This window comes from Burkholderia sp. Se-20378 (genome assembly GCF_017104665.1).
In the GTDB taxonomy this organism is placed as follows: Bacteria; Pseudomonadota; Gammaproteobacteria; order Burkholderiales; family Burkholderiaceae; genus Burkholderia; species Burkholderia lata.
The window spans coordinates 1-44522 of the sequence record NZ_JAAGPG010000021.1; the positions used below are offsets into that span (position 1 = coordinate 1).

Here is a 44522-nt window from a genome sequence, read left to right on the forward strand (position 1 = left end):
CCGGCGCCGCGCCCGGCCGCGCTGCTCGACAAGCTGCGCCACGCGATGGGCGTGCCGGCCGGCTGCGACGTGCTGCTCGGCAACGGCTCGGACGAAATCATCAGCATGATGTCGATGGCCTGTGCGAAGCCGGGCGCGAAGGTGCTCGCGCCGGTGCCGGGCTTCGTGATGTACGAACTGTCCGCGAAGCTCGCGCAGCTCGAATTCGTCGGCGTGCCGCTGAAGGCCGACCTGACGCTCGACGTCGACGCGATGCTCGCGGCGATCGCCGAGCATCGTCCGGCGATCGTCTATCTCGCGTACCCGAACAACCCGACCGGCACGCTGTACGACGATGCCGACATTGAACGGATCGTCGCGGCCGCGCGGCACAGCCTGGTCGTGATCGACGAGGCGTACCAGCCGTTCGCCGTTCGCTCGTGGCTGCCGCGCGCCGCCGAATTCGACAACGTCGTCGTGATGCGCACGGTGTCGAAGCTCGGCCTCGCGGGCATCCGTCTCGGCTATCTGGTCGGTTCGCCCGCGTGGCTGACCGAATTCGACAAGGTGCGCCCGCCGTACAACATCAACGTGCTGACCCAGGCGACCGCCGATTTCCTGCTCGACCACCTCGACGTGCTCGATGCGCAGGCGGCCGACCTGCGTGCGGAACGCACGCGTCTCGCACAGGAAGTGGCCGCGCTGCCGGGCACGAAGGTGTTCCCGAGCGCCGGCAATTTCCTGCTGGTGCGCGTGCCGGACGCGGCTGCCGTGTTCGACGCGCTGCTTACCGAGCGGGTGTTGGTCAAAAACGTGAGTAAAATGCATCCGTTGCTGGCTGAATGCGTGCGGCTGACCGTCGGTTCTCCCGACGAAAACGCGCGCCTGCTGGCCGCTTTGAAACTCGCGCTGCCCGGTTGAGCCTCTGGGCGCCGCAGCGCGAAACGATCAATCCCCATTTACATCGACTCAGTCAAGGAATTGCCATGCGTGTGGCGGAAGTCGTTCGCAATACCAGCGAAACGCAGATCCGTGTGAAGCTCAATCTCGACGGCACGGGCCAGCAGAAGCTGGCTACCGGCGTGCCGTTCCTCGACCATATGCTCGACCAGATCGCTCGACACGGTCTGGTCGATCTCGAGGTTGAAGCGCATGGCGATACGCACATCGACGACCACCACACGGTCGAGGATGTCGGCATCACGCTCGGGCAGGCCGTCGCGAAGGCGATCGGCGACCGCAAGGGCATCCGCCGCTACGGCCATTCGTACGTGCCGCTCGACGAGGCGCTGTCGCGCGTCGTGATCGACTTCTCGGGCCGGCCGGGCCTCGAATTCCACGTGCCGTTCACGCGGGCGCGGATCGGCACGTTCGACGTCGACCTGTCGATCGAATTCTTCCGCGGTTTCGTGAACCACGCGGGCGTCACGCTGCACATCGACAACCTGCGCGGGATCAACGCGCACCATCAGCTCGAAACGGTGTTCAAGGCCTTCGGCCGTGCGCTGCGCGCGGCGGTGGAGCTGGACGAGCGTGCGGCGGGGCAGATCCCGTCGACGAAGGGCAGTCTCTGAACCTGAACTGACCGGACGGAGCGTCAAGGACAACCTCACGGCTTCGGCGCGCGGCGCCGGCTTGCGATGGATCTGCTCAAATCGTTCATTTCGCTGCTTGCGCTGATCAATCCGGTCGGTGCGGTGCCGTTCTTCCTGAGCCTGACGGCGCAGCAGACGGATGCCGAGCGGCGGCGCACGATCCGGATCGCGTCGGTGTCGGTGTTCTGCGTGATCACGGTGACGACGCTGCTCGGGCAGCAGATCATCAACTTCTTCGGCATTTCGGTCGGGTCGCTCGAAGTGGGCGGCGGGATCATCATGCTGCTGATGGCGATCAACATGCTGAACGCGCAGATCGGCAACACGCGATCGACGCCGGAGGAGCGCCACGAGGCCGAGCTGAAGGACAACATCGCGGTCGTGCCGCTGGCGATTCCGCTGCTCACGGGCCCCGGCTCGATCAGCACGGTGATCATCTATGCGGCGAACTCGCATCACTGGTATGAGCGGGCCGGGCTGGTCGCGATCGGCGCGGTCCTGGCTTTTCTGTGTTTCGTCGCGATGCGGCTCGCCGAGCCGATCGCGAACTGGATCGGCCGCACGGGCATCAACATCGCCACGCGGCTGATGGGTCTGATGCTGTCGGCGCTGGCGGTGGAATTCATCGTCAATGGACTGAGGGCGCTACTGCCTGCACTGAGATGAAAACTTCGATTGCGATTGTGGATTATGGGATGGGCAACCTGCGCTCGGTCGCGCAGGCGCTCAGGAAGGCCGAACCGGCCGCCGACGTGGCGATCGTCGACACGCCGGCCGCGATCCGCGCGGCCGACCGTGTCGTGCTGCCCGGCCAGGGTGCGATGCCCGACTGCATGCGCTCCCTCGGCGAATCGGGCCTGCAGGAGGCCGTGATCGAGGCCTCGCGCACGAAGCCGCTGCTTGGCGTGTGTGTCGGCGAGCAGATGCTGTTCGACTGGAGCGCGGAAGGTGACACGAAGGGCCTCGGCCTGTTGCCCGGCAAGGTCGTGCGTTTCGAGCTCGACGGCCGCCTGCAGGACGACGGCTCGCGCTTCAAGGTGCCGCAGATGGGCTGGAACCGCGTGCGCCAGTCGCAGCCGCACCCGCTGTGGGACGGCGTGCCCGACGACGCGTATTTCTACTTCGTGCACAGCTATTACGTAACGCCGGACAACCCGGCTCATACGGTGGGCGAAACGGCTTACGGTGCGCCGTTTACGTCCGCGGTCGCGCGGGATAATCTCTTCGCGACCCAATTCCACCCCGAGAAAAGCGCGGAGGTCGGGTTGCGTCTGTATCGCAACTTCGTACACTGGAAGCCGTGAACGTCGCGTGCGTGCCACAGTCGGCGGGCCGGAAAGGCCTGTCGCATGGGGCTCGCGCGCCTAAGCGCCGAAAGAGTTGTACTAAACTAGCGAGACGGCGCGGTACCGGATTGGCCGGTACGCGCCGGATTATTTTCTTTTTCCACGACGACACCCGATTGCTATGTTGCTGATTCCGGCCATCGATCTCAAAGACGGTCAGTGTGTGCGCCTCAAACAGGGCGATATGGACCAGGCTACGATTTTCTCCGAGGACCCGGCGGCGATGGCCCGCAAGTGGGTCGATCTCGGCGCCCGGCGGCTCCATCTCGTCGACCTGAACGGCGCGTTCGCCGGCAAGCCGAAGAATCTCGAGGCGATCGAAGCGATCCTCGACGAAGTCGGCGATGAAATCCCCGTACAGCTCGGCGGCGGCATCCGCAGCCTCGAGACGATCGAGAAGTATCTCGACGCGGGCCTGTCCTACGTGATCATCGGCACGGCGGCCGTGAAGGATCCGGGCTTCCTGCAGGACGCGTGCACCGCGTTCGCCGGCAGCATCATCGTCGGGCTGGACGCGAAGGACGGCAAGGTCGCGACCGACGGCTGGAGCAAGCTGACGGGCCACGAAGTGATCGATCTCGCGAAGAAGTTCGAGGACTACGGCGTCGAATCGATCGTCTACACGGACATCGGCCGCGACGGGATGCTGCAGGGCATCAACATCGAGGCGACCGTGAAGCTCGCGCAGGCGGTCGGCATCCCGGTGATCGCCAGCGGCGGCCTGTCGAACCTCACGGACATCGAGAACCTGTGCGAAGTGGAAGAGCACGGCGTCGAAGGCGTGATCTGCGGCCGTGCGATCTACTCCGGCGATCTCGATTTCGCGGCCGCGCAAAAGCGCGCGGACGAACTGAACGGCGAACTCGACAACGCGTAAGCGCGGTTGTCCCGCTCGCCGGGGCTGCCTGCGGGCGGCCCCGACCGGAAGCCTCGCGCGAGGCTTTCCGTAACCGGCCGTCCCATCGCGGCATTTGGCGCAACATCATGGCTCTAGCTAAACGCATCATCCCCTGCCTGGACGTGACTGCCGGGCGTGTCGTCAAGGGCGTCAACTTCGTCGAGCTGCGCGACGCCGGCGACCCCGTAGAGATCGCCCGCCGCTATGACGACCAGGGCGCCGACGAACTGACGTTCCTCGACATCACCGCGACGTCCGACCAGCGCGACCTGATCCTGCCGATCATCGAAGCCGTTGCGTCGCAGGTGTTCATTCCGCTGACCGTCGGCGGCGGCGTGCGCGCCGTCGAGGACGTGCGGCGCCTGCTGAACGCGGGTGCGGACAAGGTCAGCATGAATTCGTCGGCGGTCGCGAACCCGCAGCTCGTGCGCGACGCAGCCGACAAGTACGGCTCGCAGTGCATCGTCGTCGCGATCGACGCGAAGCGCGTGTCGGCCGATGGCGAGACGCCGCGCTGGGAAGTCTTCACGCACGGCGGCCGGAAGAACACGGGCCTCGACGCGATCGAATGGGCGCGCAAGATGGCCGAGCTTGGCGCGGGCGAGATCCTGCTCACGAGCATGGACCGCGACGGCACCAAGTCGGGCTTCGACCTCGCGCTCACGCGCGGCGTGTCGGATGCGGTGCCGGTGCCGGTGATCGCATCGGGCGGGGTCGGCTCGCTGCAGCACCTGGCCGACGGCATCAAGGACGGCCGCGCCGACGCGGTGCTGGCCGCAAGTATCTTCCACTACGGCGAGCATACGGTTGGCGAGGCGAAGCGCTTCATGGCCGACCAGGGCATCCCGGTGAGGCTGTGATGAATACGGAAACGAATGCATTGCCCGCGTGGCTCGACAAGGTCCGCTGGGACGACAACGGCCTCGTGCCGGTGATCGCGCAGGAAGCGTCGACGAACGACGTGCTGATGTTCGCGTGGATGAACCGCGAGGCACTGGCGAAGACGATCGAGACGCAGCGCGCGGTCTACTATTCGCGTTCGCGCAAGCGCCTGTGGTTCAAGGGCGAGGAGTCGGGCCACGTGCAGCACGTGCACGAGGTGCGGCTCGATTGCGACGAGGACGTCGTGCTGCTGAAGGTCGAGCAGGTGTCGGGCATCGCGTGCCACACCGGCCGGCATTCGTGCTTCTTCCAGAAATTCGAAGGCACCGTCGACAACGGCGACTGGGTTGCGGTCGAACCGGTGCTGAAAGATCCCGAACACATCTACAAATGACGCAATCGACCGAAGACACGCTGCTGCGCCTCGCGGCCGTGATCGATAGCCGCAAGGGCGGCGATCCCGATCAATCGTACGTATCGCGCCTGTTCCACAAGGGCGACGACGCGGTGCTGAAGAAGATCGGCGAAGAGGCGACGGAAGTCGTGCTGGCCGCGAAGGACGTGCGCCAGGGCGGCGCGCCGACCGCGCTCGTCGGCGAGGTGGCCGACCTGTGGTTCCACTGCCTCGTGATGCTGTCGCATTTCGACCTGAGCCCGGCCGACGTGATCGCCGAGCTCGAGCGCCGCGAAGGGCTGTCGGGTATCGAAGAGAAGGCCTTGCGCAAGCGTCGCGAGCGCGAGGAAAACGGCGGGTGACAGGCCCTTGTCGCGGGATGGCCACAGTGCGGTAAGCTGTAAGAATTGTCATCTAACGGGGGTAGCATCATGACCGATACGCCAAGCCAGTTTCCGCCGCCGTCGGTGCCGGGGGCCGCGGACGCCGAGCGCCTGAACGGGCTGCGCACGCTGACTCACGTGCTCTACGGCCTCTATGCGTTTCATTGGCTGACGGGCGGCGTCACGGGCATCATCGCGATCATCATCAACTACGTGAAGCGCGACGATGTGGCCGGCACGCCGTATGCGGCTCACTTCGAGTGGCAGATCCGCACGTTCTGGCGCGCGCTGATCGCGTACGTGATCGGGTTCGCGCTGATGTTCGTGGTGGTCGGATTCGCAGTGATGTTTGTCACATGGATCTGGACGCTGTACCGTATCATCAAGGGTTGGCTGTACCTGAACGACAACAAGCCGCTCGATCCGCAGGCCTGGTTCTGACCGGCCACGGGCGGGCGTCTGCAGGAGCAACATGAGTCACGATCCGAATTGCCTGTTCTGCAAGATCGCGGCAGGCGAGATCCCGAGCACGAAGGTGCACGAGGACGACGAATTCGTCGCGTTCCGCGACATCCGCCCGGCGGCCGAGACGCACGTGCTCGTGATTCCGCGCCAGCATCTGCCGACGCTGTCGGCGGCGAGCGACGCCGATGCACCGATGCTCGGCCGGTTGATGCTGCTCGTCTCGCGCCTGGCCAGCCAGCTCGGCGTCGCGTATACGGGTGGCGAAACCGGTTTCCGTACGGTGATCAATACGGGCCCGGGCGGCGGGCAGGAGGTCTACCACCTGCACGCACATATCCTGGCCGGCCCGCGCCCCTGGCAGCGGATGGGTTGACGGCGCGGGGGTTTCCCCGCATCGATAGTCGAAGCCGGCGCGTTGCCGGCGATTTGCGCCGCGTAGCGGCGTGGTTGAGGAGAGGTTTCATCATGGGTGGATTGAGCATTTGGCACTGGCTGATCGTGCTGCTGATCGTCGCGCTGGTTTTCGGTACGAAGAAGCTGCGCAACATCGGTAACGATCTCGGCAGCGCCGTGAAGGGTTTCAAGGACGGCATGAAGGACGGTGAAGCACCGGCGGACGCGCAGCAACTGCCGCGTTCGGGCTCGGTCGACGTCAACGCGAAGGAAACGACGCGTTCCGACTCGAACAAGGCGTAAAGCCGGCACGCTGACAGGCATTCGCGATGCTGGATCTCGGTCTTTCGAAGATGGCGCTGATCGGCGTCGTCGCGCTCGTGGTGCTCGGCCCCGAGCGCTTGCCGCGCGTCGCGCGTACGGCAGGCGCGCTGTTCGGCCGTGCGCAGCGGTACATCAACGACGTGAAGGCCGAGGTCTCGCGCGAAATCGAACTCGACGCACTGCGGACGATGAAGACCGATTTCGAGGCGGCCGCGCGCAATGTCGAAACGACGATTCACGACAATCTGCGTGAGCACGAGAAGGAACTGAACGACACGTGGCATTCCGCGGTCGGTGGTCTTAACGAAGCGGCGGGCGACGCCGGTTCGACCGGTTCCGGCACCTCCGCCGCGTCGTCGTGGCGCGGCAGTTCGGCCGCGCTCGCGCCGAAGCGACGCAACTGGCGCGTCAAGCAGGCGGCTGCGCCTGCCTGGTACAAGCGCGCGACCACCCGCCGTACGCACGTGCAGTCGGGCGCCGCGCGTGTCGCGCGCCACCAGCCGGCCAGCCTGCGCCGGCCGACGCGCTTCTTCTGAGCGAGCGCATGCTCGCTCGTCAATCCTACCGAGGGCCGGCGTGAGCGACCCCCAGCAGAACCCGGGCGACGCCCCGGAAGAAACCTTCATTTCCCATCTCGTCGAGCTTCGCGATCGCATCATTCGCGCGGGCGCGGCCGTGATCGTCGTGTTCCTCGGGCTCGTCTACTGGGCGCCCGACATCTTCCGGCTGCTCGCGCGGCCGCTGATGGAGAATCTGCCGAAGGACGGCAAGATGATCGTCACCGACGTCACCGGCTCGTTCTTCGTGCCGATGAAGGTCACGATGCTCGTCGCGCTCGTGATCGCGCTGCCGATCGTGCTGTACCAGATCTGGGCGTTCGTCGCGCCGGGGCTGTACCAGCACGAGAAGAAGCTCGTCGCGCCGCTCGTCGGCAGCAGCTACCTGCTGTTCCTGTGCGGGATGGCGTTCGCGTACTTCCTCGTGTTCCCGACGATCTTCCGCGTGATGGCGCACTACAACGCGCCGCTCGGGGCGGAAATGACAACCGACATCGACAACTACCTGAGCTTCGTGCTCGGGATGTTCATCGCGTTCGGGGTCACGTTCGAGGTGCCGATCGTCGTCGTGCTGCTCGTCCGGATGGGCGTGCTGTCGCTGAAGAAGCTGAAAGAGATGCGGCCGTACGTGATCGTCGGCGCGTTCGTCGTCGCGGCGGTCGTCACGCCGCCGGACGTGTTCTCGCAACTGATGCTCGCGCTCCCGCTGGTCGTGCTGTTCGAGATCGGGCTGCTGGCCGCGCGGTTCTTCGTGCCGAAGAAGCCGGCCGAGGAAGGCGAGGCGGAGAACGGCGAAGCCGCCAGTTGATGGCAGTGCACCGGGCGGTGCGCGGCGGCCGGGCTTCCGGCGCCAGGCTTGAGCAAAGCCTAATGGCGTAGTTGGTCGGAAAGCGGATGGCGAGGCCATCCTCCCGGCAACAAGATGATCTTTCGATGCAAAGCAAAAGGGCAGCCAACCGGCTGCCCTTTTTCGTTTCCGACGGTTCCCGACATGCGGCTGCGCGCCGCTCGCCTGACGTTACTCGGTATCGCTGTCCTGCTCGTCGAGCGTCTGCTTCGGCGGCGGCGGGCGCTTGCCGATCACCACGTTCACGTCGAACTCCTTGCCCTTGCGCACGACGTGCACCTTGGTCGGCGTGCCGGGCTTGATCTGCGCGACGGTGTTCAGCAGCTTCGTGGTGTCGGTGATCTCGTCGCCGTTGACCGAGACCAGGATGTCGCCCGGCTTGATGCCGGCCTTGTCGGCCGGGCCGCCCTGCAGCACGCCGGCGACGATCGCGCCCGATTTCTGGGTCAGCCCGAACGACTCGGCGATCTCCGGCGTGACGTCCTGCGGTTCGACGCCGATCCAGCCGCGCGTGACCGAGCCGGACGTGATGATGCTCTCCAGCACCGTGCGCGCGGTCGATACGGGGATCGCGAAGCCGATGCCGAGCGAGCCGCCCGAGCGCGAGTAGATCGCCGTGTTGATGCCGAGCAGGTTGCCGTTCACGTCGACCAGCGCGCCGCCCGAGTTGCCGGGATTGATCGGCGCATCGGTCTGGATGAAATTCTCGAACGTGTTGATGCCGAGGTGATTGCGGCCGAGCGCGCTGATGATCCCCATCGTGACCGTCTGGCCGACGCCGAACGGGTTGCCGATCGCGAGTACGACGTCGCCGACCCGCGACTGGTCGGAGCGGCCGAGCGTGATCGTCGGCAGGTTCGTCATGTTGATCTTGAGCACGGCGAGATCGGTTTCGGGATCGCTGCCGATTACCTTCGCGGTGGCCGTGCGGCCGTCGGCGAGCGCGACTTCGATCTGGTCGGCGCCGTCCACGACGTGCTGGTTCGTTAGAATGTAACCTTCAGGGCTCACGATAACGCCCGAGCCGAGGTTGGCGGCCGGTTCGTCCTGCTGCTTGCGGGCGTTGCGGTCGCCGAAGAAGTAGCGGAACAGCGGATCTTTCGCGCGGGGGTCGGGCGGCAGCGAGCCGTCCTTGCTGGAGAAGACGTTGACGACGGCCGGCATCGCCTTCTGCGCGGCTTCGGCGTACGACGTGGTCGCCGGCGCACCGCCGATGCCCGGCGCGACTTCCCGCAGCGCAACGATCGGCGTGGCGAGCTGCTTGCCGAGCTGTCCTTGCCGTTGCAGCCATTGCGGCTTGAGCGTCACGACGATGAACATCAGCGCGAGCAGCACGGTAACCGCCTGCGCGAAGAACAGCCAGAAGCGTCTAAGCATCTGAATGGATTAGAGGTTTATATGGATCGGATCGAACTTGAATTGTACTTGAACAATACCCTTGAAACCGCGCGCTTCAAGGACTATTGCCCGAATGGCCTCCAGGTCGAGGGGCGCCGCAAGATCGAGAAGATCGCCACCGGCGTGACGGCGTCGGTCGCGTTTCTCGAAGCCGCGCTCGAATGGGGGGCAGATGCCGTGCTCGTCCATCACGGCTATTTCTGGCGCAACGAGCCGCCGCAGATCACCGGCCGCAAGTACCAGCGCCTGAAGCTGCTGCTCGCGAACGACCTGAACCTGTTCGCGTTCCACCTGCCGCTCGACGCGCATCCCGAATTCGGCAACAACGCGCAGCTCGGCGAGCGGCTCGGCCTGATCGGCGAGCAGCGTTTCGGCGAAGGCGACCTCGGCTGGATGGCGACGCTGCCGATGCCCGTCACGCTCGAGCACTTCGTTGCGAAGGTCGAGCGCACGCTCGGCCGCACACCGCTCGTGCTCGGCGATCTGGACATGCAGCTGCGCCGCATCGCGTGGTGCACGGGCGCCGCGCAAAGCTATTTCGACGCGGCGATCGAGGCCGGGGCGGATGTGTTCCTGACCGGCGAGGTGTCCGAATACGTGACGCACACGGCCGCCGAGAGCGGCGTCGCGTTCGTTGCGGCAGGGCACCATGCGACCGAGCGCTACGGAATCCAGGCACTTGGCGCCCACTTGTCCGAAGAATTCGATATCGAACACCTTTTTATCGATATCCATAACCCGGTCTGAATGCCGGATTTGCGGCAGCGCATCGAAATTCCGCAATGTAGCGGATGCTTAAAAGCGAAATGATTTAATCGCTCCGATAGTGGGGGAAAACCCTTGACTATCAATCACTTCGAAGGGATTTTCATCTCCGGGCCTTGTAAATGGCGGCTCCATTCGAGCAAACTAGCGGCGGAATGGAAAGTCGTGACGGAAAATCCAACTCAGAAGTGGGGCGTGTGATGCGAGACAAGGAAGAGAAACGCGTCGACAGCGGCCGCCGTACCTGGCTGATTGCGACATCCGTAGCAGGTGGCGTGGGAGGCGTAGCCACCGTCATACCTTTCGCGGCGTCGCTTGCGCCGTCCGCGAAAGCGAAAGCGGCCGGTGCACCGGTCGAAGTCGACATCAGCGGGCTGAAGCCCGGTGAAATGGTGACCGTGCCGTGGCGCGGCAAGCCGGTGTGGATCCTGAACCGCACCGATGCGATGCTGGCCGACGTGGTCAAGGCCGACAAGGAAGTGGCCGATCCGACCACCGAAAAGCCCTATACGATGCCGTTGCCCGCGTATTGCGCGAACGAATATCGCTCGCGGGCCGATCGCAAGAACATTCTCGTCGTGATGGCCGTGTGTACGCACCTCGGCTGCACGCCAAGCCAACGCTTCACGCCGGGTCCGCAGCCGAACCTGCCGGACGACTGGCCGGGCGGTTTCCTCTGCCCGTGCCATGGTTCGACCTACGACCTCGCCGGCCGTGTGTTCAAGAACAAACCGGCGCCTCAGAATCTCGACATCCCGCCCTACATGTTCACGTCGGCAACGACCCTCGTGATCGGCAAGGACGAGAAAGGAGAAGCGTGATGGCCGACAACAAGGAAGTCTCCACGACAGGTCTCACCGGCTGGATCGATCAGCGCTTCCCGCTCACGTCCACCTGGAAGAAGCACGTTTCCGAGTACTACGCGCCGAAGAACTTCAACTTCTGGTACTTCTTCGGCTCCCTCGCGCTGCTGGTGCTCGTCAACCAGATCGTCACGGGCATTTTCCTGACGATGAACTACAAGCCCGACTCGACGCTCGCGTTCGCGTCGGTCGAGTACATCATGCGCGAGGTGCCGTGGGGCTGGCTGATCCGCTACATGCACTCCACGGGCGCGTCGATGTTCTTCGTGGTCGTTTATCTGCACATGTTCCGCGGGCTGCTTTACGGGTCGTACCGCAAGCCGCGCGAACTCGTGTGGATCTTCGGCTGCGCGATCTTCCTGTGCCTGATGGCCGAGGCGTTCTTCGGCTACCTGCTGCCGTGGGGCCAGATGTCGTTCTGGGGCGCACAGGTGATCGTGAACCTGTTCTCGGCGATCCCGTTCGTCGGCCCTGACCTGTCGCTGTGGATTCGCGGCGACTACGTCGTGTCGGACGTCACGCTGAACCGCTTCTTCGCGTTCCACGTGATCGCGATTCCGCTCGTGCTGGTCGGCCTCGTGATCGCGCACCTCGTCGCGCTGCACGAAGTGGGCTCGAACAACCCGGACGGCATCGAGATCAAGGCGAAGAAGGACGAGAACGGCGTTCCGCTCGACGGCATCCCGTTCCACCCGTACTACTCGGTGCACGATTTCCTCGGCGTGTGCGGGTTCCTGATGGTGTTCGCGCTGATCGTGTTCTTCTCGCCGGAGATGGGCGGCTACTTCCTCGAGGCGAACAACTTCGTCCCGGCGAACCCGCTGCAGACGCCGCCCGAGATCGCGCCGGTGTGGTACTTCACCGCGTTCTACGCGATGCTGCGTGCGACCACCGACCCGTTCAAGATCGTGCTGATGATCGTGATTGCGCTGCTTGGCGTGCTCGCGCTGATCCGCGCGCGCGGCAAGTGGAAGGTTGGCCTGCCGGTGCTGGCCGCGGCGATCGTCGTGTTCATGTACCTGACGGAGTCGAAGTTCTGGGGTGTTGTCGTGATGGGTTCGGCGGTGATCACGCTGTTCTTCCTGCCGTGGCTCGACCGCAGCCCGGTGAAGTCGATCCGCTACCGGCCGCTGTTCCACAAGGTGTTCCTCGGGATCTTCGTCGTGGCGTTCCTGACCCTCGGGTTCCTCGGCACGCGGCCGCCATCCCCGGCCTCGACACTGATCGCGCAGGCCTGTGCGCTGATCTACTTCGCGTTCTTCCTCGGCATGCCCGTCTGGACGCCGCTTGGCACGTTCAAGCAGCCGCCGGAGCGGGTGCGCTTCAAGCCCCATTAACGTGAGCGAGGAGAGAACGACATGAAGAAACTGCTTTCGACACTCGCGCTGATCGGGGCGACGGCGTGCGCACTGCTGGTGGCGCCGGCGGTTCGGGCGGAAGGTAATTTTCCGCTCGACCGGGCGCCCGATAACACGGAAAATCTCGTTTCGCTTCAGCACGGCGCGCAATTGTTTGTAAACTATTGCCTGAACTGCCACAGCGCGAACCTGATGCGCTACAACCGTCTGACGGATCTGGGCATATCCCAGAAGGAGATCGAAAAGAATCTCCTGTTCACGACCGACAAGGTCGGTAACACGATGTCCGTCGCGATGCGGCCCGAAGACGCGAAGAACTGGCTCGGCACCTCGCCGCCCGACCTGTCGGTCGAGGAGCGCGCGCGCGGCCGCGACTGGCTGTATACGTATCTGCGGAGTTTCTACCGCGACGATACGCGGCCGAGCGGCTGGAACAACGCGGTGTTCGAGAACGTCGGCATGCCCCATGTACTGTGGCAACTGCAGGGGCAGCGCACTGCCAAATTCGAAGACAAGACGGACGAGGAGACGGGCGAGAAGGCCCATACGCTCGTCGGCTTCCAGCAGGTCACACCGGGGACATTGTCCGCGGTGGATTATGATTCTGCGGTTGCCGACCTGGTGGCGTACATGACCTGGATGTCCGAGCCGGCTCAGCAGACCCGAAAACGCCTCGGCGTATGGGTGCTGATCTTTCTCGGTGTCCTGACTTTCCTGGCCTGGCGGCTCAATGCCGCGTACTGGAAAGATATCAAGTAATCACGCCTGACCGGCGTGGGGCCGGCGCAAGGTGGAACCCCGGAAGGGGTTCGCCGCGTGCCGGCCCTCGGCTTTTTTGAGGAAACGCAAACATGATGGTTCTGTATTCCGGCACAACTTGCCCGTTCTCCCAGCGTTGCCGGCTGGTGCTGTTCGAGAAGGGCATGGACTTCGAAATCCGTGACGTCGACCTGTTCAACAAGCCGGAAGACATTTCGGTGATGAACCCGTACGGTCAGGTGCCGATCCTGGTCGAGCGCGACCTGATCCTGTACGAATCGAACATCATCAACGAGTACATCGACGAGCGCTTCCCGCATCCGCAGCTGATGCCGGCCGACCCCGTGCAGCGCGCACGTGCACGCCTGTTCCTGCTCAACTTCGAGAAGGAACTGTTCGTCCACGTCAGCACGCTCGAGAACGAGAAGGGCAAGGCAGCAGAGAAGAACCACGAGAAGGCACGCCTCGCGATCCGCGATCGCCTGACGCAGCTCGCGCCGATCTTCGTGAAGAACAAGTACATGCTCGGCGAGGAATTCTCGATGCTCGACGTCGCGATCGCGCCGCTGCTGTGGCGTCTGGATCACTACGGCATCGAGCTGTCGAAGAACGCTGCGCCGCTGATGAAGTACGCCGAGCGGATCTTCAGCCGTCCGGCCTACATCGAAGCACTGACGCCGTCCGAAAAGGTCATGCGTCGTTGATGGTGCAATGAGTGCATGACGGAGAGGGCGGCGCGGCGTGCCGCGCCCCCGCTCCGGGTTCGAGGATTGTGATGCAAGAGATTTCAACGAAGCCTTATCTGCTGCGCGCGCTGTACGAGTGGTGCACCGATAACGGTTACACGCCGCATATCGCGGTGAGGGTCGACAACTCGACGCGCGTGCCGCGTCAGTTCGTGCGTGACGGCGAGATCGTGCTCAACATCAGCTTCGAGGCGACGAGCCAGTTGCAGATGGGCAACGAGTGGATCGAGTTCACGGCCCGGTTCTCCGGGAAGGCGCACAAGATCGAGATTCCGGTTGCCAACGTGCTTGCGATCTATGCGCGCGAGAACGGGCAGGGCATGGCGTTCCAGGTCGATGCGGTTGCGGGCGAAGGCGCGGATTCGGGTGCGTTCGACGATGAAGCTGCGCAGACGGATGATGCGCAGCGCGACGAGTCGCCTGCTGCGTTGACGCCGGTTGCCGACAGCGGCGCGAACGAGGAACCCTCCGAAGGCGCCGACGAGCCGCCGAAAACCGACGGCGATGGCGACGGTTCAAAAGGTGGCAGCAGACCTCGCCTCAAGATCGTGAAATGAGGTAGAATCTCGCGCTACGCCGGCTTAGCTCATCTGGTAGAGCAGTTGATTTGTAATCATCAGGTGGCGGGTTCGAGTCCTGCAGCCGGCACCATATTGAACGAAGGGCCGGGAGGTTTTCCTCCCGGCCCTTCGTCGTTTCTGCGGTCGCGTTCCCTTTGCCCAGAAAAAGAAAAATGCAGATCGGTAAGATGTGGTGCTTCACCGTCTTGGTTTCGGTACTGGCAGGTGGTAGTACTGCCGCGTTTTCCCGACCGTTGGCGCAAGACTGTCTGACGCAAGCCGAAGTCCAGGAGATGGATCGCAACTTCTGGGCGACATTCCCGTCGCCGGACGGTTTCGCGACGTATGCGGCGCCGACGTTTTCGCTGGGGACCAACATCACGGAACTGTCGCAGTCGCTTGCGGCCATGACGAGCGGTCCGGCACGGGCGCGTGCTGTTGCCACATTCCTGGCACAGCATCCGGACGTGTTCGGGTCGTTCAAGAACGCGCATGACTCGGCATATCTGTTCTATCCCGGACACGACCACAGCTCCGATGCCGTGCGTACGTCGTCGACGCTCCCCGTCGGGCAGTGCGTTTCCGAATTCAATTACTCGATCGATACAAGCCGTGCCCAGTGCGTGGCCGGGCAGCGCATTCGCGCATACAGCCTGTCGTTCATCAAGAACAAGGGACGCGTGATGCTGCGAACGGGTGTGCTCGGGCTCGACGCCTGTAATTGAACCGCGCGCCGGCGAACGGCATGGCGGTAGCGTCATCCCTCAGGGGGCAGCGCATGGAGGCAGATAACATCGCATCTCCCCGAACAACCCGCATACGCACGACTGACCGGCGGCATCTCCCGCTGCCCGTGCACGCGAATCCGCAACCGTCCCAACAGATCGCGCTCGACACGATCGATCGCTGCGTACGCAACGATCACGCCGCGATGCACTCGCGCGAACTACTTCCGGGTCGAGCCGTTGCATCAGGTCCTTCAACAGCGTGCGAATCACGAGCCGTTTGCGGGCCGTGACGACTTCCATGTATTTCTCCGGAGCCTGGAAGTACAGCGCGTCGTCGACCGATATGAGGCGCGTTGCATCCTTCACGCCTATCGTTAGCCAGCGGAACTGTGTGGCGTCCCACGCTTGCGCTGCCTGTGCGAGCGCATCGTCCCGCGCTTGCGTCTGCCCGGCGACGCGAGCCTGCTCGTCACGCTGATGCTGACGTTCGTCGCCGAAACCGGCATCCATTACGCGGTTGCCGTGCACGCGCCGTGGGCGGCGACGAGCGGCTTCGTGATGCTGTCGTTCGCGGTATGGGGCGTGCTCGTCGGGATGACGCTCGGGCGCGCGCCGAACGTGGTCGTGCGCCGCATGCGCCATGCGAACGGATCGAAGCATGGGAGTTTCCCGTATTCGGTCGATCCGCGATGAAGGGTGCGAAACGGCTTGCGAGCGGGCAACTGACGGCCTGACAAGCGATGCGGCCCGTCTTCGTCAATCGTCGGGGCACCGAACCGAAACCGTGTGTGACGCGCACCGATTTGCGCCCCGTTTTCCTGTCACGGTCGCGTCATGACGCGCCCATAACGTTGCACGTTCCCGTCGCGGCGGCACCGCCGGATCGGGAACGTGCGCAACCCGCTCGCGACGACGTGCCCGCGTCGCAGGCGGGGGCCGACCGGGATCTCGCTCCCGGCGGCGCAGCGGTCATGCATCGCGCCATTTCATTCGAAAATACGATCGACGACGGTTCGAACCGGACCGCGGACGATCAGGAGACAGGGACCATGCTGAGTCCGCATGAATTCTCGATGCTGTTGCGCGTTGCGCGTGCGCCGGACAGCGTCGATCCGTCGAATCCGGCCTTTGCCGTGCTGGTCGAGAAGCGGCTGGTCGACGATACGCAGGTGCGCACGAATGCCGTGGCCGCGCGCCCGGCGCTGACACCGATCGGCCAGATGCTGCTGGCGCGCTTCGACGAAGCGGCTTGAGGGGAAGCGTCACGCCTTCATCGAGACGAAGGGCGTGACGCGTTGAAGCGCCGGGCCGCTTACTGCGCGACCGGCACGGTCACGTCGCTGCCGAACCAGTGCATCGAGATCTTCTTCAGCGTGCCGTCCTTGTGCAGTGAGTCGAGCGCGTCGTTGATCGCCTTCTCGAACTTCGGGTTGCCCTTGCGGAACGGGATCGCCATTTCCTGCTTGCCGCCGTTCAGCACCGCACCCGCGCGCAGCGGCAGGTTCGACGTCTTGATCATATACGGCAGCATCAGACGATCGTCGAGCGTCGCCTCGATCCGGCCCGCGGCGAGGTCGCGCAGCTTCTCCGGCGCGCCCGGATACGTCTGCACCTCGATGCCCGGCACGGTGCGCGCCATCTGGTCATAGTTGGTGCCGAGCGTCACGCCGAGCTTCTTGCCCTTGAAGTCGTCGAGCGACTTGAAGTTGCGCGTGTCGTCCTTGCGCTGGATCAGCTGCGCGGCCGAGTACGTGTACGGCTCGCTGAAGTCGAGCGCTTCCTTGCGCTGCGGCGTGATCGTGACCTGGTTGACGATCACGTCGAACTTGCCGGCCTGCAGGCCGGCGATGATGCCGCTCCATTCGGTCGGGACGAACTGCGTCTTCACGCCGAGCTTGCCGGCGACCGCGTTCGCGACGTCGACGTCGAATCCCTCGAGTTGCCCCGACGTGCCGCGTGAGTTGAACGGCGGATACGTGCCTTCGAGGCCGACGCGCAGCACGCCGGCTTTCTTCACCGAATCGAGCAGGTCGTCCGCGTGCGCGGCGACGGCCGTGAAGCCGAGGGCCGACGCGAGCAGCAGGCCCGACAGCAGGAACTTCGAACGTTTCATCGCAGATCTCCAGTGGTCAGCGTGGTGTGGGGGAGCGCCGGGCGCGGCGGGCCGCAATACAGGCACGTAGACACTACTCGCAACCGGGACGCACCGGAAGTCGAATTGGCCCTGATTGAAAGCGATTTCATGGGGCGCTGCGGACGACAAACAGCCGATGGAATCGTCACGCGTCGGCCGGTTGGCGGCGTGCAATCGGCCTGCCTGACCCGCGCTGACTGGTTTCGATTGTCGAGAAAATGTTCTTTTAAATCAGGTCATTTTTTTAAATCGTGCCGTAATTTGTCTGTAAAATCGCGCGGAAGAAATCGAATACTGCGCCATCCGAGGGCGCGTCAGAAGAAGAAAGGCCGTTGCCATGAACATGCAGAACACAATCGCCGCATTGCGCGGCGGATTGCTTCAGCAGGACCGGTTGTTGAAGCTCGATACGCCATTGGGGGCCAACGTCCTGACCGTTCAGCGGGCGGTCGGCCGCTCGCGTATCGGGCGCGCGTACGAGTTCACGCTCGACGTGCTGTCGACCGACAGTAATGTGGAGCTTAAAAAGCTGATCGCACAGCCTGTCACGTTGTGGATCCAGCAGGGCGATCTCGGCTACCGGCCGATCAACGGGTACGTGCATACCGCGCGCCGATTGGGCGCCGATGGCGGGCTCACGACCTATCAGCTCGCGTTCGCCGATTTCACCCATTTCCTCAAGTTCCGTCGCGATCAACGACTCTGGAACGACACGACCGTCGACCAGATCATCTCCGACGTGCTGAACAAGCACCCGCAGGCACAGGGGCATTTCCGCTTCGCGCTGTCGAAGCCGCTGCCGAGCCGGTCGTACACGCGCCAGCACGACACCGACTGGCATTTCGTGCATCGGCTGATGGAGAGCGAAGGGCTCTACTGCGCATGGCAGCAGGCCGACGACGGCAAGTCGCATACGCTCGTCATCACCGACAACCTGCAGGCGTTCGCGCCGCTGTCGCCGGAAACCGTGCGCTTTTATCGCGGCGGCGCGGCCAGCGAAGCTGACGCGTTCACGCAATGGTCGGGTACGCGCATGCTGCAGAGCGTGACGCGCACCACGCGCACGTTCGACTACAAGAATCCTTCGCAGCCGTCGAACCCGAAAGGCACGTCGCTGCCGACGATGGGCGGCCAGGGCGAGTTGCCGGATCAGCTCGAAGTCTACGAATACACCGGCGCCTACACGTATCTCGACCAGACGCGCGGTGACCATCTGACGAAGGTCAGGATGGAGGAGTGGGAGTCGCAGGCGAAGCGTTTCCATGCCACAGGCGGTGTGCGCGCGATCGATGCCGGCCGGCGCTTCACGCTTGCCGATCATCCCGTGCATGACCGCGATCCAGCCGATCAGCGCGAGTTTGCCGCGATCGAGGTGGCGTGGTGGATCGAGAACAACCTGCCTGTCGCAAGCGACGCCGCGGACTTTCCATATAGTCTGCGCGAAGCGTTGGCGCAGGTGCAGGATGGCCACGGCGCCGATCCCGCGTTTCGCGTGCCGCACCATGACGGTTCCGTCGGCTTCTATCTCGTCGAAGTCGAAGCGCAACGCGTGAGCGTGCCGTATCGCAGCCCGTTCGAGCATCACAAGCCGGAGATGCATCTCGAGACGGCGATCGTCGTCGGGCCGCAGGGCGAGGAAGTCTATACCGACACCCTGAACCGGATTCGCGTGCAGTTCGTGTGGGACCGGATGAACCCGGGCGACGAGAACGCATCGTGCTGGGTGCGCGTCGTGCAGTCGGATACGGGCGGCGGCTACGGCGGCGTGCACGTGCCGCGCATCGGCGAGGAAGTGCTGATCGACTACGTCGGCGGCGACTGCGACCGGCCGCTCGCGGTCGGGCGCGTGTACAACGGCGCGAACCAGCCGCAATGGCATACCGACGGGATTCTTTCCGGGTATCGGTCGAAGGAGTATTCGGGCGGCGGCTACAACCAGCTCGTGATGGACGACGCGACCGGGCAGAACCGCGTGCAGCTGATGAGCAGCAGCGCGAACAGCCTGCTGCATCTGGGCTACATCATCGACCAGAGCGGCAATTCGCGCGGGTCGTATCTCGGCAGCGGGTTCGACCTGCGCTCGGATGCATACGGCGCGGTGCGGGCGAGCCAGGGCCTGTACGTGACGACGCATCCGAAGGCGGCGAACAGCCAGCCGCTCGACGTGAAGGAAGCGCAACAGCAGCTCGTGACGGGCGAAAGCCTCGTCGAGGCGATGTCGGGCGTGAGCGAGCAGCACCAGGCGGAAAGCATGAAGGACGCGCAGGACACGATGCGCGCGTTCACGGATGCGACGCAGGACAGCGCATCGGGCAGCGCGTCGGGCGGACGCACGGCGAACGGCGGGACGGGCAACGCGAACGCGTTCAAGGAGCCGGTGATGCTGTTCGGCAGCCCGTCAGGGATCGGGATGTCGACGCAGCAGTCGGTGCATGTGGTCGCGAACGATCACGTGAACGTGGCGAGCGGGCAGAGCGTGCACGTCGCGGCGGGCAAGTCGCTGATCGGGAGCATCGGGCAGAAGCTGAGTCTGTTCGTGCAGAACGCGGGGATGAAGCTGTTCGCGGGCAAGGGCAAGGTCGAGATCCAGGCGCAGTCGGACAACATCGAGGTGACCGCGCAGAAGGCGGTGAAGGTGGTGTCGGCGACGGACCGGATCGAGATCGCGGCCGATCAGGGGATTCTGCTGACGAGCGGTGGCGGGTATATCCGCATTCAAGGCGGGAACATCGAGATCCATACGCCGGGGGCGGTGGATGTGAAGGGGGCGTCGCATACGTTCGCGGGGCCGGCGAGCATGGGATATCCGTTGCCGAGTCCAAGGCCGGATCAGCCGGGGCAGTTGGAGTTGTTTCACAAGTATGTGAACGGCGAGGCGGTGAAGGGCGGGTTGTTCACGGTGAGAGACGTGAACGGGGCCGTGCTGAAGAAGGGGGCGCTCGACAACAGCGGGTATACGGTTGTGAGCGGGCTGCCACCGGGGGCGGTGCGCGTCGAGTTCGGGAAGGATCCGCGCGAGTCGGATCAACCGGCGAATTATTTCAAGGAAGCGAAGTGGCCGGCGGAGCCGGTCGCACTGTCGCCGGAGGTCGCGCAGGCGGCGGCGACCGGGCAGCTCGCCAGCCAGTTGAAGGGGATGGCGCCTGCGGCGGCGACGGCTGCGATGGGGCTGGCGAGTGGAGGTGGTGCCGGTGCGGCGCTGGGCGGACTGGCAAGCTCTGCGTTGCCGGCTGCGGCTGGTGCGCTAGGTGGTGCAGGCGCGGTGTCTGCATTGCAGACGGCTTCGAGTCTGGGCAGCGCCGCGAAGCAGGTGGCCGGGATGGTGCAGGCCGCGCGTCAGGGCGGGCTCGCGGCGTTGGCCGCGCCTGCTGCGAACGCGGCATCCGGAGCGTTGCAGGGTGTGCTGCCGGGTGTTGCAGGGATCGCCGGCAAGGGCGCCACGACGGTGGCATCGGCTGCCGGTGCCACTGGTATGAAACTGCCGACCAGTGGGTTCGGCGGACCGCTGAAATCCTGAGAGGGCGGCGTATCAGCCGTCTAGAACAACAAATCGCGATTTGAACGAAGAACGACATGGCACAACAACTTCCACCGGGCGCTGAGAAGGAACAGGCCGTTACCTGGCTCAGCGATATTTCGCCGAAGGACGTCGCGCAGGGCGGCAATCGCTTCGACGCATGGTTGCGCAAGATTAGCGGCAATCACGTGACCTTCGAAGACGTGAAGACGGTGGCCGGCGCGGTGCCGATCGTCGGCAACATCATGGCGGCGATCGATGCGCTTGGCGATATCGCCGAAATCATTCAGAAGCGAGGCGGGAAGGTTCTCGACTACATGAGCCTCGCTATCAACCTGATCGGCATCATTCCGATTCCGCCGACGCTCGCACCGTTCCGGATGTCGGCGCGTCCGCTGCTCGCGCTCGTACGTAATCAGTTGTTGATTACACGCAGCAATCTCGGTGCGGCGCTCATTTCGGTGCTGATCACGCATATCAATGCGACATGCGCGACCGAGATCGAGGACTTCTTGCACAAGTTGCAGGTCGGACTCGGCAAACTGCTCGACGGCTGCGCATTGAAGGCGGAAGAGTTGATGACAGCGATCGCGACGGGGATGGACCGAGCGCTGCACGGTCAGCTCTTCGACAGTAGCGGAAACCTGAAGCGCGCGGAGCAACTCGCGAAGAAGATGCGCGACAACCGGCCGTGGTATAGCGCGAGCCGGGTGGGTGACGGGATCAAGTTCGCGTATGAAGGCTACAAGGCGCTCGGCAAGACCGTCGGCAATGCGACGGTAGGAACAGCAGCAAAGCTCGCACCGGACTCGTGGCTCGAGCCGTTTCGCAGCACGGTGACGTTTCTGCGGACGGAGGCGCCGAAGGTCGCGTCGTCGATTCGTTCGTTGGCCGGCAGCGAGGAAGGCAAGATGATGTGGCTCGTCTTGCAACTGATCGAGGCGGTCGGGCGGGTGAAGGCGCGTTCGAAGCTGCATGAGCAGAGCGCAGAGGTCAAATCGGCAGGGACGAGCCAGGCGAAGAAGACGCGGGGACAGGAAGGGCTGGAGGCGACTCATGATCAGGCACCAGCGGAGTGGCCTGGACGGAACTGTCGTAAGGGGCGCGTGATCGGGGCGGCGAAAGCGGCGTCGATCGGGTCGATCGATTTTGCATTCGGTAACGAACGATTCTCGCACACGGATTTTGATCTGCCGGGCGCCTTACCGCTCGTCTGGGAGCGCACGTACCAGTCGCGACTCTCGGCGTACGACAATGGTGAACTGGGAGCACGTTGGATTACGCCTTATACGACTCGCATCGACGTTTCGAATGGTCAGTGGCTTTATCGAGATGCAGAAGGACGCGGTATTAAGTATCGGGCGCTTGCGGCTGGCGAGGTGTACGACGATCTGGCAGAAGATCTCACGCTGTCGCTCCTCGACGATACATGGTTGACAATCGCGTACAGTCACAAGGAGTTGTATGTCTACGAACGCCGTGGTGACGCCTTTCGCCTCGCGATGCACAAGGATCGCGCGGGCAACACGATTACGCTTGACTATGACGAGCTTGATCGCCTCGCGCGACTGATTGATGCAAGTGGCAACGTGCTTGCATTCGAGAATGACAGGCATGGCAGGATCGTACAGATCGAGCAGGTGCTCGGAGGTGGTGAGCGTCGTTCGCTTGCGCGCTACGAGTACGACGCTGACGGAGATCTCATACGTGCGTTCGACCGTCATGGTAACGCCAGGATCTATCAATACCATCGGCATCTGGTGACCCGCTACACCGACCGCACTGGTCGCGGGATGACGCTCGAATGGCAAGGTGCGAGTGAGGGTGACAATACGAACGCGAAATGTGTGCGCGAATATGCTGACGATGGTAGCTTCGACATTCGCCTCGCCTGGAATCCGAACATTCGCCTGACTTATGTGACCGATGCACTCGGGCAGATGACTCGGTACTACTACAACATTCACGGTGGCGTGTACCGAATCGCCTATCCGGATGGCAACGAGGAATGGTTTCGGCACGACGAGCATCACAACCCCGTATTGCATATCCTGCTTGACGGAAGTATTGAGCGTATGGACTACGATGCGCGAGGCAATCTAACGCGGCATGAGCGTCCAGACGGTAGCGTCATTGAGATGGCATATGACGATAAGGATCAAATGATTCGTCTCGTCGATCCGAACGGGCATGCATGGCAACGGAAGTACGACGATGTAGGCAATCTGGCTGAAGAGTTGGATCCACTCGAGCGCGCAACAAAGTACAGCTACAACGATAAGGGTCTGCCTGAGCAAATTACCGATGCAAAGGGTGGGTCGAAGGCACTCGAATACAACGAAGCCAGTCAACTAACGAGCTATACCGATTGCTCGGGTAAAAAGAGCGAATGGCAGTACGACGAAATCGGTCGCGTCGTCGAAGCGAAGGATGCTGCAGGCGGGACGATCTCCTACAGTTACGGTGCAAACGGCCGGCTTGCCGAGATTCGCTCTCCGTCGGGTATCGAGCGTATGCATTACGACGCCGAAGGGCGCCTGCTGCGTCATAGCGATCAACTTGAACGTTCGACGCAATACAGTTACGACGCGGTTGGTCGTATCGCGAGCCGTGTGGATGCACTTGGACAGACGCTTGCCTATCGTTATGACCGTCTCGGCCGCCTAGCTGCGTTGACGGATGCGAACTTCGCGATGTATCGGTTTCACCACGATTCCGCCGGAAGGTTGATTGATGAAATCGACTTCGACGGGAAGTCGACGCGTTACGAGTACGATCAGGTAAGTGGCAGTCTTCTCACAGTCACCGAAGCGGGCAGCGTATTGTCGATGGAGGCTGATGGGAACGGTCGCTTGACGAGGCGTGCTGCAGGCGTGAGTGAAGAGCGATTCGCGTACGACGCTTCCGGGCAGCTGGTTGAAGCCGCGAACCGTCATAGCCGTGTGCAGTTCTTTTTCGATCCCGTCGGTAATCTTGTGCGGGAACACCATGGCTACAGCGTGTTTGAGGAAGAGCGCAGCCATATCTGGCATCACGAGTACGACGAACTGGGCAACCGGCGGCGGACGGTGCGTCCGGACGGGCATGTGATCGACTGGTTGCTTTACGGCTCAGGACATTTGCATGGGATGTTACTGGATGGCGAGGAGCGTGTGCAGATCGAGCGTGATGACCTGCATCGGGAGACGGTGCGAACGCTATCGAGCAAAGTTGTACAGCGTACGGCGTATAGCCCGGCGGGGCGTGTGTTGCAGCAGACGGTTCAGCGTATCACCTCACCGGGGGCGCTGTCCGAGCGGCGATATCGCTACGACATGGTGGGGCAACTGTCGAGTATTGAGGATAGTCGCAAGGGCGGGATTGACTATCGATATGATCCGGTCGGACGGCTGATCGAGGCAATCAGCCCGGGCGTGAAGGAGCGGTTTGCATTTGATCCAGCGAGTAATCTTATCGATCCCAGCCGACAGCAATCGGCATCGGTCTTGCGACCCAGCCCCGTGCGGCCGGAGAGTACGCTTCCGGCAGAGGTGCCGAAGGTGCTCGGCAATATGCTGAGGGCGTATGCTGGGACGCACTTCGAGTACGACGCACGAGGGAATTTGATCCGCAAACATACGCCGGTCGGGGAGCAGGAGTACGAGTGGGACGAATTCAATCGCTTGCTGGCGGTGCGTGTTACGGAGGCGTCGCGGCAGAGTCAGGCGCGCTATTTCTATGATGCATTCGGGCGCCGGATCGCGAAGGAGGTGAATGGTGAGCGAACAGTGTTCGGTTGGGATGGCGATACGCTTGCGTACGAGAGCAATGGCGAGCGTGGGACACACTATATTTATGAGCCTGGGTCCTTTGTACCGATAGCGCAGTATGTAGCAGAACCGGTGCAGGGAATTGCCACCCCGATGTGGCAGAGTACCGATCGCTATGTGCCGGAGGACGATCCGCTTCAAAAGGTGCCTGAGCGTCGGACGGAGGTGAAACTGTTTTATTACCACTGCGACCATATCGGGACGCCACAGTTTCTGACCGACGACGATGGTGACGTCGTGTGGGAGGCATCGTACAAGGCGTGGGGCGAGGCTCGAGAAGTAATTGCGCGGGTCTCGAAGGCGACGGGAATAGCGCCTACGAATCCGCTGAGATTTCAGGGTCAATTGATCGACGACGAGACCGGGTTACATTACAACCGAAATCGCTACTACGATCCCGGCACAGGTAGATTTATCTCGAAGGATCCGATCGGGCTTCGAGGCGGGTTCAACGCCTATGTCTATGCATCCAACCCGGTCGAGTGGGTTGATCCGCTGGGGTTGACGCCTTGCAACTGCCTGACCAGGACGGAGTGCAAGCTCCTTTTGTCCAAAATGTATCTTAAAGCTTTCGGTCAAAAGAAAACGGACGGTAGTCGAGGGCTGCAGGAACGAATCGATCATTTGAAGGAAGATACGTATAAACTTTATGATTACGCTCCGAAAATGGACGATAAGCGAGACTATGGTGCTCTCGCTGGAAAGGGGACTTATGAGGGGCATGTAAGGGCGGCGCAACAATTGCAAAGTGGGCTTAGACAGAATATCAAAGATTATGATGAAGGGGGGTGCTCTGAATTTTTCCCGCTTCCCCGTAAAGTTCGGGCCGTCGCATTTGATGCTGACATTCCTACTGCTCCGGAGGGTAGATAGTGGATTTTAATGATGTGATTTTTGCGGTAAGTGCGGATTGCTACTCGAGCGTGCTGTTCCCGGAGGTGAGTTCTGAGGATCGGGATAAGCTTAGGGTCGTCGCTCGTGAGGCTGTGGGCGTCATTCTTAACGGTGCGCGCGACTACTATATGGAGGCGGATTTTTCTCCTGAAAAACTCAAGAAAAATAAGGCGTTTTTTTGGAGAAAGTTCGCGGGGGAAGATTTCTCGGGTGCCACTGTGTTGAGGTTGCATACCTTTGAGTCGCTTCTTGATGGTCATGAGGAAGGCTTGGACTCAGCGGTAACACTTATTGGTAGCGTGTCTGCTCGGTTGAGAGGGTTGCACACGGATGGCTTTTCGATTGAGATCGGAGATGCCTTGATAGATGCAATTTCCGCAGTGCAAGGTGAAGAATTTTATCCAAATGAAGTTGGTCAAATCAGTTGGCGTGAAATAAATAAAATCTGGGATGGCGCGAGCTCGGAATGGGATAGGTATCTGGTGGGTGTCATGTGCGATGTGCCGGATTCCATCTGCGTAACCGTAAACCACTTATTGAATACCGGTAATTCTTTAGATTTCCTGTTGAGATGGAGGCGGGGTGTTTCGAGGAAAAATTTTGAGGTGTTGCTCGATGCTATTGAGGGCGAGGCGATGAGCGAGTTGCCGACTAATAAAAAAGTTGCGAAGATGGTGGTTGAGATTATCGCATTATTGCGGAATTAAATTGTGTGTGTGAATGATCGTTTCGAGAAGGGGTTATTGTGAATAACTCTCTTGCGGAAGAGGAATTAAGTCGCTGACGCATGGGGTGACTCGGCGTCAGAATTGGGCCTCGATGAATGTGTTGATGTGGTGTGTAAACTCGCGATTCAAATAGAGCGCAGCGTGACTGGAGTGGCTGGTATTGATCGCCATATTCGCTTACGTAGCCGACATGCTGGATGGCTTAAGGTAAAAAATCTCGGTGATCCTCGCGAAGAATCCAATTTTTCCATATTTAGGTTGATCAAAGAGATTTTCAGGGAATTGAGAAGCGAAGGGCTGTGAAATCTTTGTTGCTGATGTGCAGGTCGAGTCTCTTTTGTTGAGGTGAGAGCCAGATAGTATTTATTCGGGGCGATATTGAGGTATTTGAAATTGTCTTCAATGTGGTCATTGGTGTGAAGGCCCTTTCCCCGGAAGGGCAAGAATTGTCGCATTTGGTCAAGGGCAGCGAGAGGGCTTACCTTATTGCCACACGTGAGGCGGCGAAGGAGTCAGTCGCTAGGTTCAGGTGGTGGCTTTATCTCGGCTTGGACCGACGAGTTGTCGTTGGTTGTAATCGCGACTGATGTTCATGCTTCCCGGGCATTAAATTAAACATGGTGTTGCCCTTGCCCTTGTGCTTGAGATTTTCGGTGTAAGGGTCGTATGTTGGAGTGTGAGGTGATAGAGGCCAACGTAAAGTGGGTTGTCTTCTCTTCCTTCATCGGAGCAGTGCGTGAAGGGGTTCGGGCAATCGCGTACGACTTCGATTCGGATCTGATCGCAATATACGTCTATTTGGCTAGGAAGTCTGATGAGGAGGACGGCCAGGTCGTAGATGCAGCGATTACGGAAATCATCGCGTCTTGCCCGCAATTCAATCGAAAGAAAGTGGAGATTTCAAAAAGCAGTCAGCCGATTGGGAAGTTGCGGTCATATAAGGGGTGGATTTTCGTTCGGTATGAGGAATAGTTGATGCGTATTTAGGATGCAGGTTTTATGTGATGTTTAGAAAGAGTGCGCTCTATGCGAATCGTTCTCGTTCCTTTCCTATTCCTCGCGCTTACAACAGCATCATATGCCGACGACTTCCGGCCGCGAGCCGCAGCAGCCCCTGATCTTGCGCATCCGAAGCTCTTCAAAGCCAACGGTCTGAGCTTTCAACTCCCGGGCGACTGGAGGGTCACGGCAAACGATCCGCTCCAGGACACCGACGGCAGGGGAGTCAGTATCGAGGCCGACAAATCCGCGTTCGCAGTACTGAATCTGGACGTCGTCGTTCAGGTGCTGCGAACCAAGGTTGCACCTTCTTACGAAGGTACTGTGCAGTATCTGTACCGGAGTCAGGTGGACGACAAGCCCACTCAGTACACGAAGCCGGACTTCGCCTCATTCATGTTGAGCGGTAAATATCCGGCGCTTGCTTCACGCTATACACACACGCTTTTCAAGCAAGACGAGTTCTATGCGCATCGTCTCGATCTCGTCACGAGCAAGATCTGCGGCAAGGGCTGGACCTGCGTTGTCCTCTCGTCCGGACTGGCTGCGAACGAGAGCGCAGCGAAGCAAGGTATGGCCAAGATCTATGAAACGATCCGCTACCAACCCTGATGAGCCGTCCGACGCGGGAAATTTGACGGGAGTTGAAGGGGGAGGCATGAGCGTGACTAAATGGGCATAATCACGGCTCGCTGACACAGGCGCTGCGGCAGACGCATTTTCGTGCATTCGCGATACCGCTGCTTCGACGCATTCCCCCTGCTACAACCGCAATACCCATGTCGACCACCCCCGCGACCGAAGTGTCGCTGAAACACATTCTCGAACGCCCGGGCGATTTCTCCGGATGGCTCTATCTCCCTCCGATGCCGTGGACCCTCGACACGGAAGGTGCATTTTCCGAAGACACCAAAGACGCTGAAGACGAAGCCGTGCCCGCCATCGCCAGGCAGCTTGGTTGGCAGGTGACGCTGGACAGCGCGACGATCGAGGACATCGTGATCAACGCGCACGACCAGATCGACGAACCGACACTCGTCCAGTTGTTCGACGCGTTCGTGTTCTACGTCGAAAACGACGCATTCATCCTGTTCTGACAGCGCGCCGCGAGCACGCCACAAACAAAAAAGGACCGCCAAGCGGTCCTTTTTTCATAAAGCGTTGCCGCAACAACCAACACCCCTCAAGGCAGCGAAATCGTCAAATTAGCCGACTCCGGCCCGACCTTGATCACCTGCGAATAAGGTGCCAATGCCTGCAGCGTCTTGTCCTTCAGATACGTATTCAGCCCGAGATACCCGAGCAGCGCCACCAACGCAAACACCGCCCCAATCGCCCAAACCGGCACTTCACGCTTGAGTCGATGCGCGATCTGATCCGGCAGCGGCCAATGCGGCGCGAACGGCGCCCGCTTGCCCTTCATGTGCGCAATCTCGTCCCCCAGCCGCGCGGTGAGGTACGCCAGCTTCTCCGGCCCTTCCAGCAGATACTTCCCCTGGAACCCGAGCAGCAGGCACATGTGAAACACCTCGAGCGACTGCAGCCGCGCCGCACCCTGCGCGCGACATTCCTCGAGATACTGGAAGAACTTCTCGCCCGCGAGCTGCTCGCCGAACAGCACGAGCTGCAGCGGCCGGCGTTCCCAGTCCGTGCGGATCTTGAATTGCGACGACAGCACCATCTCGTCGATCGCCGCGCAGAACGCGAACTTCGCGCCGTACACGTCTTCTGCCGCGATATTCAGCTTCTTCGCGCCGCGCTCGAAATCCGACAGGAATTCCTGGATCCGCGTGCTGAATTCGCCCGCGCTCTCCGGCTCCCGCCCGTTCTTGAGCAGGAACAGCATGAAGAACCCGTCGTACAGCAGGTCGAGCAGCGAACGGGCCTGGAACGAGGCGTCGGTCGACGCCGGCGTATGCAAGGGGGCCGGTGCGTTGTCGCCGAACAGGGAAGGCGCGTAGCTCATGATGTGACCGCGATCAGTTCGAATTTCAGGTCATTGATGCCAGTCGGCGCGTAGATCATCGCGGACTGGGCCTGCAGCATGCGCTCGTACAGCGCGCCACGCGAATCGAGCGCGAAGTAGCAGGCGCCCGGGCGCACCGGAATCGCGGGCGGCACCTGCGGCGTGTACGAGAGCCGCACGCCGGGCATGGCCGACAGCACGAGTTTGTCGACGTCGTCGGGCGCACCGACCTTGAAACGGGCCGGCACCGCATCGACGAGCTCGACGCTCGGCATGTCCGCGGACACCGCCAGGTAGAACTCGGTCTTGTCGTCGATCTTGCCGGAATCGAGGCGGCCGAGGTGGAACGACGGGCGCACCTCGTCGAGCGTGATCGCGAAGTAGCGCGTCGAGATCACGGTGTCGAGCAGCTCGCGCAGCATCAGGTCGAGACGCGCGAAGCTCGGGCCCGGATCGTCGTGGCGGTACACCGGCAGGTCGGCGAGCGTATAGCCCTTCGAGAACGTCATCAGCTGGCCCGCAAGGCGCAGCAGTTCCTGGAACAGCCGCTCCGGATGCAGCGCCGAATGCTGGTGCAGGTGCGCGAGCGTCGCGAACGCGGCGTTCGCGGTGTGCAGCAGCCAGAACGACGCGATGTCGCCCGAGCGGAATTCGATGATGTTCTTCGACGGCTCGCGGTGGAAGCCGTACAGCGCGTTCACCTTCGCCTGCAGTGCGTCGACGAGCTGGCGCAGCCGCTGATGGAGGATCGGCGACGCATCGATCGCGAGGCACGGCGGCACGAAGCTGTCGTCGATCTCGAAGCCGGACGTCGCGGTGCGGCGCACGCGCACGAGCGGCACCGACAGCAGCTGGTCGCGCGGTTCGCTGTGCGCAATCAGCTTGACCTGCGTCTTCAGGAACGTGATGTCGGCTTCGGCCGCATCGGTAAAGTTGTCGCCGACGCTGGTCTGCTCGCTGACGAAGCGCGTCATGAAGCCGGCGGCCGGATCGTCGCTGTAGTTGGTGCCGTTCTCGCGCAGCGGGTGCAGCGCGAGATAGAACACGAATTCGTTGATACCGTCGGGCAGCGTGTCCAGCGCGATCGGCGGCGGCAGGTCGTCGGCCTGCGGCGCGGCATACAGCGCGCCGTCCGGGAACACGAGCGCCAGCTCTGCGACCCGCAGCACGTTGCTGCCGAGCGCATCGCGGTCGATACGCACCGAGCGCACGCCCCAGTTGTACGGCTGGATCGCCTGGATCGATTCGAACAGGCGCGCTTCGTGGTACGCGTCCTGCCGCTGAAAGTGTTGAGGCCGGAGGAACAGCCCTTCCCCCCACAGCACCTTGGCCGAATAACTCATGTCAAATCCGGTTAATGTCGCGTTGCGATGTAATCGATTTGTTCGTGCCCGAATTAAATCGCCAATTGTTAACTCTTGTTAATTGACATTCGTGCGTCATTGTTTAACCGCAGGAGACCGAAGAAAGCAAATTCAGCGGTTGCGAAGGCGCACCCTGTTGCGGTGCGATGACAGTGCCGTCGGTGACCGTCATCGCGCAATTATGCAGGCCGATGATTATGCCGGATTTCTCCGACTTCACCGGATCGAACGTCAGTTTCCATCGTTGTAGTGCGGGATCGCGGAACAGCGCGACGATGCCGAATGCCTGTGCTTCGCGCGAAACCTTCTCGGTCGCCGTATAGCGCTGGCCCGGAATCAGCGTGATTTCACGCACGTTCAGCAGATCCGCGCCCAATGCGGTCTTTTCCTTGGTCGGATCCGTAAAGGCGTCGAACGGCGCCTGCTGGAACGACGTCGGGTCCTTCAGCGTATAGAGCCGCACGACGAGCGCGAGCGGCTTGTTGTCAGTCGCGGCATTCAGGTTCGGCGCCGCGGCGAGCGTGATGCCGAGGTTGCGCGGCGGCTTCTGCGCGTCGGGCAGCTCGGGCTTGCCGATGCCGGCCGCGGACATCACGGCGCTCGCGGCCGAGCCGAGCAGCGGGGCGGCCGCGCATCCGGCCAGGAGGGCGCAGGCAACCAGTGGCAGCGCGTAGCGAATCATCAACGATCTCATCGGTTTTCCGGCGGGCTGCCTTTTATCCCTGTCAAATCTGCCGGGAATTTCCGCGTTCGCTGCGTATCCCCGACATTGCACCGTTCAACTATTAAGCACGCCCGCATCATGGCAGGCGTCCGGAAAATTTTTCCGCCGTCCGGGCGGCGCGTCGCGAAACCAGTAAAACTTGCCCGTTCCGGCCGAAAGAAAAATCGCTGCGAGCCCGCTGCGAGAGGCCATTGGAGGGGGTAGCGCCCGGTTTTAAAAGGAATTACTCTTCACACGACGATTGAATTATGAAAAATTGATCGGTACTATACCCGCGCGCTTCTTGCAAAGCAAAAGAACCAGATTCTCAACGATTTAAAACTCACGCGCCGGTGGATATAACGATGAAAGACCGTCTCTTCGCAAAACTGTCTGGGGTAGTAGTGGCTTGCGGCGTGATCGCCGGTTGTGCGAGCCAGCCTCCCGCACCGCCGACTGCCGAAGTGTTCAACAAGTCGCTGGCGGATGCGGACGCAGTTGCGAAGGCGGGGGACCAGGACAAGGCCCTCGGCCTGTATCAGCAGCTCGCGAAGTCGGATCCGACGCGCGAAGAGCCGTGGTCGCGCATCGCGCAAATCCAGTTCGCCCAGAACCACTACGGCCAGGCAATCGTTGCCGCGCAGGAAGCCCTGCAGCGCGACGCGACCGACCGTCAGGCGAAGAGCGTGCTGGCCGTGGCCGGCCTGCGGATCGCGACGCAGTCGCTCGGCGAGCTGCGCCAGGATTCGTCGCTCGCGGGTGACGCGAAGTCGGACGCGCAGGCGCTCGCGAAGCAGCTGCGCGATACGCTGGGTGAATCGGCGCTGTTCCCGCCGGAAACGAAGGCCGTGAAGCCGCGCCAGACGCGCCGTGTCGTTCATCGTGCGAAGACGGGCGGCGCTGCACCGACGGCCGAGGCGGCCGCCACTGCGCCGACGCCGCCCACCACGCCGCAAAAGGGCGGCGCTGACCCGTTCGGCGCACTGCGCAACTGACCGCAAAACTGACGCGATAACCACAACTAACCTGGGAGCCGTCGAGATGGCCAAGAAAGAAAGCATTCAGAAAAGCTTGCAGAAAATACGGCCGCCGCGCGTCCAACTGACCTACGAGGTCGAGAAGGGCGATGCGATCGAGGTGAAGGAACTGCCGTTCGTCGTCGGGGTCGTCGGCGATCTGGCGGGCCAGTCCGAAATCGAGCAGCCGAAGCTGCGCGACCGTAAATTCGTCAACATCGATCGCGACAATTTCGACGACGTGATGAAGGCGATCGAGCCGCGCGCCGCGTTCCAGGTGGAAAACCGCCTGAGCCCGGAAGGCGGCAAGTTCGCGGTCGACCTGAAGTTCCGTTCGCTGTCGGATTTCAGCCCGGATGAAGTCGTCGAACAGGTCGAGCCGCTGCGCCGCCTGCTCGAGGCGCGCTCGAAGCTCGCCGACCTGCGCAACAAGCTCGCCGGCAACGACAAGCTCGAGGATCTGCTGTCCGAGGTGCTGAAGAACACGCAGCAGCTGCAGGAGCTCGCGAAGGGCACGGGCGGCGACAAAGACGGCGAATGACGACGGAGTGTTGAGATGAACCAGCAAACGGCTGCGGCCCAAGCGAGCGGCGCGGACTACGCCGCCGGGACTTCGCTGCTCGACGACATCGTCGAGAAGAGCAAGGTCGCGAAATCCGATTCCGAGCATGCGCGTGCGAAGGACCTGATCGGCGAACTCGTGCACCAGGTGCTCGACGGCACGGTGATCGTGTCGGACAACCTGTCGGCCACGATCGACGCGCGCGTCGCGGAACTGGACCGCCTGATTTCCACGCAGCTTTCCGCAGTGATGCACGCGCCGGAATTCCAGCGCCTCGAAAGCACGTGGCGCGGGATGGACTACCTGGTCAAGGAAAGCAACACCGGCCAGACGATCAAGATCAAGGCGCTGCACGCACCGAAGCGCGACCTCGTGCGCGACTTCAAGGGCGCGAGCGAGTTCGACCAGAGCGCGCTGTTCAAGAAGGTCTACGAAGAAGAGTTCGGCACGTTCGGCGGTTCGCCGTTCGGTGCGCTGATCGGCGATTACGAGATCTCGCGCCAGCCGGAAGACATGTACTTCATCGAGCAGATGTCGCACGTCGCGGCGGCCGCGCATGCGCCGTTCATCGCGTCGGCATCGCCCGAGCTGCTCGGCCTCGAGTCGTTCTCCGACCTCGGCAAGCCGCGCGACCTGGGCAAGGTGTTCGATACGGTCGAATATGCGAAGTGGAAGTCGTTCCGTGACGCCGAAGATTCGCGCTACGTCGGCCTGACGCTGCCGCGTTTCCTCGGCCGCCTGCCGTTCAATCCGAAGGACGGCCAGACCGCGGAGAACTTCAACTTCGTCGAGGACGTCGACGGCACCGACCACGACAAGTACCTGTGGTGCAACGCCGCGTGGGCGTTCGCTGCGCGCCTGACGGCCGCATTCGACGACTTCGGCTGGTGCGCGGCGATCCGCGGCGTCGAAGGCGGCGGTCTCGTCGAGGACCTGCCGACCCACACGTTCAAGACCGACGACGGTGAAGTCGCGCTGAAGTGCCCGACCGAAATCGCGATCACCGATCGCCGCGAGAAGGAGTTGAGCGACCTCGGCTTCATCCCGCTCGTCCATTGCAAGAACTCAGATTACGCCGCGTTCTTCGCTGCGCAGTCGGTGCAGAAACCAAAGAAATACAGCACCGACAGCGCGAATGCGAACGCCGTCCTATCCGCCCAGCTTCAGTACATCTTCTCGGTATCGCGCGTCGCGCACTACCTGAAGGCGATGATGCGGGACAAGATCGGCAGCTTCGCGTCGGCGCAGAACGTGGAGACTTTCCTTAACCGGTGGATTTCGCAGTACGTCCTGCTCGACGATAACGCCTCGCAGGAACAGAAAGCGCAATTTCCGCTGCGCGAGGCATCCATACAAGTGTCAGAGATTCCGGGCAAGCCGGGCTCGTATCGTTCGGTCGCGTTCCTGCGCCCGCACTTTCAGCTCGACGAACTCTCGATTTCTCTGCGACTTGTCGCTGATCTGCCCAAACCGGCAAATTCATAAGCGAGTAAATCGCCCGGGCGGGCCGCCTGGGTAGGACGTTAAAACCACCTCTTTGGGGAGTCGAAGGGCCATGTTACATATGCACTTGCAGTTTGGTAGTCCCGCGGTGAAGGGCGAATCCGCGGACAAGGACCACCAGGGCTGGATCGAACTGAAATCGTGGGATCACTCGATCGTTCAGCCGCGTTCGGCAACCGCATCGACCGCTGGCGGTCACACGATGACGCGTTGCGAACACGGCGACATGATTTTCACGAAGGAAATCGATTCGTCGAGCCCGCTGCTGTACCAACACGCTTCGGGCGGCACCACGTTCGACGAGGTGACGGTCCATTTCTCGCGCGCTGACGGTGAAGGCAAGCGCGTGCAGTATCTGGAAGTCAAGCTCAAGTACGTGATCATCTCGAGCATCGCCCCGAGCGTTCGCGAAGAAGGTCTGCCGCTCGAGACGTTCTCGCTGAAGTACGCAGCTGTGCAGTGGAAGCAAACCCAGCAGAAGATCGGCGGCAACCAGGGCGGCAACACGCAAGGCGCCTGGAGTCTGACGAAGAACGACAAGACCTACGCGGTCTAAAGTCGGTTGCGGCAACGGGGCGCGCGGCGTCCCCGTTGCCGTTTTCGCTGTGAATCAGGGCCGATGAAACGATTCGAACCCAGTTTTCTCGACAAGCTGTTCGACGACGAACCGCACCTGCCGGCCTCGGCAGCGATGCGGCAATTGTCGCTGGACGAGCTCAAGAACACGGTCGCCCGCGACGTCGAGGCGATCCTCAACACCCGTATCGCTCACACCGAGATCGAGCTGGCCGCGCTGCCGGAGTGCCAGAAGTCGGTGCTGACCTACGGGCTGAACGATTTCGCGGGGCTGAGCCTGGCGAGTCACTACGATCGCGCGTTCATCTGCAAGTCGATCCAGCAGGCCATCGCACGCCACGAACCGCGCCTGCAGCAGGTGCAGGTGACGTTCGAGCTGAACGAGCAGGCCACCAACGCGCTTTACTTCGCGATTCAGGCGCTGCTCGTCGTGCACCCGGCCGAGGAGCCGGTGAGTTTCGACGCGATGCTGCAGCCCTCGACGCTGCAGTATTCGGTCACGCGCGCACGCGCCGCAAGAATGCAGTAAATCATGCCGCCGAGCGGGCCGGACCGCCCGGTGGTGGATCAGGGTCCGGCAGGAAATATTGAGGTTCGGGGTCGTCGATGGAAGAATTGCTGCCGTATTACGAGCGCGAATTATCGTTTTTGCGGCGCTATTCGCGAGATTTCGCCGAACGTTATCCGAAGATCGCGGCGCGGCTCGCGCTGTCCGGCGAGCATTGCGAGGATCCGCACGTCGAGCGGATGATCGAGTCGTTCGCGCTGCTTGGCGCGCGCATCAACAAGAAGCTCGACGACGATTACCCGGAATTCACCGAAGCGCTGCTGGAAGTGCTGTATCCGCACTACCTGCGGCCGTTCCCGTCGTGCTCGATCGCGCAGTTCACGCCGGCGTCGCCCGGCCAGCAGACCGAGCCGGTCGTGATCGATCGCGGCACCGAGCTGAAGAGTCGCCCGATTCGCGGCGTGCAGTGCCGGTTCCGCACCGCCTATGACGTGACGCTCGCGCCGATCCGCATCTCGGAAGCGCGCTATACGCCGGTGGCGCTCGCGCCGAGCGCGACGGTGCTGCCGTCGAATGCGACGGGCGTGATCTCGATCACGTTCGAATCGCTCGCCGCGCAGCTCGATCTCGGCGCACTGAAGCTGCCGACGCTGCGCGCGCACCTGCACGGCGAGCAGTCGTTCGTCGCCGCGCTGACCGACTGCCTGTTCGTCAACGTGCTCGGCGCGTATGTCGAGCCCGAACGCAACGGCCGCTGGACCGCGCTGCGCAAGCTGCCGATCGCGCACGCCGGCTTCGACGAGGACGATGCGCTGATCGACTACCCGGCGAAATCGCATCCCGCGTATCGCCTGCTCACCGAATACTTCGCGTTCCCCGACAAGTTCGATTTCGTCGACTTCGACATCGCGGCGATCGCGCGCGCGACGGGCCGCTGCCAGCGCGCGACGCTGCATCTCGTGCTGCAGGACGTGCGCAGCGATTCGCACGTCGCGCGGCTGCTCGAACTGCTGACGGCGAGCCACTTCCGGCTGTTCTGCACGCCGATCGTCAACCTGTTTCGCCAGCACGGCGAGCCGATCCGCATCACGCACCGCGCGGTGTCCTACCCGGTGATCGCCGAGGCGCGGCGCGCGTTCGCGTACGAGGTGTATTCGATCGACTCGGTGAAGCTCGTCAGGCAGCAGGCGCACGAGGAATCGGTGATCGAATTCCGGCCGTTCTATTCGTTGCATCACGGCGAATCGGCGCGGATCGGCCATTACTGGTTCGCGCGCCGCAACGACTGGGTCGCGCAGAAGAGCCCCGGCTACGAAACCGAGATCTCGATCGTCGACATCGATTTCGAGCCGACCTCGCCGCAGACCGACACACTGAGCCTCGACCTCACCTGCACGAACCGCGACCTGCCGGCGATGCTCGCGTTCGGGCTCGAAGGCGGCGACCTGTTCCAGGAAGGCGGCGCGCAGACGAGCGGCATCGCGCTGCTGCGCCGCCCGACGCAGAGCGTGCGCTTCGAGCGGGGTCGCGCCGCGCACTGGCGGCTCGTGTCGCACCTCGCGCTCAATCACGTGTCGCTGGTTGCACACGGCCTCGCGCCGCTGAAGGAAATGCTGACGCTGTACGACCTGCGGCGCACGGCGGTGTCGATGCGCCAGATCGACGGCCTCGCCGGCGTCGAGCAGCGCGGCGCGGTGCAGTGGCTGCCCGGCAAGCCGTTCGCGACCTTCGTGCGCGGCATCGAGATCCGCCTGACGATCGACGAGGAGCACTTCGTCGGCGCGAGCCTCGCGTCGTTCATACGCGTGCTCGACAGCTTCTTCGGGCTGTACGTCCACCTCAACAGTTTCGTTCAATTAGTCGTCGTGTCGAAGCGCACCGGCGAGGAGATCATCCGATGCAAGCCCCGCACCGGCGAATCGATCCTGGCGTAGTCGACGCGCTGCTCGACGAACCGCACCGCTTCGAGTTCTTCCAGGCCGTGCGCGTGCTCGAAGGGCTGTTCGCGCGGCAGGCGTCCGATGCGCCCGGCGCGTGGCGGCAGGGCGACGTGGTCGCGCAGCGCATCGAATTCCGCAACACGCTGTCGCTCGGCTTTCCGCCGAGCGAGATCGAAGGCGCGCGCTCGTTCGACGACGACGGCACCCAGCTCAAGACGGGCGAGGCGCGCGGCGCCGCGCTCGCGGCCGGCGAGCTCGGCCACGTCGAGCTGACGCCCGCGTTCTTCGGGCTGCTGGGCGGGCAGGGTGCGCTGCCGCTGCATTACACCGAGCAGATCGTCGCGCGCGAACACCTGAAGCGCGATCATGCGGCGCGCGCATTCTTCGACGTGTTCTCGAACCGTGCGACCGCGCTGTTCTATGCCGCGTGGAAAAAATACCGGCTGCCGTTCCACTACGAGCTCGATCGCGACGAGCGCTATCTGCCGCTGCTGCTCGCGATCGCGGGCGTGCCGAGCGACGAGGTGCGTGACAGTCTCGCGGCTGGCGTGGGCGGCGTGCTCGACGAGGCCGTCGCCGGCTATGCGCTCGCCGCGCGGCACCGGCCGATGTCGGCCGCGTACCTGCAGCGCACGCTGTCCGACTATTTCCGTGTGCCGGTGAAGATCGACCAGTTCGTCGGCAAGTGGTACGACGTGCCGCCCGACCAGCTGAGCGTGCTCGGCGAAGTCAACGCGGTGCTCGGCGCGACGGCGCTCGTCGGCGAACGCGTGTGGCAGCGCGACATGCGCGCGCGGATCGTCGTCGGCCCGCTGTCCAAGCGCGACTACGAGGCGTTCCTGCCCGGCGGTGCGCACGCTATCGCGCTGGAGCGGATGCTGACGCTGCTCGCAGGCGTCACGCTCGAATACGAAGTGAAGCTCGTGCTCAAGCGCACCGAGGTCGGCGCCAGCGTGCTCGGCGCGGGCTCGCGGCTCGGCTGGGATGCGTTCCTGTGTACGCGCGACGCGATCGAGGACCGTTCCGACGCCCGCTACGAGCTGCACGTGATTCACTGATTCCGAACGACAACAAACACGCAATCGAACCTGAGACTGAGATCGACGCCATGAGCACGCCTCTGAAGACCCTGATCACGAAACTGAACCCGCTGTGCCGCCACGCGACCGAGCGTGCGGCAAGCGCGTGCCTGGCGCGCGGCCATTACGAGGTCGATCTGGAGCACCTGTTCCTCGCGTTGCTCGAGGAAGCGACGGGCGACCTGCCGCTTGCGCTGCGTGCGAGCCGCGTCGATCCGCACGCGCTGCACGCCGATCTCGAGCGCGAACTGACGCGCCTGAAGACGGGCAACACGCGTACGCCGGTGTTCTCCGTGCACCTGATCGCGCTGTTCGAGCAGGCATGGCTGATCGCGTCGCTCGATTCGCAGCTCGGCCGCATCCGTTCGGGGCACCTGCTGCTCGCGCTGCTGACCGCGTCCGATCTCGCGCAGTTCGCGCAACGGATGTCGTCGCAGTTTGCGGAAATGAACGTGACGGACCTGAAGCACAAGTTCGACGAGATCATGGCCGGCTCGAGCGAAGCCGAGCCGCGTCAGGCGGACGACGAGGGTAGCGACGTCGCGCCGGCCGCCGACGGCATCGCACCGGCGGCCGGCCCGTCGAAGACGCCCGCGCTCGACACGTACACGACCAACCTCACGCAGCGCGCCCGCGATGGCAAGATCGACCCGGTGATCGGTCGTGAAGCCGAGATCCGCCAGGCGATCGACATCCTGATGCGCCGCCGCCAGAACAACCCGATCATGACCGGCGAGGCCGGTGTCGGCAAAACCGCGGTCGTCGAGGGCCTCGCGCTGCGCATCGCGGCCGACGACGTGCCGCCGCCGCTGCGCGGCGTCGCGCTGCACGTGCTCGACATGGGGCTGCTGCAGGCCGGCGCGAGCGTGAAGGGCGAGTTCGAGAACCGCCTGAAGAGCGTGATCGACGAGGTGAAGAAGAGCGCGCATCCGATCATCCTGTTCATCGACGAGGCGCACACGATCATCGGCGCGGGCGGCCAGGCCGGCCAGAACGACGCGGCCAACCTGCTGAAGCCGGCGCTCGCGCGCGGCGAGCTGCGCACGATCGCGGCGACGACGTGGAGCGAATACAAGAAGTACTTCGAGAAGGATGCGGCGCTTGCGCGGCGCTTCCAGGTCGTGAAGGTCGAGGAGCCGAGCGAGCCGCTCGCGGCCGCGATGCTGCGCGGCATGTCCGGCCTGATGGAGAAGCACTTCAACGTGCGGATCCTCGACGACGCGATCACCGAGGCCGTGCGCCTGTCGCACCGCTACATCAGCGGCCGCCAGCTGCCGGACAAGGCGATCAGCGTGCTCGACACCGCGTGCGCGAAGGTCGCGCTCGCGCACAGCGCGACGCCGGCGGCGATCGACGACACGAAGAAGCGCATCGAGCGGATCGACGCGGAAATCGCGTCGCTGGAGCGCGAGGCGGCCGGCGGCGCGTCGCACGACGAGCGGCTCGGCGAGCTGCGCGGTACGCGCGACGCGGCGCTCGAACAACTGGCGAAGGACGAGGCGCGCTACGAAGCCGAGCGCGTGATCGTCGCCGAGATCACCGAACTGCGCGAAGCGCTCGACAAGGCACGCGGCCCGTCGGAAGACGGCCAGCCGGCCGACGTGCAGGCGACCCGCGACAAGCTCGCCGAGCGCGTCGCGGCGCTGCACGCGCTGCAGGGCGGCGAGCCGATGGTGCCGCTGCAGGTCGATGGCCACGTGGTCGCCGAGATCGTCGCCGCATGGACGGGCATTCCGCTCGGCCGGATGGTGAAGGACGAGATCGACACCGTGCTGAACCTGCAGCCGCTGCTCGCCGCGCGCGTGATTGGCCAGGACCATGCGCTCGACGCGATCGCGCAGCGTGTGCGCACCGCGACCGCGAGCCTCGAGGATCCGAACAAGCCGCGCGGCGTGTTCATGTTCGTTGGGCCGTCGGGCGTCGGCAAGACCGAGACGGCGCTCGCGCTGGCCGACATCCTGTACGGCGGCGAGCGCAAGATGGTCACGATCAACATGAGCGAGTACCAGGAAGCGCACAGCGTGTCGGGCCTCAAGGGCTCGCCGCCGGGCTACGTCGGCTACGGCGAAGGCGGCGTGCTGACCGAGGCCGTGCGCCGCAACCCGTACTCCGTCGTGCTGCTCGACGAGGTCGAGAAGGCGCACCCGGACGTGCTCGAGATGTTCTTCCAGGTGTTCGACAAGGGCGCGATGGACGACGCGGAAGGGCGCGAGATCGACTTCCGCAACACGCTGATCATCCTGACGTCGAACGTCGGCTCCACTGCGGTGATGCAGGCGTGCCTGAACAAGCCGGCCGAGGAGCTGCCCGATCCGGACGCGCTCGCAGAGACGCTGCGCCCGCAGCTGTACAAGACCTTCAAGCCCGCGTTCCTCGGGCGGATGAAGGTGGTGCCGTACTACCCGATTTCCGACGACGTGCTGGCCGAGATCATCGAGCTGAAGCTCGAGCGGATCCGCCGCCGGATCGAGGCGAACCACAAGGCGGCGTTCGAATGGGACGAGTCGCTCGTCGATGCGGTGCTCGCACGCTGCACCGAGGTCGACTCGGGCGCCCGCAACGTCGACCACATCCTGAACGGCACGCTCCTGCCGGAGATCGCGGGCCACGTGCTTGGCCGGATCGCCGACGGCGAGGCCATCGCGCGCATCGCGGTGCGCGCGGACGAGGCCGGCGAATTCACGTACACCGTCGAATGAGCTCGGCCGTGCAACGCAAGCATTTGATGAACTGACGAACCATGCCGATCAATCTCCCCGAGCTGCTGACGCCGATCAGCGATGCGTCGCCCAGCGGCGACGACCTGCTGTTCTCGAACGAATTCGACGCGATCCAGGACGCGCGGCGCTACGACGATCCGACGCTCGACCAGGGCGAGTGGGTGACCGAGATCAAGGAGGCCGACTGGGGCTTCGTGGTCGACCATGCGGGCGAGCTGCTGCGCACGCGCACGAAGGACCTGCGGCTCGCCGTGTGGCTGACCGAGGCGCTCGCGCTCGAGGACGGCGTCACCGGCCTCACCGAAGGCTATGCGCTGCTCGAGGGCCTGTGCCGCGACTTCTGGGACACCGTGCATCCGCTGCCCGAAGACGACGACACCGAGCACCGGCTCGGCAACGTCGCGTGGCTGTCCGGCCGCACGGCCGAACTGCTGCGCGCGGTGCCGATGACGGACGGTGCGTCGAACGCGTTCAGCACGCTCGACTGGGAGGTGGCGCAGCACGTCGCGCAGGCGATCAAGCGCGACCCCGAACACGCGGACGACATCGCACGCGGCAAGCCGTCGATCGACCAGATCGATTCGTCGCGGCGCGTGACGTCGATCGCGTTCTACACCGCGTTGCTCGCGAACCTGAAGGCGTTCGAGTTCGCGCTCGATGCGTTCGAGGAGCGGCTCGTCGAGCGTGCGGGCGATTCGGCGCCGAGCTTCCGGCAGGCGCGCGACGCATTCGAGACCGTGTACCGGCTCGCCGAGCGCTTTGCGCGCGAGCAGGGCTATACGGGCAGCGCACCGCACACGCAGTCGGCACCGCAGGCGCAGCCCGAGCGCATCGAGCCGGTGTTCGGCAACCCGATTCAGTCCGAGGAGACTCACGTGCAACCGCAGCCCGTTCCGCGCGCCCCGGTGCCGCAGATGATCGCCGGCATCCAGAACCGTGCGCAGGCGGTCGACCAGTTGCGCGCGGTCGCCCGCTATTTCCGCCAGACCGAGCCGCACAGCCCGGTCGCGTATCTCGCCGACAAGGCCGCCGAATGGGCCGACATGCCGCTGCACAAGTGGCTCGAGAGCGTCGTCAAGGACGACGGCTCGCTGTCGCATATTCGCGAGCTGCTGGGCGTGCGGCCGGACGAGCAGTCGTAAACGCAAAACGGGCGGCGCATCGCTGCAGCCGCCCGTTTTTGCCTGCCGTGTCGCTCCGGGAGGAGCGGCAGCAGGCGTCCTTTATTGCCCCACCCGGAACTCGATCCGCCGGTTCCGTGCCCGTCCATCCGCCGTATCGTTCGGCGCGATCGGCTGATCCGGCCCGACGCCCGTCGTCGTCATCTGCTGCGGCTGAATGCTCTTCGTGATCAGGTAGCCCTTCACCGCATCCGCACGCGCCTGGCTCAGCGCGATGTTCGACGTGCGGTTCCCCGAGTTGTCGGTGTGGCCGATGATGTCGACCGTGCGGTTCTGCATCTTCGAGAGTGCCGCCGCCATCTGGTCGAGGATGAGCCTGCCCTGCGGCGTGAGCGTCGCGCTGCCGGTCTCGAACTCGATCGTCCGGTTCGCGAGCGTCTGGTCGAGCACGCCCTGTTCGGACGCCGACACGCGCAGCCCGTTCTTGATCGTATACGTCGGGTTCAGCGTGTTCGCCATGTCGCTCGCGAGCTGCTGGCGTTGCGCTTCGTTGTGCACCTCGCCCTTCATCTCGATCTGCGTGCCGTTGATCTTCAGCTGCCCCTTGCTGATCTGCTTGAGCTGCGTACCGAGCAGCTTCTGCACGTTCGCGCTCCAGTTCGGCGGCGTTGCAACGTCACCCACTTCGATCTGGTCGACGACGTTCGCCGCGCCGTAGGTATCGCGCAGCTTCTGCAGCACGGCGGCCTTGGTCGCTTCGTCGGGCACCTTGCCGCCGACGACCACCTGGCCGGGCGTCGCGGTCGCGGGCGGCGGCGTGAGGGTGTTCGCGGTGCCGGCCGTACCGTGCACGACGGCGCCGGAGGCCGTCCCCGGTGCGGCGCCGGTGTTCGCGGACAGCGCGGTCGTCGTGACCGTGCCGTTGCCGACCGGCGTGACGGTTGCGCCCGTGTTCTGTGCGAAGGCCGTGCTGCTGGCGAAGAGTCCGGCAGCGAGGAGGGCGGTGACGGCGGGCGAGAAGGCGACCGAAAAGCGCGCGCGCCGAACCTGAATCGTGCGATGCATCCCGTCAGCCTCCGATGAACGCTTCGCGGAACGCGTCGATGGCGACGCGCAGCGAGAGTTGCGGTTGGTCGAGGTAGCTGACGAGCTTGCTGATCTGGTGATCGTTTTGCGCATGGGCGTCGATCCACTCGGGATCGTCGATGTCGATGTTGTGGGCGGCGTAGGTCTGCGGGTCGACGACGCTCAGCAGCGTCTTCGCCGACGCACCGTTGAAGCCGATGATGAGCCGTTCGCGCTCGGCGATCGTGCCGATGAAGATCGCGAGCTCGAAATCGGCCTGCGCGACGAACGGCGCGATCAGTTCGAGCCAGAACGCGGCGACGAGGCTGCGGTAGAACGGATCGACCGGCAGCGGCAGCGTGAGGCCGCGCTCGATGTGCGACGAACCGCTCTGCATCACCGGCCGCAGCAGCGAGCCGAGCGCGAGCATCGCGCCGCGCAGCCGCACCGGATGACCGCTTTCGAGCAGCATCTCCTGGAGGCCGTACAGCGACTGGTGTTCGACGAAATCGTTGAAGGTGCCGTCATGCGACGTGCCGGGGCCGCCGACGTCGATCGGCACCTGCGTGTCGCCGAGCGCCTGCAGCGCGCCGGGCGGCTCGTCCTTGCCGAGCAGCGGCGGGATCTGCGTGGCGACGCGCGACCACAGCCGCGCGAACGCGAGCGGGCTGCGCGCGAGGAACGCGAGCGGCCGGTCGACCTCGAGCGCGGTGGCGCCGAGGAACGGGAAGCGGCGCATCGACACGTCGTGGCTCGCGACCATGTGGCCCGCGATCGCGAGCTTGCTGCGCGAGCCGAGGAATGCGAAATGCATCGGCTTCGCATCCTCGTAGACGAGCTTCCAGCGCGGATCTTCCGCGAGCAGTTCGAGCGCCTGCGCGATCCAGCGGTCGAGCGTCTGCAGCAACTGCGGGTTGTGCGGGCTCTTCACGAAGTCGCCACGCGACGGAATCTTGCCGAAGTAGGCGATCTGCGCCTGTACGGTTTGCGTCATTGCGCCCCCTGGGCATTCGTTGCGTTGGCGGCCGCGACGGCCGGCGCTGCGGCCGGCGTGCCCGTGCCGGCGGACTGGGTCGCG

The 44522-nt window shown here is 63.3% G+C and carries 42 protein-coding genes, 1 tRNA gene and 2 pseudogenes; 37 read left to right on the forward strand and 8 right to left on the reverse strand.

Going from position 1 to position 44522, the window contains the following annotated elements; all coding sequences use genetic code 11:
• The 13 genes from hisC to tatC form a co-directional block, all read left to right on the forward strand.
• A partial coding sequence (gene hisC / locus G3N93_RS04930) for a histidinol-phosphate transaminase (RefSeq protein ID WP_206132410.1) occupies window positions 1-900 on the forward strand: 900 nt, incomplete at its 5' end.
• Window positions 901-965: 65 nt separating this feature from the next.
• Window positions 966-1553, forward strand: coding sequence for an imidazoleglycerol-phosphate dehydratase HisB (gene hisB / locus G3N93_RS04935; protein WP_011350728.1), 588 nt, complete (start codon window positions 966-968; stop codon window positions 1551-1553).
• A gap of 66 nt (window positions 1554-1619) precedes the next feature.
• The gene (locus G3N93_RS04940) at window positions 1620-2240 is read left to right on the forward strand and encodes a YchE family NAAT transporter (RefSeq protein ID WP_011350729.1); all 621 of its coding nucleotides are present in this window, start codon (window positions 1620-1622) and stop codon (window positions 2238-2240) included.
• A complete protein-coding gene (hisH, locus tag G3N93_RS04945; RefSeq protein WP_174984366.1) occupies window positions 2237-2878 on the forward strand; it encodes an imidazole glycerol phosphate synthase subunit HisH in 642 nt (213 codons plus the stop codon). Before G3N93_RS04940 ends, hisH begins: the two co-directional genes overlap by 4 nt.
• 163 nt (window positions 2879-3041) lie before the next feature.
• Complete coding sequence (gene hisA / locus G3N93_RS04950; RefSeq protein ID WP_122944235.1) at window positions 3042-3797, forward strand: 1-(5-phosphoribosyl)-5-[(5-phosphoribosylamino)methylideneamino]imidazole-4-carboxamide isomerase; 756 nt, start codon at window positions 3042-3044, stop codon at window positions 3795-3797.
• A 107-nt stretch (window positions 3798-3904) separates the two neighbouring features.
• Window positions 3905-4678 (forward strand): imidazole glycerol phosphate synthase subunit HisF, encoded by a 774-nt coding sequence (hisF, locus tag G3N93_RS04955; RefSeq protein ID WP_011350732.1) that lies wholly within the window; start codon window positions 3905-3907, stop codon window positions 4676-4678.
• Complete coding sequence (hisI, locus tag G3N93_RS04960) at window positions 4678-5094, forward strand: phosphoribosyl-AMP cyclohydrolase (RefSeq protein ID WP_011350733.1); 417 nt, start codon at window positions 4678-4680, stop codon at window positions 5092-5094. The genes hisF and hisI overlap by 1 nt, the downstream gene beginning before the upstream one ends.
• Complete coding sequence (locus tag G3N93_RS04965) at window positions 5091-5456, forward strand: phosphoribosyl-ATP diphosphatase (protein ID WP_006485344.1); 366 nt, start codon at window positions 5091-5093, stop codon at window positions 5454-5456. Before hisI ends, G3N93_RS04965 begins: the two co-directional genes overlap by 4 nt.
• 69 nt (window positions 5457-5525) lie before the next feature.
• Complete coding sequence (locus tag G3N93_RS04970) at window positions 5526-5918, forward strand: DUF4870 domain-containing protein (protein WP_046544796.1); 393 nt, start codon at window positions 5526-5528, stop codon at window positions 5916-5918.
• Window positions 5919-5949: 31 nt separating this feature from the next.
• Window positions 5950-6315, forward strand: coding sequence for a histidine triad nucleotide-binding protein (locus G3N93_RS04975; protein ID WP_046544797.1), 366 nt, complete (start codon window positions 5950-5952; stop codon window positions 6313-6315).
• A gap of 92 nt (window positions 6316-6407) precedes the next feature.
• Window positions 6408-6638: a Sec-independent protein translocase subunit TatA gene (tatA, locus tag G3N93_RS04980; RefSeq protein WP_021161850.1), complete on the forward strand. Its 231-nt coding sequence runs from the start codon at window positions 6408-6410 to the stop codon at window positions 6636-6638.
• Between the two features lie 26 nt (window positions 6639-6664).
• Window positions 6665-7195 carry a Sec-independent protein translocase protein TatB gene (gene tatB / locus G3N93_RS04985; RefSeq protein WP_174939788.1) on the forward strand — a complete coding sequence of 177 codons (531 nt, stop codon included), beginning with the start codon at window positions 6665-6667 and terminating at the stop codon, window positions 7193-7195.
• Between the two features lie 40 nt (window positions 7196-7235).
• On the forward strand, window positions 7236-8024 hold the full coding sequence (tatC, locus tag G3N93_RS04990; protein WP_046544799.1) for a twin-arginine translocase subunit TatC: 789 nt from the start codon (window positions 7236-7238) through the stop codon (window positions 8022-8024).
• A gap of 210 nt (window positions 8025-8234) precedes the next feature.
• Here tatC and G3N93_RS04995 read toward each other — a convergent pair whose 3' ends face one another.
• Window positions 8235-9440 carry a Do family serine endopeptidase gene (locus tag G3N93_RS04995; protein ID WP_174939786.1) on the reverse strand — a complete coding sequence of 402 codons (1206 nt, stop codon included), beginning with the start codon at window positions 9438-9440 and terminating at the stop codon, window positions 8235-8237.
• A 21-nt stretch (window positions 9441-9461) separates the two neighbouring features.
• Between G3N93_RS04995 and G3N93_RS05000 the strand changes: the two genes are divergently transcribed.
• From G3N93_RS05000 to G3N93_RS05035, 8 genes are all read left to right on the forward strand, one after another.
• Window positions 9462-10208 (forward strand): Nif3-like dinuclear metal center hexameric protein, encoded by a 747-nt coding sequence (locus tag G3N93_RS05000; RefSeq protein WP_206121718.1) that lies wholly within the window; start codon window positions 9462-9464, stop codon window positions 10206-10208.
• A 218-nt stretch (window positions 10209-10426) separates the two neighbouring features.
• Window positions 10427-11047 carry a ubiquinol-cytochrome c reductase iron-sulfur subunit gene (gene petA, locus G3N93_RS05005; protein ID WP_011350741.1) on the forward strand — a complete coding sequence of 207 codons (621 nt, stop codon included), beginning with the start codon at window positions 10427-10429 and terminating at the stop codon, window positions 11045-11047.
• A complete protein-coding gene (locus G3N93_RS05010) occupies window positions 11044-12426 on the forward strand; it encodes a cytochrome bc complex cytochrome b subunit (protein WP_174984376.1) in 1383 nt (460 codons plus the stop codon). Before petA ends, G3N93_RS05010 begins: the two co-directional genes overlap by 4 nt.
• A 21-nt stretch (window positions 12427-12447) precedes the next feature.
• Window positions 12448-13206: a cytochrome c1 gene (locus tag G3N93_RS05015; RefSeq protein WP_011350743.1), complete on the forward strand. Its 759-nt coding sequence runs from the start codon at window positions 12448-12450 to the stop codon at window positions 13204-13206.
• A gap of 92 nt (window positions 13207-13298) precedes the next feature.
• Entirely contained in the window at window positions 13299-13910 is a 612-nt protein-coding gene (locus tag G3N93_RS05020) for a glutathione S-transferase N-terminal domain-containing protein (RefSeq protein WP_006400565.1), read from the forward strand.
• Window positions 13911-13981: 71 nt separating this feature from the next.
• Window positions 13982-14509: a ClpXP protease specificity-enhancing factor gene (locus G3N93_RS05025; RefSeq protein ID WP_089424346.1), complete on the forward strand. Its 528-nt coding sequence runs from the start codon at window positions 13982-13984 to the stop codon at window positions 14507-14509.
• Window positions 14510-14527: 18 nt separating this feature from the next.
• Window positions 14528-14603: transfer RNA gene (locus G3N93_RS05030), tRNA-Thr, on the forward strand.
• Window positions 14604-14685: 82 nt separating this feature from the next.
• A complete protein-coding gene (locus tag G3N93_RS05035; protein ID WP_206132411.1) occupies window positions 14686-15237 on the forward strand; it encodes a hypothetical protein in 552 nt (183 codons plus the stop codon).
• Window positions 15238-15269: 32 nt separating this feature from the next.
• Here the strand turns inward: G3N93_RS05035 and G3N93_RS42210 are convergent.
• Window positions 15270-15633: pseudogene (locus tag G3N93_RS42210) on the reverse strand (LytTR family DNA-binding domain-containing protein); the annotation flags it as partial.
• Window positions 15634-15642: 9 nt separating this feature from the next.
• Between G3N93_RS42210 and G3N93_RS05045 the strand changes: the two are divergent.
• Window positions 15643-15933: pseudogene (locus tag G3N93_RS05045) on the forward strand (hypothetical protein); the annotation flags it as partial.
• 356 nt (window positions 15934-16289) lie between these two features.
• On the forward strand, window positions 16290-16493 hold the full coding sequence (locus G3N93_RS05050; RefSeq protein ID WP_206132412.1) for a hypothetical protein: 204 nt from the start codon (window positions 16290-16292) through the stop codon (window positions 16491-16493).
• A 59-nt stretch (window positions 16494-16552) separates the two neighbouring features.
• On the opposite strand, the gene G3N93_RS05055 is transcribed toward G3N93_RS05050, so the two are convergent.
• Window positions 16553-17353, reverse strand: a complete 801-nt coding sequence (locus G3N93_RS05055; RefSeq protein WP_174939780.1) for a transporter substrate-binding domain-containing protein — start codon at window positions 17351-17353, stop codon at window positions 16553-16555.
• A 358-nt stretch (window positions 17354-17711) separates the two neighbouring features.
• Between G3N93_RS05055 and G3N93_RS05060 the strand changes: the two genes are divergently transcribed.
• From G3N93_RS05060 to G3N93_RS05080, 5 genes are all read left to right on the forward strand, one after another.
• The gene (locus tag G3N93_RS05060) at window positions 17712-20891 is read left to right on the forward strand and encodes a type VI secretion system Vgr family protein (protein WP_206132413.1); all 3180 of its coding nucleotides are present in this window, start codon (window positions 17712-17714) and stop codon (window positions 20889-20891) included.
• 56 nt (window positions 20892-20947) lie between these two features.
• The gene (locus G3N93_RS05065) at window positions 20948-25573 is read left to right on the forward strand and encodes an RHS repeat-associated core domain-containing protein (protein ID WP_241026402.1); all 4626 of its coding nucleotides are present in this window, start codon (window positions 20948-20950) and stop codon (window positions 25571-25573) included.
• Complete coding sequence (locus G3N93_RS05070) at window positions 25573-26301, forward strand: hypothetical protein (protein ID WP_206132414.1); 729 nt, start codon at window positions 25573-25575, stop codon at window positions 26299-26301. The genes G3N93_RS05065 and G3N93_RS05070 overlap by 1 nt, the downstream gene beginning before the upstream one ends.
• Window positions 26302-27348: 1047 nt before the next feature.
• Entirely contained in the window at window positions 27349-27933 is a 585-nt protein-coding gene (locus tag G3N93_RS05075) for a hypothetical protein (RefSeq protein WP_206132415.1), read from the forward strand.
• 167 nt (window positions 27934-28100) lie between these two features.
• Window positions 28101-28418, forward strand: coding sequence for a hypothetical protein (locus G3N93_RS05080; protein ID WP_206132416.1), 318 nt, complete (start codon window positions 28101-28103; stop codon window positions 28416-28418).
• 86 nt (window positions 28419-28504) lie between these two features.
• On the opposite strand, the gene icmH is transcribed toward G3N93_RS05080, so the two are convergent.
• The 3 genes from icmH to tssJ all read right to left on the reverse strand — a co-directional run bounded on the left by icmH (window position 28505) and on the right by tssJ (window position 31345).
• A complete protein-coding gene (gene icmH, locus G3N93_RS05085; RefSeq protein WP_011350755.1) occupies window positions 28505-29287 on the reverse strand; it encodes a type IVB secretion system protein IcmH/DotU in 783 nt (260 codons plus the stop codon).
• Entirely contained in the window at window positions 29284-30630 is a 1347-nt protein-coding gene (gene tssK / locus G3N93_RS05090) for a type VI secretion system baseplate subunit TssK (protein WP_011350756.1), read from the reverse strand. Before tssK ends, icmH begins: the two co-directional genes overlap by 4 nt.
• Before the next feature lie 103 nt (window positions 30631-30733).
• Window positions 30734-31345 carry a type VI secretion system lipoprotein TssJ gene (tssJ, locus tag G3N93_RS05095; protein ID WP_174939761.1) on the reverse strand — a complete coding sequence of 204 codons (612 nt, stop codon included), beginning with the start codon at window positions 31343-31345 and terminating at the stop codon, window positions 30734-30736.
• A 374-nt stretch (window positions 31346-31719) separates the two neighbouring features.
• Here tssJ and G3N93_RS05100 point away from each other — a divergent pair, with 374 nt between their 5' ends.
• From G3N93_RS05100 to tssA, 9 genes are all read left to right on the forward strand, one after another.
• A complete protein-coding gene (locus tag G3N93_RS05100) occupies window positions 31720-32349 on the forward strand; it encodes a M48 family metallopeptidase (RefSeq protein WP_174939759.1) in 630 nt (209 codons plus the stop codon).
• Between the two features lie 46 nt (window positions 32350-32395).
• A complete protein-coding gene (gene tssB, locus G3N93_RS05105; protein ID WP_006484395.1) occupies window positions 32396-32911 on the forward strand; it encodes a type VI secretion system contractile sheath small subunit in 516 nt (171 codons plus the stop codon).
• Between the two features lie 15 nt (window positions 32912-32926).
• Entirely contained in the window at window positions 32927-34417 is a 1491-nt protein-coding gene (tssC, locus tag G3N93_RS05110; protein ID WP_011350759.1) for a type VI secretion system contractile sheath large subunit, read from the forward strand.
• 70 nt (window positions 34418-34487) lie between these two features.
• Window positions 34488-34991: a type VI secretion system tube protein Hcp gene (locus G3N93_RS05115; RefSeq protein WP_006477093.1), complete on the forward strand. Its 504-nt coding sequence runs from the start codon at window positions 34488-34490 to the stop codon at window positions 34989-34991.
• A gap of 63 nt (window positions 34992-35054) precedes the next feature.
• Window positions 35055-35540 (forward strand): type VI secretion system baseplate subunit TssE, encoded by a 486-nt coding sequence (tssE, locus tag G3N93_RS05120; RefSeq protein WP_043191646.1) that lies wholly within the window; start codon window positions 35055-35057, stop codon window positions 35538-35540.
• A 77-nt stretch (window positions 35541-35617) separates the two neighbouring features.
• Entirely contained in the window at window positions 35618-37453 is a 1836-nt protein-coding gene (tssF, locus tag G3N93_RS05125) for a type VI secretion system baseplate subunit TssF (RefSeq protein WP_174939757.1), read from the forward strand.
• Entirely contained in the window at window positions 37417-38517 is a 1101-nt protein-coding gene (tssG, locus tag G3N93_RS05130; RefSeq protein WP_011350761.1) for a type VI secretion system baseplate subunit TssG, read from the forward strand. The genes tssF and tssG overlap by 37 nt, the downstream gene beginning before the upstream one ends.
• 50 nt (window positions 38518-38567) lie before the next feature.
• Window positions 38568-41237 (forward strand): type VI secretion system ATPase TssH, encoded by a 2670-nt coding sequence (gene tssH, locus G3N93_RS05135; protein WP_206132417.1) that lies wholly within the window; start codon window positions 38568-38570, stop codon window positions 41235-41237.
• A gap of 41 nt (window positions 41238-41278) precedes the next feature.
• Window positions 41279-42400, forward strand: coding sequence for a type VI secretion system protein TssA (tssA, locus tag G3N93_RS05140; RefSeq protein WP_174939750.1), 1122 nt, complete (start codon window positions 41279-41281; stop codon window positions 42398-42400).
• Window positions 42401-42481: 81 nt separating this feature from the next.
• On the opposite strand, the gene G3N93_RS05145 is transcribed toward tssA, so the two are convergent.
• A complete protein-coding gene (locus G3N93_RS05145; RefSeq protein ID WP_174942271.1) occupies window positions 42482-43444 on the reverse strand; it encodes an OmpA family protein in 963 nt (320 codons plus the stop codon).
• Window positions 43445-43448: 4 nt separating this feature from the next.
• On the reverse strand, window positions 43449-44438 hold the full coding sequence (gene tagF, locus G3N93_RS05150; RefSeq protein WP_174939747.1) for a type VI secretion system-associated protein TagF: 990 nt from the start codon (window positions 44436-44438) through the stop codon (window positions 43449-43451).
• Window positions 44439-44522: the final 84 nt, after the last annotated feature.

Bases quoted from the DNA above. Each gene is read 5' to 3' on its own strand.
- hisB (WP_011350728.1), top strand. From the start codon at position 966: ATGCGTGTGGCGGAAGTCGTTCGCAATACCAGCGAAACGCAGATCCGT.
- G3N93_RS04940 (WP_011350729.1), top strand. From the start codon at position 1,620: ATGGATCTGCTCAAATCGTTCATTTCGCTGCTTGCGCTGATCAATCCG.
- hisH (WP_174984366.1), top strand. From the start codon at position 2,237: ATGAAAACTTCGATTGCGATTGTGGATTATGGGATGGGCAACCTGCGC.
- hisA (WP_122944235.1), top strand. From the start codon at position 3,042: ATGTTGCTGATTCCGGCCATCGATCTCAAAGACGGTCAGTGTGTGCGC.
- hisF (WP_011350732.1), top strand. From the start codon at position 3,905: ATGGCTCTAGCTAAACGCATCATCCCCTGCCTGGACGTGACTGCCGGG.
- hisI (WP_011350733.1), top strand. From the start codon at position 4,678: ATGAATACGGAAACGAATGCATTGCCCGCGTGGCTCGACAAGGTCCGC.
- G3N93_RS04965 (WP_006485344.1), top strand. From the start codon at position 5,091: ATGACGCAATCGACCGAAGACACGCTGCTGCGCCTCGCGGCCGTGATC.
- G3N93_RS04970 (WP_046544796.1), top strand. From the start codon at position 5,526: ATGACCGATACGCCAAGCCAGTTTCCGCCGCCGTCGGTGCCGGGGGCC.
- G3N93_RS04975 (WP_046544797.1), top strand. From the start codon at position 5,950: ATGAGTCACGATCCGAATTGCCTGTTCTGCAAGATCGCGGCAGGCGAG.
- tatA (WP_021161850.1), top strand. From the start codon at position 6,408: ATGGGTGGATTGAGCATTTGGCACTGGCTGATCGTGCTGCTGATCGTC.
- tatB (WP_174939788.1), top strand. From the start codon at position 6,665: ATGCTGGATCTCGGTCTTTCGAAGATGGCGCTGATCGGCGTCGTCGCG.
- G3N93_RS04995 (WP_174939786.1), bottom strand. From the start codon at position 9,440: ATGCTTAGACGCTTCTGGCTGTTCTTCGCGCAGGCGGTTACCGTGCTG.
- G3N93_RS05000 (WP_206121718.1), top strand. From the start codon at position 9,462: ATGGATCGGATCGAACTTGAATTGTACTTGAACAATACCCTTGAAACC.
- petA (WP_011350741.1), top strand. From the start codon at position 10,427: ATGCGAGACAAGGAAGAGAAACGCGTCGACAGCGGCCGCCGTACCTGG.
- G3N93_RS05015 (WP_011350743.1), top strand. From the start codon at position 12,448: ATGAAGAAACTGCTTTCGACACTCGCGCTGATCGGGGCGACGGCGTGC.
- G3N93_RS05020 (WP_006400565.1), top strand. From the start codon at position 13,299: ATGATGGTTCTGTATTCCGGCACAACTTGCCCGTTCTCCCAGCGTTGC.
- G3N93_RS05025 (WP_089424346.1), top strand. From the start codon at position 13,982: ATGCAAGAGATTTCAACGAAGCCTTATCTGCTGCGCGCGCTGTACGAG.
- G3N93_RS05035 (WP_206132411.1), top strand. From the start codon at position 14,686: ATGCAGATCGGTAAGATGTGGTGCTTCACCGTCTTGGTTTCGGTACTG.
- G3N93_RS05050 (WP_206132412.1), top strand. From the start codon at position 16,290: ATGCTGAGTCCGCATGAATTCTCGATGCTGTTGCGCGTTGCGCGTGCG.
- G3N93_RS05055 (WP_174939780.1), bottom strand. From the start codon at position 17,353: ATGAAACGTTCGAAGTTCCTGCTGTCGGGCCTGCTGCTCGCGTCGGCC.
- G3N93_RS05060 (WP_206132413.1), top strand. From the start codon at position 17,712: ATGAACATGCAGAACACAATCGCCGCATTGCGCGGCGGATTGCTTCAG.
- G3N93_RS05065 (WP_241026402.1), top strand. From the start codon at position 20,948: ATGGCACAACAACTTCCACCGGGCGCTGAGAAGGAACAGGCCGTTACC.
- G3N93_RS05075 (WP_206132415.1), top strand. From the start codon at position 27,349: ATGCGAATCGTTCTCGTTCCTTTCCTATTCCTCGCGCTTACAACAGCA.
- G3N93_RS05080 (WP_206132416.1), top strand. From the start codon at position 28,101: ATGTCGACCACCCCCGCGACCGAAGTGTCGCTGAAACACATTCTCGAA.
- icmH (WP_011350755.1), bottom strand. From the start codon at position 29,287: ATGAGCTACGCGCCTTCCCTGTTCGGCGACAACGCACCGGCCCCCTTG.
- tssK (WP_011350756.1), bottom strand. From the start codon at position 30,630: ATGAGTTATTCGGCCAAGGTGCTGTGGGGGGAAGGGCTGTTCCTCCGG.
- tssJ (WP_174939761.1), bottom strand. From the start codon at position 31,345: ATGAGATCGTTGATGATTCGCTACGCGCTGCCACTGGTTGCCTGCGCC.
- G3N93_RS05100 (WP_174939759.1), top strand. From the start codon at position 31,720: ATGAAAGACCGTCTCTTCGCAAAACTGTCTGGGGTAGTAGTGGCTTGC.
- tssB (WP_006484395.1), top strand. From the start codon at position 32,396: ATGGCCAAGAAAGAAAGCATTCAGAAAAGCTTGCAGAAAATACGGCCG.
- tssC (WP_011350759.1), top strand. From the start codon at position 32,927: ATGAACCAGCAAACGGCTGCGGCCCAAGCGAGCGGCGCGGACTACGCC.
- G3N93_RS05115 (WP_006477093.1), top strand. From the start codon at position 34,488: ATGTTACATATGCACTTGCAGTTTGGTAGTCCCGCGGTGAAGGGCGAA.
- tssE (WP_043191646.1), top strand. From the start codon at position 35,055: ATGAAACGATTCGAACCCAGTTTTCTCGACAAGCTGTTCGACGACGAA.
- tssF (WP_174939757.1), top strand. From the start codon at position 35,618: ATGGAAGAATTGCTGCCGTATTACGAGCGCGAATTATCGTTTTTGCGG.
- tssG (WP_011350761.1), top strand. From the start codon at position 37,417: ATGCAAGCCCCGCACCGGCGAATCGATCCTGGCGTAGTCGACGCGCTG.
- tssH (WP_206132417.1), top strand. From the start codon at position 38,568: ATGAGCACGCCTCTGAAGACCCTGATCACGAAACTGAACCCGCTGTGC.
- tssA (WP_174939750.1), top strand. From the start codon at position 41,279: ATGCCGATCAATCTCCCCGAGCTGCTGACGCCGATCAGCGATGCGTCG.
- G3N93_RS05145 (WP_174942271.1), bottom strand. From the start codon at position 43,444: ATGCATCGCACGATTCAGGTTCGGCGCGCGCGCTTTTCGGTCGCCTTC.
- tagF (WP_174939747.1), bottom strand. From the start codon at position 44,438: ATGACGCAAACCGTACAGGCGCAGATCGCCTACTTCGGCAAGATTCCG.